This window comes from Syntrophomonas sp. DTU019 (assembly GCA_913757435.1).
GTDB lineage: Bacteria > Bacillota > Syntrophomonadia > Syntrophomonadales > Syntrophomonadaceae > DTU019.
In genome coordinates this window covers 115,344-173,014 of the sequence record CAJYDM010000005.1, presented here as the reverse complement: position 1 = coordinate 173,014, position 57,671 = coordinate 115,344, and the positions used below count along the sequence as shown (strand labels likewise).

Annotated in this window: 56 protein-coding genes, 4 tRNA genes and 1 other annotated feature (2 of these 61 cut by a window edge); of the genes, 3 read left to right on the top strand and 57 right to left on the bottom strand. The window is 50.3% G+C overall.

The genetic code is table 11. The annotated features are described in order from the left end of the window. From AC15IQ_RS12775 to ylxM, 29 genes are all read right to left on the bottom strand, one after another. Nucleotides 1-687, bottom strand: the 5' portion of a protein-coding gene (locus tag AC15IQ_RS12775) for a deoxyribonuclease IV (RefSeq protein ID WP_483179531.1). The gene continues 162 nt to the left of window position 1, outside the view; 687 of the gene's 849 nt are visible here — the first part of the coding sequence; it begins with the start codon at nucleotides 685-687; its stop codon lies beyond the left edge, outside the window. Nucleotides 688-763: 76 nt separating this feature from the next. Beyond that, the gene (locus AC15IQ_RS12770) at nucleotides 764-1,120 is read right to left on the bottom strand and encodes a YraN family protein (protein ID WP_483179622.1); all 357 of its coding nucleotides are present in this window, start codon (nucleotides 1,118-1,120) and stop codon (nucleotides 764-766) included. After that, nucleotides 1,120-1,389 (bottom strand): EscU/YscU/HrcU family type III secretion system export apparatus switch protein, encoded by a 270-nt coding sequence (locus AC15IQ_RS12765; RefSeq protein WP_483179530.1) that lies wholly within the window; start codon nucleotides 1,387-1,389, stop codon nucleotides 1,120-1,122. Before AC15IQ_RS12765 ends, AC15IQ_RS12770 begins: the two co-directional genes overlap by 1 nt. Nucleotides 1,390-1,442: 53 nt before the next feature. Beyond that, the gene (locus tag AC15IQ_RS12760) at nucleotides 1,443-2,903 is read right to left on the bottom strand and encodes a hypothetical protein (protein WP_483179529.1); all 1,461 of its coding nucleotides are present in this window, start codon (nucleotides 2,901-2,903) and stop codon (nucleotides 1,443-1,445) included. Continuing rightward, nucleotides 2,860-3,552 carry a ribonuclease HII gene (locus tag AC15IQ_RS12755; RefSeq protein ID WP_483179528.1) on the bottom strand — a complete coding sequence of 231 codons (693 nt, stop codon included), beginning with the start codon at nucleotides 3,550-3,552 and terminating at the stop codon, nucleotides 2,860-2,862. The genes AC15IQ_RS12760 and AC15IQ_RS12755 overlap by 44 nt, the downstream gene beginning before the upstream one ends. After that, nucleotides 3,533-5,518, bottom strand: coding sequence for an oxidoreductase (locus tag AC15IQ_RS12750; protein ID WP_483179620.1), 1,986 nt, complete (start codon nucleotides 5,516-5,518; stop codon nucleotides 3,533-3,535). The genes AC15IQ_RS12755 and AC15IQ_RS12750 overlap by 20 nt, the downstream gene beginning before the upstream one ends. A 310-nt stretch (nucleotides 5,519-5,828) precedes the next feature. Beyond that, nucleotides 5,829-7,460: an Ig-like domain-containing protein gene (locus AC15IQ_RS12745; RefSeq protein WP_483179527.1), complete on the bottom strand. Its 1,632-nt coding sequence runs from the start codon at nucleotides 7,458-7,460 to the stop codon at nucleotides 5,829-5,831. 280 nt (nucleotides 7,461-7,740) lie between these two features. After that, the gene (locus AC15IQ_RS12740) at nucleotides 7,741-8,553 is read right to left on the bottom strand and encodes a CoA-transferase subunit beta (protein ID WP_483179526.1); all 813 of its coding nucleotides are present in this window, start codon (nucleotides 8,551-8,553) and stop codon (nucleotides 7,741-7,743) included. Beyond that, entirely contained in the window at nucleotides 8,554-9,531 is a 978-nt protein-coding gene (locus AC15IQ_RS12735; protein WP_483179525.1) for a CoA transferase subunit A, read from the bottom strand. Between the two features lie 483 nt (nucleotides 9,532-10,014). Continuing rightward, a complete protein-coding gene (locus AC15IQ_RS12730; RefSeq protein ID WP_483179524.1) occupies nucleotides 10,015-10,206 on the bottom strand; it encodes a Com family DNA-binding transcriptional regulator in 192 nt (63 codons plus the stop codon). 274 nt (nucleotides 10,207-10,480) lie between these two features. After that, entirely contained in the window at nucleotides 10,481-11,659 is a 1,179-nt protein-coding gene (locus AC15IQ_RS12725) for a CapA family protein (protein WP_483179523.1), read from the bottom strand. A 225-nt stretch (nucleotides 11,660-11,884) separates the two neighbouring features. Continuing rightward, on the bottom strand, nucleotides 11,885-13,429 hold the full coding sequence (locus tag AC15IQ_RS12720; RefSeq protein WP_483177912.1) for an IS1182 family transposase: 1,545 nt from the start codon (nucleotides 13,427-13,429) through the stop codon (nucleotides 11,885-11,887). Between the two features lie 224 nt (nucleotides 13,430-13,653). Further along, nucleotides 13,654-14,406: a DUF6125 family protein gene (locus AC15IQ_RS12715; protein WP_483179522.1), complete on the bottom strand. Its 753-nt coding sequence runs from the start codon at nucleotides 14,404-14,406 to the stop codon at nucleotides 13,654-13,656. 256 nt (nucleotides 14,407-14,662) lie between these two features. Further along, nucleotides 14,663-14,863: a hypothetical protein gene (locus AC15IQ_RS12710; RefSeq protein WP_483179521.1), complete on the bottom strand. Its 201-nt coding sequence runs from the start codon at nucleotides 14,861-14,863 to the stop codon at nucleotides 14,663-14,665. A gap of 57 nt (nucleotides 14,864-14,920) precedes the next feature. After that, a complete protein-coding gene (locus AC15IQ_RS12705) occupies nucleotides 14,921-15,952 on the bottom strand; it encodes a s-methyl-5-thioribose-1-phosphate isomerase (protein ID WP_483179520.1) in 1,032 nt (343 codons plus the stop codon). Nucleotides 15,953-16,012: 60 nt separating this feature from the next. Then, nucleotides 16,013-16,408: a cobalamin B12-binding domain-containing protein gene (locus AC15IQ_RS12700; RefSeq protein ID WP_483179519.1), complete on the bottom strand. Its 396-nt coding sequence runs from the start codon at nucleotides 16,406-16,408 to the stop codon at nucleotides 16,013-16,015. A 20-nt stretch (nucleotides 16,409-16,428) separates the two neighbouring features. Continuing rightward, nucleotides 16,429-17,388 carry a methylmalonyl Co-A mutase-associated GTPase MeaB gene (gene meaB / locus AC15IQ_RS12695; protein WP_483179518.1) on the bottom strand — a complete coding sequence of 320 codons (960 nt, stop codon included), beginning with the start codon at nucleotides 17,386-17,388 and terminating at the stop codon, nucleotides 16,429-16,431. A gap of 5 nt (nucleotides 17,389-17,393) precedes the next feature. Next, nucleotides 17,394-17,795 carry a cobalamin B12-binding domain-containing protein gene (locus tag AC15IQ_RS12690; RefSeq protein ID WP_483179517.1) on the bottom strand — a complete coding sequence of 134 codons (402 nt, stop codon included), beginning with the start codon at nucleotides 17,793-17,795 and terminating at the stop codon, nucleotides 17,394-17,396. Nucleotides 17,796-17,825: 30 nt separating this feature from the next. After that, the gene (locus AC15IQ_RS12685; protein ID WP_483179516.1) at nucleotides 17,826-19,511 is read right to left on the bottom strand and encodes a methylmalonyl-CoA mutase family protein; all 1,686 of its coding nucleotides are present in this window, start codon (nucleotides 19,509-19,511) and stop codon (nucleotides 17,826-17,828) included. A gap of 51 nt (nucleotides 19,512-19,562) precedes the next feature. Continuing rightward, nucleotides 19,563-20,114, bottom strand: a complete 552-nt coding sequence (cobO, locus tag AC15IQ_RS12680) for a cob(I)yrinic acid a,c-diamide adenosyltransferase (protein ID WP_483179515.1) — start codon at nucleotides 20,112-20,114, stop codon at nucleotides 19,563-19,565. Between the two features lie 620 nt (nucleotides 20,115-20,734). Continuing rightward, entirely contained in the window at nucleotides 20,735-21,568 is an 834-nt protein-coding gene (gene ylqF, locus AC15IQ_RS12675) for a ribosome biogenesis GTPase YlqF (protein WP_483179514.1), read from the bottom strand. A gap of 80 nt (nucleotides 21,569-21,648) precedes the next feature. Next, nucleotides 21,649-21,999 (bottom strand): 50S ribosomal protein L19, encoded by a 351-nt coding sequence (gene rplS, locus AC15IQ_RS12670; RefSeq protein WP_483179513.1) that lies wholly within the window; start codon nucleotides 21,997-21,999, stop codon nucleotides 21,649-21,651. A 161-nt stretch (nucleotides 22,000-22,160) separates the two neighbouring features. Next, nucleotides 22,161-22,739: an RNA methyltransferase gene (locus AC15IQ_RS12665; protein WP_483179512.1), complete on the bottom strand. Its 579-nt coding sequence runs from the start codon at nucleotides 22,737-22,739 to the stop codon at nucleotides 22,161-22,163. Beyond that, entirely contained in the window at nucleotides 22,739-23,509 is a 771-nt protein-coding gene (gene trmD, locus AC15IQ_RS12660; protein WP_483179511.1) for a tRNA (guanosine(37)-N1)-methyltransferase TrmD, read from the bottom strand. The genes AC15IQ_RS12665 and trmD overlap by 1 nt, the downstream gene beginning before the upstream one ends. Beyond that, nucleotides 23,499-24,038, bottom strand: coding sequence for a ribosome maturation factor RimM (gene rimM, locus AC15IQ_RS12655; protein ID WP_483179510.1), 540 nt, complete (start codon nucleotides 24,036-24,038; stop codon nucleotides 23,499-23,501). The genes trmD and rimM overlap by 11 nt, the downstream gene beginning before the upstream one ends. A 66-nt stretch (nucleotides 24,039-24,104) precedes the next feature. Further along, the gene (locus AC15IQ_RS12650) at nucleotides 24,105-24,335 is read right to left on the bottom strand and encodes a KH domain-containing protein (RefSeq protein WP_483179509.1); all 231 of its coding nucleotides are present in this window, start codon (nucleotides 24,333-24,335) and stop codon (nucleotides 24,105-24,107) included. Between the two features lie 22 nt (nucleotides 24,336-24,357). Beyond that, complete coding sequence (gene rpsP / locus AC15IQ_RS12645; protein WP_483179508.1) at nucleotides 24,358-24,624, bottom strand: 30S ribosomal protein S16; 267 nt, start codon at nucleotides 24,622-24,624, stop codon at nucleotides 24,358-24,360. A gap of 47 nt (nucleotides 24,625-24,671) precedes the next feature. Next, a complete protein-coding gene (gene ffh / locus AC15IQ_RS12640; protein ID WP_483179507.1) occupies nucleotides 24,672-26,015 on the bottom strand; it encodes a signal recognition particle protein in 1,344 nt (447 codons plus the stop codon). A 12-nt stretch (nucleotides 26,016-26,027) separates the two neighbouring features. After that, nucleotides 26,028-26,366: a YlxM family DNA-binding protein gene (gene ylxM / locus AC15IQ_RS12635; RefSeq protein ID WP_483179506.1), complete on the bottom strand. Its 339-nt coding sequence runs from the start codon at nucleotides 26,364-26,366 to the stop codon at nucleotides 26,028-26,030. A 155-nt stretch (nucleotides 26,367-26,521) separates the two neighbouring features. Here ylxM and AC15IQ_RS12630 point away from each other — a divergent pair, with 155 nt between their 5' ends. From AC15IQ_RS12630 to AC15IQ_RS12620, 3 genes are all read left to right on the top strand, one after another. Continuing rightward, on the top strand, nucleotides 26,522-27,367 hold the full coding sequence (locus AC15IQ_RS12630) for a DegV family protein (protein ID WP_483179505.1): 846 nt from the start codon (nucleotides 26,522-26,524) through the stop codon (nucleotides 27,365-27,367). A 101-nt stretch (nucleotides 27,368-27,468) separates the two neighbouring features. Then, the gene (locus AC15IQ_RS12625; protein WP_483179504.1) at nucleotides 27,469-28,446 is read left to right on the top strand and encodes a 4Fe-4S binding protein; all 978 of its coding nucleotides are present in this window, start codon (nucleotides 27,469-27,471) and stop codon (nucleotides 28,444-28,446) included. Nucleotides 28,447-28,910: 464 nt separating this feature from the next. Continuing rightward, entirely contained in the window at nucleotides 28,911-29,438 is a 528-nt protein-coding gene (locus tag AC15IQ_RS12620; RefSeq protein ID WP_483179503.1) for a hypothetical protein, read from the top strand. A 203-nt stretch (nucleotides 29,439-29,641) separates the two neighbouring features. On the opposite strand, the gene AC15IQ_RS12615 is transcribed toward AC15IQ_RS12620, so the two are convergent. The 28 genes from AC15IQ_RS12615 to ybeY form a co-directional block, all read right to left on the bottom strand. Continuing rightward, nucleotides 29,642-30,427, bottom strand: a complete 786-nt coding sequence (locus AC15IQ_RS12615) for an LPXTG cell wall anchor domain-containing protein (protein WP_483179502.1) — start codon at nucleotides 30,425-30,427, stop codon at nucleotides 29,642-29,644. 175 nt (nucleotides 30,428-30,602) lie between these two features. After that, nucleotides 30,603-31,697, bottom strand: a complete 1,095-nt coding sequence (locus AC15IQ_RS12610) for a DUF5305 family protein (RefSeq protein ID WP_483179501.1) — start codon at nucleotides 31,695-31,697, stop codon at nucleotides 30,603-30,605. A gap of 164 nt (nucleotides 31,698-31,861) precedes the next feature. Further along, nucleotides 31,862-33,031 (bottom strand): signal peptidase I, encoded by a 1,170-nt coding sequence (locus AC15IQ_RS12605; RefSeq protein ID WP_483179500.1) that lies wholly within the window; start codon nucleotides 33,029-33,031, stop codon nucleotides 31,862-31,864. Nucleotides 33,032-33,190: 159 nt separating this feature from the next. After that, the gene (locus tag AC15IQ_RS12600; protein ID WP_483179499.1) at nucleotides 33,191-34,021 is read right to left on the bottom strand and encodes a hypothetical protein; all 831 of its coding nucleotides are present in this window, start codon (nucleotides 34,019-34,021) and stop codon (nucleotides 33,191-33,193) included. A gap of 77 nt (nucleotides 34,022-34,098) precedes the next feature. Continuing rightward, entirely contained in the window at nucleotides 34,099-34,725 is a 627-nt protein-coding gene (locus tag AC15IQ_RS12595) for a hypothetical protein (RefSeq protein ID WP_483179498.1), read from the bottom strand. 201 nt (nucleotides 34,726-34,926) lie between these two features. Further along, a complete protein-coding gene (locus AC15IQ_RS12590; RefSeq protein ID WP_483179497.1) occupies nucleotides 34,927-35,562 on the bottom strand; it encodes a response regulator in 636 nt (211 codons plus the stop codon). 71 nt (nucleotides 35,563-35,633) lie between these two features. Beyond that, the gene (locus AC15IQ_RS12585; RefSeq protein ID WP_483179496.1) at nucleotides 35,634-37,430 is read right to left on the bottom strand and encodes a sensor histidine kinase; all 1,797 of its coding nucleotides are present in this window, start codon (nucleotides 37,428-37,430) and stop codon (nucleotides 35,634-35,636) included. A gap of 433 nt (nucleotides 37,431-37,863) precedes the next feature. Continuing rightward, nucleotides 37,864-39,180, bottom strand: a complete 1,317-nt coding sequence (locus tag AC15IQ_RS12580) for a CCA tRNA nucleotidyltransferase (protein WP_483179495.1) — start codon at nucleotides 39,178-39,180, stop codon at nucleotides 37,864-37,866. 23 nt (nucleotides 39,181-39,203) lie between these two features. After that, nucleotides 39,204-40,511, bottom strand: coding sequence for a hexokinase family protein (locus AC15IQ_RS12575; protein ID WP_483179494.1), 1,308 nt, complete (start codon nucleotides 40,509-40,511; stop codon nucleotides 39,204-39,206). A 299-nt stretch (nucleotides 40,512-40,810) separates the two neighbouring features. Next, nucleotides 40,811-40,886: transfer RNA gene (locus AC15IQ_RS12570), tRNA-Val, on the bottom strand. After that, nucleotides 40,887-40,961 (bottom strand) — tRNA-Glu (locus tag AC15IQ_RS12565). A gap of 109 nt (nucleotides 40,962-41,070) precedes the next feature. After that, nucleotides 41,071-41,146: transfer RNA gene (locus AC15IQ_RS12560), tRNA-Ile, on the bottom strand. Nucleotides 41,147-41,302: 156 nt separating this feature from the next. Continuing rightward, a tRNA-Asn gene (locus tag AC15IQ_RS12555) sits at nucleotides 41,303-41,377 on the bottom strand. A gap of 60 nt (nucleotides 41,378-41,437) precedes the next feature. Further along, nucleotides 41,438-42,520, bottom strand: a complete 1,083-nt coding sequence (gene rpoD, locus AC15IQ_RS12550; protein ID WP_483179493.1) for an RNA polymerase sigma factor RpoD — start codon at nucleotides 42,518-42,520, stop codon at nucleotides 41,438-41,440. Beyond that, on the bottom strand, nucleotides 42,517-44,325 hold the full coding sequence (gene dnaG, locus AC15IQ_RS12545; protein WP_483179492.1) for a DNA primase: 1,809 nt from the start codon (nucleotides 44,323-44,325) through the stop codon (nucleotides 42,517-42,519). Before dnaG ends, rpoD begins: the two co-directional genes overlap by 4 nt. A gap of 41 nt (nucleotides 44,326-44,366) precedes the next feature. Beyond that, nucleotides 44,367-45,446, bottom strand: coding sequence for a deoxyguanosinetriphosphate triphosphohydrolase (locus AC15IQ_RS12540; RefSeq protein ID WP_483179491.1), 1,080 nt, complete (start codon nucleotides 45,444-45,446; stop codon nucleotides 44,367-44,369). A gap of 556 nt (nucleotides 45,447-46,002) precedes the next feature. After that, a complete protein-coding gene (locus AC15IQ_RS12535; RefSeq protein WP_483179490.1) occupies nucleotides 46,003-46,341 on the bottom strand; it encodes a glutaredoxin family protein in 339 nt (112 codons plus the stop codon). A 145-nt stretch (nucleotides 46,342-46,486) separates the two neighbouring features. After that, nucleotides 46,487-49,138, bottom strand: coding sequence for a pyruvate, phosphate dikinase (ppdK, locus tag AC15IQ_RS12530; RefSeq protein ID WP_483179489.1), 2,652 nt, complete (start codon nucleotides 49,136-49,138; stop codon nucleotides 46,487-46,489). Nucleotides 49,139-49,172: 34 nt separating this feature from the next. Further along, on the bottom strand, nucleotides 49,173-49,994 hold the full coding sequence (locus AC15IQ_RS12525) for a pyruvate, water dikinase regulatory protein (RefSeq protein ID WP_483179488.1): 822 nt from the start codon (nucleotides 49,992-49,994) through the stop codon (nucleotides 49,173-49,175). Between the two features lie 3 nt (nucleotides 49,995-49,997). Further along, nucleotides 49,998-50,648 (bottom strand): transcriptional regulator CcpN, encoded by a 651-nt coding sequence (gene ccpN, locus AC15IQ_RS12520; RefSeq protein WP_483179487.1) that lies wholly within the window; start codon nucleotides 50,646-50,648, stop codon nucleotides 49,998-50,000. A gap of 95 nt (nucleotides 50,649-50,743) precedes the next feature. Further along, nucleotides 50,744-52,816, bottom strand: coding sequence for a glycine--tRNA ligase subunit beta (gene glyS, locus AC15IQ_RS12515; RefSeq protein WP_483179486.1), 2,073 nt, complete (start codon nucleotides 52,814-52,816; stop codon nucleotides 50,744-50,746). Nucleotides 52,817-52,819: 3 nt separating this feature from the next. Next, nucleotides 52,820-53,731 carry a glycine--tRNA ligase subunit alpha gene (gene glyQ, locus AC15IQ_RS12510; RefSeq protein WP_483179485.1) on the bottom strand — a complete coding sequence of 304 codons (912 nt, stop codon included), beginning with the start codon at nucleotides 53,729-53,731 and terminating at the stop codon, nucleotides 52,820-52,822. A gap of 49 nt (nucleotides 53,732-53,780) precedes the next feature. Continuing rightward, nucleotides 53,781-53,986: a binding site (T-box leader), on the bottom strand. 102 nt (nucleotides 53,987-54,088) lie between these two features. Next, nucleotides 54,089-54,859, bottom strand: a complete 771-nt coding sequence (gene recO / locus AC15IQ_RS12505; RefSeq protein ID WP_483179619.1) for a DNA repair protein RecO — start codon at nucleotides 54,857-54,859, stop codon at nucleotides 54,089-54,091. A 2-nt stretch (nucleotides 54,860-54,861) separates the two neighbouring features. Further along, nucleotides 54,862-55,539 carry a deoxyribose-phosphate aldolase gene (gene deoC / locus AC15IQ_RS12500; RefSeq protein ID WP_483179484.1) on the bottom strand — a complete coding sequence of 226 codons (678 nt, stop codon included), beginning with the start codon at nucleotides 55,537-55,539 and terminating at the stop codon, nucleotides 54,862-54,864. A gap of 25 nt (nucleotides 55,540-55,564) precedes the next feature. Next, entirely contained in the window at nucleotides 55,565-56,446 is an 882-nt protein-coding gene (gene era, locus AC15IQ_RS12495) for a GTPase Era (protein ID WP_483179483.1), read from the bottom strand. Next, nucleotides 56,443-56,844 carry a cytidine deaminase gene (cdd, locus tag AC15IQ_RS12490; protein ID WP_483179482.1) on the bottom strand — a complete coding sequence of 134 codons (402 nt, stop codon included), beginning with the start codon at nucleotides 56,842-56,844 and terminating at the stop codon, nucleotides 56,443-56,445. Before cdd ends, era begins: the two co-directional genes overlap by 4 nt. 56 nt (nucleotides 56,845-56,900) lie before the next feature. Next, complete coding sequence (locus AC15IQ_RS12485; RefSeq protein ID WP_483179481.1) at nucleotides 56,901-57,260, bottom strand: diacylglycerol kinase family protein; 360 nt, start codon at nucleotides 57,258-57,260, stop codon at nucleotides 56,901-56,903. A 4-nt stretch (nucleotides 57,261-57,264) separates the two neighbouring features. Further along, a protein-coding gene (gene ybeY, locus AC15IQ_RS12480; RefSeq protein WP_483179480.1) for an rRNA maturation RNase YbeY crosses the window boundary here: on the bottom strand, nucleotides 57,265-57,671 show its 3' portion. 64 nt of this gene lie beyond the right edge of the window; 407 of the gene's 471 nt are visible here — the last part of the coding sequence; its start codon lies beyond the right edge, outside the window — the gene reads right to left on this strand; its stop codon occupies nucleotides 57,265-57,267.

Here is a 57,671-nt window from a genome sequence, read left to right as displayed (position 1 = left end):
GTGCCGGTCGCGATGCGACCCCAGGGCAGTCTGGCAGTCATTGGCATGCAACAACTTGATGCGCTCACGGCCAAAGCTGCAATCTATGTCGTGGAGGATCTGCTCCAGGCCAGCTCTGTTACTGCAATCATAACCTGCTGCATAAGTATGGCAGGTGTCATAGCATATCCCTATTCTATCCTTTAGTTCGACCATCTCCACTATTTCATGTAATTCGGTAAAATCCCTGCCCACTTCGGTGCCCTGCCCGGACATGGTCTCCAGAAGTATAGTAACCAGGCTCGAATCCTGTTTTAGCACCTGATTGAGCAGATGCGCCACCCGGGTGATGGCTTGGGGTGCTGAGCTACTGGTGAATGAGCCGGGATGGAGAACCAGATAATCGGCCCCGATTTGGGCACAGCGCATAAGGTCCTCGGCCACAATGGCGCCAGCCAGATCGTACAAATGCGGGTCTGCTGCGGCCGGGTTGCAAATATAGCTGACATGCACTACCAGCGGGCTGATGCTATGCGCCGCCATCATGCTTTTGAAGTAGCTCAGCTCACTGTCTTTCAACTGGCGGGCTTTGCTGCCACGGGGATTGCGCAAAAAAATCTGCAGGCATTCCAGTTCCAGGTCCAGGGCTTGATCAGCAGTGTTTTTCAAGCCCCGGCCAATGCCCATATGTGCTCCGATCGAACCCATGCTCGTACCTCCTCGATCTTTGTTAGTATGAGCGTCGGGGCTGCGCTTAAACCGCTTGAGCGATAATAATGGCGGTTTAAAAAGCCGCTTCAATATGATTTATCAGCGGGGAGGACTTTAGCAGTATGGCGATCACATCAAAACGGATATTGGAGTAGGCCCGATCAACCGTGGCCAGATAGTATAAGGCCGATTTCCTGATATGATCCTGTTTCCGGCGGGTGACGGCTGCCTGCGGTACTCCGAACCCGGTCCCCCGCCGGGTTTTGACCTCCACAAAGACCAGTTCCTGCTGAATCGAGCAGATGATATCGATCTCCCCGTAGGGGCTGCGATAGTTGCGTTCCAGGATATGATAGCCTTTTCGCTGCAGATATGCGTCTGCTATATTCTCGCCGTGCTTGCCTAAGGTATTGACCATAGTGACCACCATCAATAACGCCGGTCAACGCGGTAAATGAAAGCCAGTATTTCCGCTACCACCTGATACAACTGAGGCGGTATCTCCTCATATAATTGCAAGGCCATGAGGTATTTGACCAGGGTCTGGTTTTCCTCCACCGGAATGTGGTGTTCTGCAGCCAGGGCTTTTATGGTGTCAGCGATATACCCCTGTCCTTTGGCCACTACCACCGGGGCCATATTTTTTTCCTGATCGTAGTACAGGGCCACTGCCTGATTCAAAGCCGTCTTTTCTTCCATAGCCTTTCCCTCCGAGTTGATGCCGGGTACCGCCCAACTAATCAATTGCACTTCTATATCTGGATGTCAACCTTCAGCCATCCTCCCCGCCCTGCTTTGACCGGGGGTTGGGGTGCGATTTTCAGGCTGTCGCTTTCTAGGGCAGGTATGACTTTAAGGCCATAGTCCTTTACCGTATAGCCTAATTCCTGCAGCGCCTGTTCTAATTCCTGCATATAAGGACGCAGCCGCTTTAAGCCCAGCTGGCTGTCTATGACGCCGCGTATTTCGATTTGTTGGCTGCGGTGCCAGGTGACATGGAACAATACCGCTCCCAACCGGGGGGTCTCTAGGGCCACCGCCACTGTGATCTGCTCCTGTTCTCTCAATCCAGATCTTGCAGCATCTCCGCTAATGCGGACTTCACATGGCTGTGTGTCAAGGCCCCACTGCAACGGCAGGGAAAAATAATACTGCGGCGCCTCGTCAGTTGTGGAAGCAGTGAGGTTGATGAGGTGTTGTCCCAACATCTCGCGGCTTAAGCTTTCCAGCTTATTCATTACGGTAATACCGGCCCGGTCTGAAGCCAGGCTTTGATTATGTTTGAGGGTCTCTTCCAGAAGCAACAGCCCTCGCAGCACATCAGGTTGGGAGCGCAGGATTTTTTCTAGGCGCGTGGCAACATCCGGGGATGCCTCTCCAAGATTCAGGGAGAGGGAGGCCAATTCCTGCTTTACCAACGCAAGCAGCCTTTTCAGAGCCTCTTCGGGTAAAAGGCTCTGTACTGCAGGTTGGATTACAGCCGGAGCCGGAGAGGCTTCGATGGCAGAGCCGACCCGAAGGCTGTCTGCCGCGGCAGCCGCATCCGGGGTGAGCATGGCTGTATTGACGGCAGGAGCAGGGCTAGGCGTGGATCCAGGCTGCTGCCCGGGTCCTTTCGCATTATTCCAATCAGACAGTGCCCTCAATACATCTTTAATGAGCATATTCAGATCTGAGCCCGGGCTGGCATATTGCGCCAGGGCCTGTAAGAGCACACTGTCCCGGGGAAATCCGCAGGCGGTTTGAAAGGCCGCTAAATTGATATTTTCCTGGGTAGCAGCACCCAACAGAGCGGTGCTCTTTATCAAGGCCTCCATATTAGGGCGGTTGAGAATCAGGTCATAACTCAATAAATGTTTTGCCATGTTGACATGGCCGGGCTTGGGCGGAATTCCCATCTCCATCAACCGATCAGCGATAAACTGGTCTTGACTATGCTGCGCCTCTGCAGGGGTCATTACTTTCAGCCTCACCCCCCTGGCATCTATTTGGTCCACAGCCAGCAACAGGTGCTGCCCGACTGCCACCGGGACCTGAGCAGCCGCCTCTATGACCCGCCCTTTCAACGACAGCAGGACTATTCCATCTGGGTTGACGGATTTTACCACACCCTGCAGCAACTCCCCCTGACGGAATACAATATCGCCTTCAACTGGCAGGTGAGCCAGTTCAAGACTCGTCCTGTTCAAATAGAGCGGGTTGTTGTACATCATTTCCTCCGCTAAACCAGGTTTTTATAGGATCGAAACTCCTGCGGTGGATATCGCATGGTCCCAGCCGCCACAAGGCTTCTATATGTTCCCGGGTGGCGTAGCCTTTGTGCTTGTCCAGCCCATAGCCGGGATAAAGCTGGTTAAATCCCTCCATCGCCATGTCGCGTTCCACTTTGGCTAAAATAGAAGCACAGGCAATGGAGGCGCTTAGACTGTCACCTTGCACCAGTGCCATTTGCTCAATTTCCAGGTTAGGGAGACGGAGGGCATCGATGAGCAGAAAATCCGGTCGCGGATTGAGGTGGGTAATGCAATGGCTCATGGCTTCACGAGTGGCATTGAGTATGTTCACTTCATCGAGGCGGGTGGGGTATACGCTGGCCACCGTCCAGGCAATGGCATGCTGTTTGATCTCGGCGGCCAGACGATTGCGCTTGATCGCACTCAGTTGTTTGGAATCATTGATGCCAGCCAGGAAAAAGCGGCTCGGCAGGATTACCGCCGCAGCCACCACTGGCCCCGCCAGAGGGCCGCGCCCCACTTCATCAAGGCCGGCGATGATATGATGACCGTTCCGGTAAGCCTGGCGTTCATACTTCATCATCGCCGCCAGCCGTTTTTTCTCTTTCTTAACATCCTCGGGAGTCAATGCTGTAGCTCCTTTTTGATTTCAACTCTTCTTGGTATATCATATAAGCGGTCATGTGACCCTCCAGGATAGCGCTTTTAAATCCCCTGACCCGCAAAGCATCGCCAATCACATATACCGATGACATCATGCGCCGCGCCTGATGATACAGCTGGTTGACAGACCTGTAGCCCGTGGCCGCAATGACCGCTTGCGCCGAGATTTCTCGAGGCTGCTGGGTCGCATCCGCGATCACCACTCCGGTCGGGGTAATTTCCAGCACTTTATGTTTCACCAGCATCATTACACCGCCTGCTTCCAGGCGATTCAACAGATCACGGCGATTTTTTCTTTCCATGTCGGCAGCCAACCGAGAGCGTCCCTCCACGATGGTGATACGGTGCTTGCCATGCTGCAGCAGGAAATCAGCCACTTCACAACCGTTGCTGCCCCCACCTATAATCACCACTTCTTCCCCGGCAACTTCAACTTGGCCGGAGAGGACAGCCTCCAAGCCCAGGCAGCGATCAATGCCGGGCAGCTTAGGAGTCTGAGGCCTGGAGCCGGTGGAGATGATGAGATGATCGGGCTGGCGGTTTTGCAGATCGCCTATCAGGTATTGATGTTCATAAATCTGCTTTACCCCGCTGTTATTCAATTGGCTGGCCAGATACTGGTGAAAATCTTTAAGGCGGTCTTTGTGCGGCGGTGTAGCTGCAAAGCCCAACAGGCCGCCGGGGCAAGATGATTTTTCAAAAAGCGCTACTTCAAATCCCATTTTATCAAGGGTAAGGGCTGCCTGTATCCCTGCCGGGCCGGCACCCACGATGTCCACCCTGGATTTCGCCGCCACCTTGGCTATCCGGGAATTATACTGTTTTTCCCTGCCGGTAGCCGGGTTGACCGTGCAGCTCACCGGCATCCCTGCAAAATGTAGATTAATGCAGCCGTTGCAGCGAATACAAGGCCTAATCTCGTGGACCCTGCCCCGCAGCGCCTTGGCAGGCCATTTGGGATCGGCTAGCAAGCTGCGTCCCAAAAACACCAGGTCGGAGCGCCCCTCAGCCACCACCTGTTCAGCAAAAGCCGGGTTGTGTATCATGCCTCCGGTAACCACCGGGATACGCACATACTGTTTTATCTTCTCAGCCAAATAGACCCGCCAGCCCTCCGGGTAAGACGCCGGTTCAATACTGGTGAGCCCGGATTCATAGGTGCCGCAGGTGCAATTAATAATGTCTGCACCCCGCTTTTCCAGCTCGCTGGCGATAATTGCGCTCTGATCGGGCTGCAACCCTCCTGGGGTGAAATCATCTACGTTGAGGCGCACTGAAATCACCAGATCACTGTGCTGAGCTTTGATCCCGCTGATTATCTCCAGCAGAATGCGCATGCGGTTCTCTAGAGAACCTCCGTATTCATCCTGACGGGTGTTCATCTTCGGTGAAAGAAACTCATTTAACAAATAGCCGTGAGCGGCATGCAGCTCGACCCCGTCCATTCCGGCCCGGTGGGCAAAATCAGCCGCCTGCACAAATTGCGCGATCAGATGTTTTATTTCACTGCGGCTTAGTTCTCTGGGTACTTCCCGGCTTGGAGTCAGCCCCTGTCGGGTCGGAGCTACCGGAGGTACTCCGGTTATCTGGCTGGAGGTCTGCCGCCCGGCATGGAAAAGCTGTATAAGGGCTTTGCAGTCATGCTTCTTGATGGCTTTGGCCAGGCTGGTCAGGCCGGGAATACAACCGGGTTCATCAATGTGTATCTGTCCAACGCCCTCTTTTCCGGTAGGAACATCTACACAGCTGGCCTCAACTACTATAAGACCTGCTCCCCCCCGAGCCCTGGCCTCATAGTACTTAATGACATTTTCATTCACCCTGCCGTTTTGGTCAGCATAGCCGACCAACATCGGCCCCATTACAACACGGTTTTTCAGTGTAATCTGCCCGACACGCAGTTCAGAAAACAAATTCGGATAGCAACCCATCACTTACCCCTTCCTCCTATGGCCTGTCTATATTTTGTGGCCTCTGATATTATATGATTTTTCTCTCTTAAACCATCTATTTCCTTCCCGAATCACATAGAAATGCGAAATCTCCCTCCTATTCGCTAAAAACCGTAACTACCAGCAGCGTTTTACTGTATCTGGGGTGTAAAACAGACTTTAGGGGCAGGCTCTGGGCCTGCCCCTGGACACTGCCGCCGTGATGCGCGGCAATAATTCGCTTCAATTAGATTTTATAACATTATTACGAAAAAACTGGGAAAAGCCCTTTTCTGTATTTGGCTACAATTTAAATTACGTTAACACTCAACAGGCGTTCACCTACCAGGATGCCATCCCAGGATGTGATGCGGATGGTGTAAGTCCCTGGGGCCACCCCGGCGGTGTTCCACCAGTATTGGAAACTGGAACCGGTGCAGCGGAACCGTTGAACCCCATTTATATATAATCCCATGGCTTCAACCTTGACATCATCAGTAGAACTAGAGGCGATTTCCATCGTCTGTCCCCGGGAAATAGTCATTCCCTGTACAGGAGTACTGACCAGGACTACCGGAGCCTTGCCGACAGGCACGGTAGGAGGCGGGGTTACTACTGAACCGCCGCTGCCGACAGTAAAAGTAAGCGGCTGGCTGTATGCAGTACCTGCACTATTGACGGCGTAGGATCTCAACGAATAGTTGCCGTTTGTCAATCCGCCCAGATAATACTGAAACGGTGCATTGGGGGGAATGCTGCCGAAAAAGCGAACCTGTTTCTCGGCACCGCCCAGCGGTTGATATAAGAAACCATATTCAGTGATAGTGCTGCCGCCATTGGATACTACTGTTCCCATCAGGGTCGCAGCACCGGAGATGACATTATTGGCCTGGACGGTTAGGGTGGCCAGGTTTCCGGTTTGGCTGGCTGCCACCTTTACTGTATTGCCATAGGAGGTGCCGGAAGAATTCCGGGCATAAGCTTTTACATAGTAAGTCCGGGCGGGATCATAATCGTCAAGTTCAAAGCTAAAGGTGCGATCCTCATCGATTTTCGTTCCTACCTGTTCCTTATTTGAGGGATCGGAGTTATAGCCCCAGTAGAATCCATACTCCCTGATATCAGAACGACCCCTGTCATCAACGACGCCATAGAATTCAACAAAATCCTTACCAGCTAATGGCGTCTTGGTGGTCACTTCGGGGCGGTCGCTGTATCTTCCGCTGCCACCCTCGTCTTCATCGGTGGTAAAGCTTCTTGTTTGACCGTAAGCAATTCCCTCAGAGTTTCTGGCGTAGGCCTTATAATAGTATTTGGTATCCTCCTCAAGGCCATCAAGTTCATAATCAAAGTCGTCGCCCTCATCAATGTAGTATCCGGCCCGAGCCTTCTTGGTCATCGAACTCTGGCTGGTGCCATAATAAAACCCATGTTCCGTAATGTCGTAACCACCATCGTCATCAATACTGCCGTACAATACTACTTCAGTGCCATACACATCGGCATCTTCAGTTATTACGGTGGGCAAATCTCTGCTGGAACTGCTGCCGGTCTCAAAGGTCCTGACCCTGCTGTAACTGGTTCCGGCAGAGTTCTTTGCATAGGCAGCAAAGTAATAGGTGGTGTCTGGCTCGAGTTCATCGTCAACATACAAACGTTTGGAAAAGTCACGGCCTTCTCCGATTTCGTAGCCAACCCTGACCTTATCCATATCATCTTCATCTTCACCGTAATAGAAACCATACTCGGTTATATCATCTCCTCCGTCGTAATCGACGACACCCTCCAGAATAACATAATCATCCTCTACTTCAGCAAAGTATACGCTCACCTCAGGTTTTTCCACAGCAGCCAACGCTACACCCGCACCTGCACATAAAGTCCACAACAAAAAAGCGCAGCCCAACAAGACTGCAATTCTGGATCTACGGGTTTTCTTCATGAAGCCTGTCCCTCCTTTGACATATACATGTTAATGAAACGCGCGATTTTCATAATTATACATTGATGGAATTTTTGTAGCAATCCGGATTATTCCGGGTAAAAAGCCTTAAGTTGATCCCCCTTTCTGTTTTCATCCTCAAGAGCCTATATATGTATTTACTCAAAAGATTTGAATTACTTGCAGGAGGGCAGGGGGACGTTTGCGTTGTCCCATTGTCGACAAACAAAAAGACCCCGCTGTATGGCTGGGTCTTTTTGCGGGAAATGTAATGCCTTGGTTAGGGCAAAAAGATGCCTTCAGGGTCTACTACTTTGTAGAGTATCTCCAACTGTTTGTAGGTGGGTGGCCTAGTCTCACCTTTGCACTTGGAAATGTCTAAATCGAAGTCGACGTTGTTCCTGACATCTTCTGCGCTGAACCCGGGATGTACCGTATCCAGATACATTATGCCGTTTTCGTCAAATCTGAATATGGCCATGTCAGTAATACAGGCAGTGGGACCGCCATAACTATATTTACCGTAGACTTGCTTTTTTGGCACATATTCATTTTTCGGCCAGTTCCTCACCATCCACCCGGGGGAAGTCACATATTCCAGGCGCTCGCTGAAACGGCGTTTTTCCTGCACCATGATCAAAACCGTCCGCTGTGCGAAAGAGAGGATGTCGGCATTGCCGCCGCTACCGGTAAAACGCTGTTTGGGGCTGGCATGGGTGCCCACATAAGTGGTATTTAAGCTGCCGTACTTATCAATTTCGGCACCGCCCAGGAAACCCAGGGTCACATAACCAGCGTGGAGCTGACCATAGAAGGTTTCGAACAAACCGCCACATTTAGCCGCTTGATAAGCACAGCGGGCATCTCCCACTGAAGTCGGCAAATCAATCGGTCTGCCATCGATGCTGCCGGCCTCATAGATACATGCAGCATTGGGGGCATGTTCGTTCTGAGCCAGGGCAATGGCCAGCATGGGGAGACCTGTACCTGCGAATACCACGTCGCCGTCGATTACTTCTCTGGCAGCAGCAGCAGCCAGCAAGTCCATTGGTTTGAACTCTCCAACTTTTGCGTATTCATTGCTTGCAGTCATTTATCTCGTCCCCCTTTTCACCCTGCTGGAATACCCGGTGGCTTGGCTGGCTCTCAAAGTCTCCAGACGTTTAACACCAAGCTTTTCAAGGTATTCCCAATGATCTTTTACCCCATAAATCCACTCTTCAGCGAATTTGTCAAAGCCATCCTGTGTCTTGGTGCTGGCATTGAAGCTTCTGAGGAAATCAGCATCGGTATCATAATAGAACTGAGATCCGGTGGGATGAGCTGCCCAGGGGCACACTACCACATAATCGACCTCATAGCCGGTGGCGATATTGGCAGCAGGGTCGCGACGCAGGTATTCATCAGGAACGATTTCTTCCGTGATTACTATTACTTTGTCACAAGCTTTAAAAATATCCTGATCGTTATAGCTCTGAGCAAGCACACGCACAGTCCCCTCATTCCCTACCATGGGGGCGTAAATAAGTCCCCAATTCGGTTTGATAGAGGGCATTAACAGCATTTCGCCCATATCATAGAAGGGGTCTTTGTAGACAACATATTTCTCTTTCGGGATCTTAGGATTTTTGCCATCGCGCAGTCCAGCTTTAGCAAAGCCATCATATTCAGGGTTTAAGATGTCTGTGCCCATGGCCAGCGCGGTGGGGAAGAATGGAACGTTGACCGCACCTGCCATTGCCCGGGCAACCGCGTGGCCGTGGCTCAGGTCGTCAACTATAACCTCTCCGGAAACCTGTTTCCTGGACAGGTTGACGCCGGTTTTGCCCAAGATCTCCTGGCCCATCCAGCTGCCTTCCCACAGCCTGACAGCACCGCCACCGACTAACACCTCACTGTGGAATCCACCCTGCACTTCAAACAGGTGCAAATTCTTTTTCCCCTGACGCAGGATTTCATAGCACATGGCTGTGGGCCGACGCCAGATAGTAAAACCGCTAAATGCCAGGCAATCGCCGTCTTGAATAAGCGCGACCGCTTCTTGCAGAGAAAGTTGGTTTATGGTACCCATTACTCTCCTCCTCCTCTTGTTCACGACTTTTTACGTAAAATGACATGTTACATGTGATGATTGAGGCAGGTTTCCGGGATGATACCCGGCCCACATGCAACAGAAAAGGCTACAGAATACAACTGGGTCAGCATGTCTGGCTGAGCCATGAGACGCGGCTATCAATTGGCTTCTGAGCGCTAGTTTCGAACAGAACCAGTGTCTTATATGCTGTTGCTTGCTGCCACCCCCTTACATGATAAAAGCCCCGTCATAATCGACGGGGCTCGGCGGCCCTCCTCAAATGAGGATTTGTTGGTTAGGGATTTTAAGGAACACCATTATCAGTTCAGAACATGACCGGGGTATTTGGCCATGTTCAGATATACTATAAAATAAAAACCACTATAAAAAACAAGACCGGCAAGCTCTTTACCGGTGCTCCAAGGCGCTCTGTTTCTAATCATGAAGAATTAGAAATCTTTAATGCTATGTATTCAGGATTTATCCGACGTGAGTGTCTGACCGGACCTTTCTTACCGCCCTGTCGTCTTTGACTGCTTTCGGTTTGGTGATGTGGACATAATTAGTAAGGCTGTTGACCGTTCCACAACGGGGGCATTTGATCTCCAACTCGCCACAATCCCGAAAACGACAAAGCAACTTGTTGCATTTCTTGCAGCGCAGATCGTTCATTACTATTCTCCACCCCTTACCATCTTACCGCAGGTTTTCTATCTATGTGGCCTGCTTGGCAACATGTACCCTAATACCGCAATAGTCAACTATTATACATTACGCTAAGTAGTGTAGTGCCGGAAAAAATACATTTAATTGTTGATATGTTGACAGAATATAATTAGGCTTTTATATCTCTATGTGGGTGCCCATTTCCTCTATGATTCTATTATCCTTCTTCTCATTATGCAGGATACGGTGCAATTATGCAACAAGTACTTTAGAGCAGACTTCATCTCTTATCCGAACTGGTAGGGTTTTTCCATCCAGGTCCCAGGCGGCTCTTGGTATCATCTGCCACTGACTGCAGCATGGGTATATCCTGGCTGGTAAACACCTTCTCCTCTCCATCGCGGATGCGCTGTATGGTATCTTCCACCGCTACCACCCGAAAACGGGTTTTGCCGTTAAGTTGATAATGATGCGAAAAGGTCGGGGTATAATCGACGCTCTCCAGCCGGGTTTGATTGGTGGAGGAATCCTTGCTGAAATCCATTTTTAAAACAATTCCGCTGTTGCGTTCCTGGCCATTCTGGTGGCTGATGAAATTGCCCATACCGTAGATGACGAATTTGGGTTTACCTGCGACTTCGACCACTTCCATGGTTTGAATCACATGGGGGTGGCTCCCTAGTATAACGTCGGCCCCTGATTCGAGAAACAGCCTGGCCATTGCCTGTTGCTCCTTGGTGGGTTTGGGAGTGTATTCTACACCCCAGTGCAGCACCAGAACTACGACATCCACCTGTGGGCGCAGCGTCTTGATGTCGGCTACGATTTTTTCCCGCTCCAAGAAATTGACCATATATTTATAATCATCCGGCAAGGGGATGCCATTGGTGCTATAGGTATAGGCAATATATCCCACCTTAATGCCGTTTACCTCCTTTATGACCGGTTTTCGGCTATCGGTGGGGGTTGAGTATGTACCCAATGCATCCAGACCGCGGCTCTTCAAAACCTCCATAGTGCGCACGGCCCCGTTTACACCACGGTCCAGAATGTGGTTATGGGCGGTTACCACGATGTCAAATCCGGCATTTTTAAAAGTATCTGCCATGGCATCCGGACTGTTGAACAAGGGATAACCAGTATATACAGCCTGTGCTCCTGCCATGGGAGCTTCAAAGCAGGTGCTGGTGATCTGACCTTGTTCCAGGTATGGTTTGATATCCTCGAAGAAATGGTCGAAGTTGAAGCTATCACCCTCCTGTCCGGCCCAGATCTGAGTATTATGCATCAGACAGTCTCCCGCAGCAGTGATGGTGAGGTGTGGTTTTACCGGCGCTTCAGGCTGCACCGCAACCGGCACTGTGGGCTTATCCCAGAGCGGACCATGATACCAGCTATAAAGATACCATCCGGCCATCATTAGTAGAACAGCCACTAACACAATCGCCAGTTTACGCACTGCAAGTCTCCTTCCGTTGAATACCTCGAACAGTATAAGTTCCAGAGTTCTTTAGCCCTGGTATGTTTTATAATAATGGACTGGCCCCAAAAATGATACTGCCAACTACAGCAGAAATGGGTGAACATGGTCGCTGGTCAACAGGCAAAGAGGCATGGGGACGGTTCTTTTGCCTGCTTTTCGGAGGCATGGGGACGGTTCGAGACCACTGAAAAAGTACCCTTATTAAGCCGCTACTGAGTACTTTTTGAACCATCCCTTTCGGTTAATCAATAATCTGCGTTGCATCAACTGTGCAAAAGTAATATTTAGGCTCTGTGAAGCGGATACCAGCTTGGCTATCCGCTTTAAATTTACCGCTAGGGCCGTTAGTTTGGCCTGAATGCGGATACTTCGTAGACCGTAGCCTTTAGCACGGTCTAATCCGTGGATTCTTTTTAGTTCTGCGTTTTTGGGTTCGATCTTCGCTCGCTTGCGGTATTCGTCAAGGAATTCCTTGGTTTTTGCCCTTTGGCTGTATTCATATAACTCAGGGGTATTGATACTGATGGATAAGATTCGGGCTATTTTTTTGCTCTTGCCTATACACTCAGTCCGACGGGGGCAGTTTCGGCAGCGCTCACGTTCAAAGCTGTAGTCCAGTAGTTTCTGCTTTTTGCCGTTCCGTTCTCGGGTTTTGGATTTTACTTTTACCGTTTCGTTCCCCATAACACAAAACCACTGGTCGCTATCCTTGTTGTAGCTAAACAGTTCTTCATCGATTTTGTAGGCGCTGGCACTTACCGGTATGTAGGCTGAAGCTCCATTTTCCTTGATCAGATTAAGGATATCAGCGCGGAAATAGGCTTTATCACCATATACTCCAGTCACGGTTAGTCCTGATCGCAGGAACTCATTAAGATGATCTTTAAAGTGGAAACCGTCCACATAGTTACCCGGTTCCACGATCATGCTGGTTATTAAACCACCGTCAGTGGTCTGGCATAGCTCTGCCTTGTAGCCATAAAACGATTGGGTCTTGCTTTTGTAGCCTACCCGGGCGTCTTTATCAACCAGGGAACGTATGCCCTTTTGTTCTATGAACAGGTCACTGGCTAAGATCTCCTGGGCTTCCTCTACGGCATGAAGGACTTCTTCTGAGGTATCGTCGCTAACTTGTTCTATCAGTTCTTCCAGATAATCCTTCATAACTTGTTTGGCTTTAACATGGTCTTCTATTTGCGTGTAATCGGGTATTTCAGGTTCTTGCTGGCCCAATGCTTTAAATATGTTCCTGGCCAGATGCTTCATAACTCGCTCCGGCACCTTTTTACTGGTGTTGGCTTCGATATGAGTGGTGTCTATTACGACACCGTTGCTGCTTTTAATAATGCCTCTTTCCACGCATTGCCGTACAATCTCGGTAATGATGGTATCCATACTAATATCCTTAAGGCGTTGGGTGCGAAATTTAGTAAGTAGGCTGGTTTCGGGTAGGGGGTCCTCGGGATTAAGTCCGATGAACCATTTGTAGGCTAGATTTACGCTTAAGTCCTGAATCAGTTGTTCATCTGACAGGTTATACAGGTATTTCAGTATCTGGATTCTTAGCATCATTTCCGGTTCTTTGGCGGGTCTGCCAAAATGTCTGCAATACCGGTCTGCTAATAGTTCATTAACAAAACTGAGGGAGATAGCTGCGTTTATCCGTTTTAGAATGTGATCATCGGGTATCATTTGGTATAATGCGTAGTAGAAGCTGCTTTGTTTAAAGGTGTTTTCGACTAACATAAAAAGCATTCCCTCCGTTTGGTTTATTTTGTTGTGGTGACTTAATTATACCGCAGGTGGGTATGCTTTTTATGTTTTTATTGGACTTTTTCAGTGGTCTCGGACGGTTCTTTTGCCTGTTTTTTTGAGAAAAAACAGGCAAAAGAACCGTCCCCATGCCTCTCCCCATGCCTCTCCCCTGGCGCCAAAACACCCTGCCTTGGCAGGGTGTTTGGTATTTATGGTTATGCTTCTTCTGGTATATAGAAGCGCCAAGCGCAAAACCATTCTTCAGGATGTTCATCCGGCGGGCAGCCTATACATTCGGTTTTCACCCGTGAATCAATGGTTCTGGCAAATGAACTGTATTCCACCAGACCGGCCGATTTGCAGGGATAGTCCTCCAGCCCCTGGCGTTTACGGGCTGACTGCACCCGGCAGTCATTCATCTGGAAGACAATGCTGTTGGGTCCCTCGTCTATGATGGACTGCACATTTATGCGTGCATACATTCTTAATTGCAGGGCCTGTTTGACACCTTCGACACCGGGGTTTTCGGGAAGATTGAGAAAACGTTTGATAGACCAGGCTTCAAAAGGAGAAAACTTGGCCCAACAGGTATCATTGCAGCGTTTGGCGTCATACATGCCATGTTTGAATTCTACGGCCTGGAACCAGATGCCGTCACCGGCCAGCCAATTGATGCCCAATTCATTGAGCAATTTCAAAAGCTTTTCCCGGGGCATTTCCAGCAGAGGTTTGGGAACACCTTCTGTCATCTCAAAACCGAAGAATTTGCCCAGGCGTTTCATCTGTGTATCATAACTTCTCTTATAAGCAGCGTCGAAAATCTTCATGGCCTCTTCGGTGCCCATCTGATGCTCAACCTCTTTAAACCACATGACATGGTGAACCACGGTGCGGTGCATCATGTCAATGGCCAACCGGGCCAGTTCTTCTTGGGAAAATCCCTCATCCCACTTATCCATCGTTGCCATGTGTGTTCCTCCTCTCTTCATTAAAGGGAATCTACATTTTGCTCATGTAATACCAAACCCTCCGCACCGGTCGACCGGCTATTCACAGAGCCTCCAGTATCTGAATCAGACAAACCTTTCAGCACCTCCACCGGGAGAGGGCTCAGATTTAATTAATTTCTAATTCGCTGTTTACTGAAGGTAAACCTGCAAAAAAGATCTTTAAAATACAACCTCCCGCATTACCCGGGAGGTTTATCGACAATCTGCACATTGATTATTCTTTGGTCTTGATAGTCATCTTGATGCTCCGGCAGCAGTCATCGTTCTTAACAATGACGCAGTCCGGCCTTTCGATTAGGATATAGTCACCTTCGGTCTCGATGATAAGATCGTCTTTACTGGTGACAGCTCCTTCTTTGGGGATAAAAAGCTGCCTGCCCAGAGGAAGCAGATAATCTTCTTTGATAATGGCCATTATATAACCCCCTTTGCAGTTGGCCTGTAATAATCTTGGTGTGCCCGGCACGCAGCTTCATGGATATCTGCGTTCCCAGTATTCCGCTACATGCTCAGGTTGAAAAATGCCACGATCAGTAATAACTCCTGTAATGAGATGGGGTGGTGTCAGGTCAAAAGCTGGATAAATCCCCTGGACCAAATCCCCGGTGATCTTTACTCCTGAGAAACTGGTGACTTCTTCGGGGTCGCGATACTCGATAGGGATGTGCTCCCCCTTGGCACAGGTTCGGTCAGGTCCCCCGTAACCCAGAATATAAAACGGCAACTCATGGTACCTGGCGGCGATAGCCAACTGGAATGTCCCCACTTTGTTGGCCACAGTACCATCCATAGCCACCCGGTCAGCAGCGGTGAACACCTTGGTGATCATTTGCCGGTTCATACAATAAGCTGCCATATTGTCGGTTATCAGAGTTACCGGGATGTCCAATTGAGATACCGACCAGGCTGTAAGGCGGGCGCCTTGCAGGTATGGCCTGGTCTCAGTGGCAATGACAGACAGCCTTTTCCCCTTCTGCCTGGCATAATAAAGCATATAGAGCAAAGCAGGTCCTGGAAAGCAGTGAGTCAAAACCGTGTCACCATCCTCCAGAACCTGCTCTGCCCATTTGCCAGTCAGCTCAGAACGCTTCTGCTGCCTCTCCACCGCTGTATCGATAAAAGCCATGATCTGTTGCGCAATGTCCCCTCGTTCCCATACAATGCGGCTCCAGATCTTATCAAGCAGAGCACCAAGGTGAAACCCGGTGGGACGGGTTTTAAACAGGCGCTCCTTAACGGCGGAAAGTGATTCTCTGACTTGTTCCGGGCTGAGATGCTGGCATTCCAAATCGTATGCTGCCATATAAAGGCCATACGCCGCGGTGATCGCGATGTCACCAGCTCCCTGTACTGCCATCACCTCAATACCGTGTGCCACATCCTCATAGTTATTGCATATCACTGCTTCGATACTGCGCGGAAAAAGGCGTCGGTCCATGATAACCAGTTTGCCGTCACGCAGAAATACTGTGCTGTTTATATGCATTAACAACGGTTGTTTCACACCCGGTACCTCCCGGCGTCATCAGCACTATAAGTTTCTCTCTATGGTCTGTTACTCCTATCAGCCCGGCCGATGTAGTATCCATTCAATAATACTTTTGATCGGTGCCGTCGAGGGGAAAATGGCATCTGCGGCACCACTTCCCACCAAAGCCTCCGCATCCTGCGCTGGGATCAGTCCCTCGCCGAAGAGGACTATATCAGCACCACCTGCGGCGTCTAGTGCCCGGCGCATATCGGGGAATACGGTCAGGTGCAATCCGGTATATATGCTCAAGCCCACCATGTCGACCTGCAGCCTTACGGCTTCAGCGGCATTATCCTCCAGACTCTTGTACATACCGGAATAATGCACCTCGATCCCGCTGGTCTCCTTAATCGTCCGTGCCAGCAGCCGTATTCTCTTATTGTTCGGATCCAAACCGGTCATAGCCAGCAATACTTTTACTTGGCTCATGGCTCCTCAATGCCTCTGAATTATTTGATCAAATACTTAGCGGCAACTTCGTCAGCCAGGGTATAAGGGTCAGTCTCTTTCTTCATAAGCTTTTGCACCATCTGATCAAATTCGCCTGATTCGACCAGCCTGCTTAGAACCGGTTCTAAAATAGCCGATCTCAAGGCGTCGTTGATCTCAGTCTGCACTTTGAGCTGAGCCCTTTCCTGTAAGAGATTGTGTTCTTTGAGGAACACATAGTGTTCATTGATCTTCTCATACAGTTCATCAACACTCTTGGCGAAGGTGTGCGGTTCCAAATTGCTCTCAACCATAACGATGGGCGGCCTCCAGCCACTGGGGAATTTACCCATATCCATCATGCTCAGGGTTTCCTTGTAGAGCTTGCGCGCTCCTTCACGGTCCGCCTTGTTGATGATGAAAATGTCGGCAACTTCCATAAGGCCTGCCTTGATGGCCTGCACCTCGTCGCCCATCCCCGGCACCAAGACAACCAGGACGGTATGGGCGTGGTTGATAATGTCGACTTCCTGCTGTCCCACGCCAACAGTTTCCACAATGATCACATCTTTGCCCATCACATCAAGGACGTGAATACCATCCCCCACCGCTTTGGAAAGCCCTCCCATAGCGCCGCGGGTGGCCAGGCTGCGTACGAATACACCAGGATCGTCGGCATGACGCAGCATTCTAATCCTGTCTCCCAGCAAGGCTCCACCGGTAAAGGGGCTGCTCGGATCAACCGCCATAACGCCCACAGTCTTATTCTGTGCTCTGATGCTGCAGATCAGTTGGTCGGTCAGGGTGCTCTTTCCAGCTCCCGGCGCACCGGTAATCCCCACCACATGTGCCCTGCCAGTAAAAGGAAAAATATGCTTGATGGCTTCATGGGTGTTCGGGACCTGGTCTTCAATGTTGCGGATGAGGCGGGAGACAGCCCGAATGTCTCCCGTCAACGCCCTTTTACCTAGTTCTTCCATGGCATTTACTCCTTAGCAGCGATATTATTGTTGATCCAGTCCACAATGGAATCTAATGTAGCACCAGGGGTAAATATAGCTTTCAAGCCTGCATCATACAGGGGCTGCATATCACGATCAGGAATGATGCCGCCGCCGACTACGGGTATGTCAGTTACGCCACGGTCTCTCAACTGTTGCACTACTTCAGGATATAGATAGGTATGTGCACCTGACAGGCAGCTCAAGCCTACCATGTCAACGTCTTCTTGAATAGCGGCATTCACAATCTGTTCCGGGGTGTTGTGGCAGCCGGTATAGATTACTTCAAAGCCTGCATCACGGAAACACCGAGCTAAAACCTTGGCTCCGCGGTCGTGTCCATCAAGTCCAGGTTTAGCGAGTAGTATACGGATTTTCTTAGCCATTAACAATAACCTCCTTCTAAACTACAATTTCTAGTATATGCCGGGGTCACGGTATTCGCCGTAAACTTCCCGATAAACGTCGCAGATTTCCTGAACACTGGCCCGGGCTTTAACCGCCTCGATGCAATAAGGCATAACATTCTCGCCTTTTTCGCAGGCTTTCTTGATGTCTTCCAGGCACTCTTTGACTCTCTTGCTGTCACGGTTTCTCTTAACAGCAGCCAGTCTTTCGAGCTGTTCTTTTTCAACGGTTTCATCGATTTCAACCAGCGGAATATCAACTTCTTCATTCTCGACATTGTACTTGTTGACACCGATCATCACCTTTTCGCCGGCATCGATCTGGCGCTGGAACTTGTAAGCTGCGTCGGAGATCTCAAGCTGCGGGAAGCCCTTTTCGATAGCTGCGACCATGCCGCCTAGTTCGTCTATCTTGTGGATGTATTCCCAAGCTTTTTCTTCCATTTCGTTGGTCAGAGCTTCTACGAAGTAGGAGCCTGCCAAGGGGTCGATGGTGTTGACTACGCCGGTTTCCTCAGCGATGATCTGCTGGGTCCGGAGTGCGATCTGTACCGCATGGTCGGAAGGCAGGCAGAGCACTTCATCCAGGGAGTTGGTGTGCAGTGATGCGGTTCCGCCAAGTACTGCAGCCAGAGCTTCGGTAGCAGTTCTTACTACGTTGTTGTAAGGCTGCTGTGCGGTCAGTGAGCAGCCAGCAGTCTGGGTGTGGAAGCGCAGCCACCAGGATCTCTCATCGGTGGAGCCGTAACGTTCACGCATACCTTTGGCCCAGATCCTTCTGGCAGCACGCATTTTAGCGATTTCTTCAAAGAAGTCTATGTGGGAGTTGAAGAAGAAAGACAGACGCGGTGCAAAGCTGTCAACCGGCAGGCCTTTTCTTCTGATTACGTCTTCAACATATTCCATGCCATCACGCAGGGTGAAGGCTAATTCCTGAACAGCGGTAGCGCCGGCTTCACGGATGTGGTAGCCGCTGATGCTGACGGTGTTCCACTTGGGAACATATTTGGTGCCGAATTCAATAGTATCCGAAATCAGCTTGACTGAGGGATCGGGCGGGCACATCAGGGTCTTCTGGGCAATAAATTCCTTCAACATGTCGTTCTGGATGGTACCAGACAGCTGGGTCAGAGGAATGCCCTGAATATCAGCAGTGGCGCAATACATAGCCCATAGAATGGTAGCGGGCGGGTTGATGGTCATGGAAGTGGAAACTTTGCCTAAGGGAATTCCCCTGGTGAGGTCGAAAAAGTCTTCGATGGTGTCAATGGCCACGCCGCATTTGCCGCATTCGCCTTTGGCCTTGGGGGAGTCGGTGTCATAGCCCATCAGGGTGGGGAAGTCAAAAGCGGTGGAAAGACCGGTTTGACCATTGTTTAACAGATAATGCCATCTTTCATTGGTGGTTACAGCAGTACCCATCCCGGAGAACATACGGAAAGTCCAGTATTTGCCTCTGTAGCCGGTAGCCTGGACACCACGGAGAAACGGGTATTGGCCCGGATATGCGATGTCTTTTTCAAAGTCCATACCAGCGATATCTTCGGGACCATAGATGCGTTTGATATCCAGGTCGGAAACGGTACTCCAATTGGCTTTCTGATCCGGATTCTTAGCGACGACGCGTTTTACTTCATCTTCCCATTTTTTACGCAGCAGACTTGATTTGTCCAACAATTCTTGGGTAAATAACATGTTACCCCTCCTCAAATTAGTTTTAATTACCCCTTATCCAACTCGCTTGGATCAATACTCAATCCCGGTTTGATTTCTCACCCCGGCATTGTAATGGTGTTTGATTTCCCTAACCTCACTAACCATATCAGCTTTTTCCAGAATTCTTGGGGAAGCGTATCTCCCAGTAAGAATGATATCCATCTCCGCTGGTTTTCCTGACAGCAGGTTCAGGAGCTCATCCTCGGAAATAAGCTTGAAGTCCAATGCTACAATGATTTCGTCCAGGATAATCATGTCATACCTGCCGCTCGCAACTAGCTCTTTGGCTTTCTCCAACCCTTGCTGGGCCAACTCCACATCGATCGGTGCCGGCTTGTCACGCATCACAAAACTGTCCAACCCGTATTGGTACAAATCAATATCGGGCAAAGATTTTTGAATGGCCAGGACTTCCCCATAAAGCCGACCTTTCATAAATTGGATGATGCAAACCCGGTAGCCGTGGCCTACAGCTCTTAAAGCCTGGCCAAAAGCTGCGGTAGTCTTGCCCTTGCCGTCACCCGTAAACACCATAATCAGGCCTTGTTTGGCTAAGTTGTCTGCTTTTACTTCAATTGACATGTCAAGGTCCCCTCTTCCAATGGTCTGCTAGCGATACGGTCAACAGAGATGGCCGTCCCTTTAACATCCCATTGCCCGTTATGGGTGTTTATTGATTACGACTATACCCCAAGGGCTATACCCCAAGGGCTATACCCCATGGCGGTAAACAGAAATACCATTACTGGTGCATTGCTCGCTATACAACAACAGTGAGCATATTAGGCAGATTCTGTTTCCACGATAAAGAGAAAGTTTGATAAAGAGAAATCACTTGTGTACGGATAGGTACAAAACCCGTACCGGCCTGGTTTGACATAACGGCCTGCCGTTCACCCCCCCTCGTTAACAATGGACATGATAACTAAGATCCGCAGGGGCTCAAGGCTCTCGCTGAATAAACCAGCCGTAATGTAGGATTGTGCAGAGATTGGTGTAAGATGAATATTATGTTGGCTTGCTTATTAATTTTTTTTAAGTAGGTCTGATATCTCTGAGGTGTGGCGGGATTTTGTTTGTATCCCAACTATATTAATGTATATTATATATCAGTTGCTACAGTGTGTAAATTCATTTTTTATATCTTTTGTAACAGGCATTACAATCGGCTTTGTATATCTCTCTCCCTCAGATTCTATGACTTACTCCAGACTTATAGAACCCATGGTGCCACGACGGTACTCCTGCAAAACCAGGCGGCTGACCTTGTCCAGATCAGCTTCGCCGCCTTTAAGTAAAAGGCCTCTGGCAGCAGCGATGGCTGCCATGATATCCTCTGTCGGCTGATCCACATCTTTCACCCGGTAACGCTCTTGCAGGACCTCCGGGTGTTTCTCTTTGAGGTATTCAACCAGATAAAAGGCGACATCATATTCCTGGTACGCATTCTCACCTATTATATTCAACAAGGCTAGTTTTAAACCCTGCTTTTCATCTTCAATTTTAGGCCACATTAATCCAGGTGTATCAAGCAGTTCAATGTCCTCCCGGATCCTAAGCCACTGCTTGCCACGGGTAACCCCGGGTTTTTCCCCTACCCGGGCCATTTTTCGTCCTGCCAGGCAGTTCAAAAAGGTGGATTTGCCAACATTGGGGACCCCTACCACCATGACCCTCACCGGACGGACACGGCGGCCTTTTTTCAGCATAGCCTCAGCCTGGGGAGCATAAGCCTCTTGCACCAGATTCAGCAGCTGTTTGCTGCCCCGGCAATGTACCGAGTCCATGGCCGCCACCCGATAGCCCTGTTTCTTCAACAGCTGTTTGCTGCGCGCAGTGCGCCTCGATTCAGCCAGGTCGATTTTATTCAGGACTAAAATTAGGCTTTTATGGCGGATCATTTTCTCCAGTTCCGGGTTGCGGCAGGCCATAGGGGCACGGGCATCTAAAAGCATTATCACTACGTCCACCAGTTTAAGGTTTTCTTCTATCTCCCGACGGGCTTTGACCATGTGCCCTGGAAACCATTGTATCAATGTGCCGCCTCCCAGCTAAAATTAAAGAGAATACCTGTTGGTATTCTCTCCGCTTACTTCATTATATACTATGTGCCGCTTTAGAATCTGCGTTTTTCTTTGACACGGGCTTTCTTGCCGGTCAAACCCCGCAGATAGAACAGTCTGGCCTGGCGCACCTTACCGCGGCGGGTGATCTCCACCTTGGCGATGCGCGGTGAATTGATCAGGAATGTTCTCTCCACAGCCACCCCGTAAGTGATACGGCGCACGGTGAATGTTCTCGAAAGCCCGGCCCCTCTGATTTTTAAGACGGTGCCTTCGAATATCTGGATTCTCTCCCGATTGCCTTCCACAACCTTGACATGGACTTTGACAGTGTCTCCCGGTCTGAAATCAGGAAGGTCTTTTTTGAGCTGTTCTTCCTCAATGGATCTAATGATGTCCTGCACGGTTTTACCTCCTTATACAAGGTGTTCATACATTATCATCTTATCAATGCAGCGGACCACCTTTGTTTACATAGAACAAAGTGATTATATCATTATTAAACGGTTCCTACAAGCACGCCGCTAAAAATGTGTTAATGGCCCTGTTGGCCCCTGCTGGTCAATCAAGCTTCATACCAGGCTTCCCCTAAAAGCCGATCCAGGATGATGGAAACCGCACTGCGCACTGATAGATGGTTGTAGTCAGAAACCATACCAATAGGCTCTAAAACATAATCGCACATAGCCATCATTTCTCGGCTCATCCCCCAGCCGGTGCCGAACAGCAGCAGCCAGGTTTTGTCATGACAGCCGATCTGAGCGCGCAAATCGCGATAGGTCACAGTGTTGGGATAGGTCCTGGCATCGGTTGCCACGGTTTTTACCTCTTGAACTGTATCCCGTCCGATATGCATTAAAACCTCCTGCAGGTCGCTGCATAGCATTACTGTGTTCATGGCCTCACGTCGGTCAGGATTGTATTCCCCGCCAAAGCCCTCTTGCCAGTAACTCAGGATATCCTCGATCAGCTGCTGCTGATTCTTGGAGGGATGGACCACAAAAAAGCGCTTCACCTGGAAGGTGCGGCAGGCCCGGGATATATCATGCAAATCCAGATTGGTGATCGAAGTGGCCACCACTTCCATGCGCTTGTTGTACATAGGATAATGCATCAAGGCCACATAGACCCGATCGCCTTCCATCAGTCCACCTCTTTCCGGTCAAAAAGGATGGCTTCCAGGAGTTTACGCTCCTCGGCGCTAAAGCTGCGCTGTAACAACAGGTCGGGCCTTTTCAGCAGGGTCTGGCGCAGGCTCTCCTGCAGCCGCCAACGGCGGATGTTCTCATGGTGCCCGGAAATCAGCACCTCCGGGACCTCCTCTCCATTATAGACTGCCGGGCGTGTGTAATGGGGATATTCCAGAAGCCCGGAGCTGAATGACTCCTCTTGGCTGGAGTAATCATCGCCTAATACACCCGGCAAGAGGCGGGCCACCGCATCTACCAGGACCATAGCCGGCAGTTCTCCGCCGGTCAGCACATAATCGCCAATGGATATTTCCTCATCGATATATTTCATGACCCGCTCGTCGATGCCTTCGTAATGGCCGCACAACAACACCAGATGATCAAAGCCGGACAACTCCTGGACCTTATTCTGGTCCAGCTGCTTTCCCCGCGGCGAGAGATAAATGGTATGGCAGCCAGGGGTCTTGCGGGCGGCTAAGGCCCGGCCTGCTACATCCGCTTTCATTACCATCCCCGCCCCACCTCCATAGGGGTAATCATCCACCTGCAGGTGTCTGCCTTCAGCAAAGCTGCGTATGTCGGTGATGGTAATTTGCAGTATACCCTTTTCAACCGCTCTTTTGATAATGCTCTCGGCGAATGGCGCAGAGAACATAGCCGGAAAAAGAGTCAAAATATCAATTTGCAATTTGATACTCTCCATTTCAGGCTGATCATTCCTCATTCAGGGGTTTTTCCCGCTCAGCCAGCAGTCCGGGCAGCAAGGCTACTTCCATGCGACCCGTCTCTAAATCCACCTGCAGTATAACTTCTTTTAAGGCCGGAATGAGAATCTCCCCATAGTGTGGTGAATCAACCACATAAACATCATTGGCTCCGGTTTCCAGAATCTCGGTCAAGAACCCCAGCCGACCCAATCTGCTGTCATAGACCTCAAGTCCCTTTAGCTGGAAATGATAGTAGACCCCTTCTGGCAACGGATGAAGTTCGCTTTCATCTATCTGCAAGAGGGATCTATTTAAGGTTTGAGCCTGTTCAGGGCTGTCGATGCCCTCAAGTTTAAGCAGATAACCATGCTGATGTGGTTTGGAAGCTTCAACTGGCATCACTGTAACCACCCCGCGGCTGTTCACGGCAACTTCCGTCAAGGAAGCAAAGCGCTCTGGGAAATCGCTCAGAGGAGCTACTTTCACCCATCCTTTGATTCCGTAGGTTCCTGTGATTTTTCCAATACTCACCAGTCTGTCATCCATGTTTTAACAACCTCCGGATCGGGTATTTTCCCCGCCGGGGAAGGAAAACGATAGGGCGCTCTTGCCCTATCGAATAATTTCCACCACTACTTTTTTGCCTTCTTTGGCGGCGGCAGCTTTGGTCAGGGTGCGTATCGATTTGGCGATTTTACCCTGTTTGCCGATCACCTTACCCATATCTTCCGGGGCTACCCGAAGTTCGATGAGAACGGCTTTGTCGTCCTCGGTTTCGTTAACCACCACATCTTCTGGTTTATCTACCAGAAGCCTAGCGATATAATCCACAAGTTCCTTCATGTAGCTTCACCCCCCGTATCGGCTACTTGCGGCTTTCATTGTACTTGGCCAGGATACCTTGTTTTTTCAACAGGGACTTGGCTGTATCTGAAGGCCGGGCCCCACTGGCGAGCCATTCCAGGGTTTTGGCCTCATCTATCTTGACGGTAGCCGGGTCGGTGTTGGGATCATAGTAACCCAGTTCCTCAATAAACCTGCCATCACGAGGAGAGCGTGAATCTGCCACTACCACGCGATAGAAAGGTCTTTTTTTGGCCCCCATTCTTCTCAACCTGATCTTAGTTGCCATTTCTTAACCTCCTTAAATATTCGCCGCAGGCGTTAACCCACGGTGTATTAGAATGGTAACTTAAAAGGTGGCAGGCCACCTTTTTTAGCCTTCTTGCCCATATCCGAAAACTGCTTCATCAGTTTGCGGGATTCTTCAAACTGCTTGACCAGCCGGTTCACATCCTGGACCCGGGTGCCGCTGCCGCGGGCAATACGCTTTTTGCGACTGCCGTTTAAAATATCCGGGTTGCGGCGCTCCTTAGGAGTCATTGAACTGATGATGGCTTCTATATGGGCGATGTCCTTTTCATCCACACTGATCTGCATGTTTTTAAGCTGTTTGCCCATACCCGGTATCATACCTAAGAGTTCATCCAATGGCCCCATGGATTTGACCTGCTGCATCTGCTCCTTGAAATCCTCCAGGGTAAACTCCTGCTGACGGATCTTGCGCTCCATCTCCAGGGCTTTGTCGCGGTCGATGCTGGCCTGAGCCTTTTCAACCAGGCTGAGCACATCTCCCATACCCAGAATACGGGAAGCCATCCGGTCGGGATGGAAAATCTCCAGTGCATCCAACTTCTCACCCATGCCCACGAATTTGATGGGACAGCCGGTGACCGCTTTTACAGATAAGGCTGCCCCGCCCCTGGTGTCACCGTCCAGTTTGGTGAGGATGACACCTGTCAAGTGCAGTTGGGCATTAAAGTTTTCCGCTACATTGACCGCATCCTGACCGGTCATAGCATCGACCACCAGCATGATTTCATCTGGATTGACAGTGTTCTGGATGTTCTTCAGTTCATCCATCATTTCTTCATTTATATGCAGCCTCCCGGCAGTATCCAGGATGACTATGTCCCGGTTGTTGCTGCGGGCATATTCCAGGGAAGATTGGGCGATGTCTACCGGATTCGTCTGACCCTGGCTGTATACCGGAATGCCGGTCTGTTCCCCCAAGACTTGCAACTGTTTAATGGCCGCGGGCCGGTATATATCACAGGCAACCAGGAGCGGCCGCCTGCCCTGCTTGACCAGGGTTTTGCCCAGTTTGGCTACGGTGGTGGTTTTACCAGCACCCTGCAGCCCCACGGCCATCAATACGGTGGGATTGCGGGAAGAGAGATTCAATTTGGTCTCTGAACCGCCCATCAGGGCAGTCATTTCATCGTGGACGATTTTTACTATCTGTTGTCCCGGGGTCAGGCTCTGCAGAACCTCCTGACCGACGGCACGCTCGCGGATCCGGCTGACAAAGTCTTTGACCACTTTGAAGTTGACATCAGCCTCCAAAAGGGCCAGTCGGATCTCACGCATAGCCACTTTGACGTCTTCTTCGCTGATCTTGCCTTTGCCGCGCAGTTTCTTAAAAATGTCTTGCAGCCTATCCGATAAACCTTCAAAAGCCACAGTATCTCTCCTTTACAGGGACTCCAACAGAGTCCGCAGGGTCTTTACCGCTTGATGGCGGATCTCATCGTCACAAGGGCCTGCAAGTAAAGCACAGACCCCTTCCAACTCCTGACGCATTACACCGAACCGTTGCAGCCAACCGAGTCGCTTCTCATATTCCTGCAGGGTTTTCTCGCTGCGTCTCAAAAGATCGTATACCGCCTGTTTGCTGATATCCAACAATTCCGCGATCTCGGTCAAGGATAAGTCCTGTTCATAATACCAGGATAATACCTGGGCTTGCTTATCTGTCAATAGCGGGCCGTAAACGTCCTTGAGCATGATGACCCGTTCCATTTTTTCCAGCATAGTCTTGCACCTCTAGTGTAAAGTAAAAATGCTTTACCCGTTAAATTGTAAAGGCTAAGGGTTTAAATGTCAACCTAAAGCTTTAAACTTGCTTTACCGCAGGATGGCAATATTCTACAATGGATACAACAAATAAATGCGGAGGAGAGCTAATAATGGCGGAAAAAATAGCCCTGGTATGTGACAGCATGAGTGACCTGCCCCCTGATTTCGTCGAAGAAAACGGTATTAAGGTGTTACCGGCGAGGGTAATCTATCCCGACCGCGAATATGCAGACCGGATCGACATTCAACCTGACGAGGTATACGGTCGTATGCCTAAAGAGATACCTACTACTTCCATGCCCTCCCCGCATGATATTCGTACCGCCTTCGAAGAAATCATACAGGAAGGCTTTACTCACTGCATCGCCCTGCATATTTCCAGCGCCCTGTCCGGCACCTATGATTCAGTAAAAATGGTGGCTGACGAGATAAAGAATCTCAAGATACAGGTGATCGATACCCGCACCCTTTCCATGGGAACCGGATGGATGGTCATCAATGCCGCCCGCAATATTAAGGCGGGATGGAAATTTGACAACATACTGGAGAACATTCAGGCCTTACAGGAAAAGGCCCGGGTATATTATATACTGGAAACCCTGGAGTATCTGCGCAGAGGCGGGCGCATCGGAAAAGTGGCGGGTATGATCGGCGAATTCCTGCACTTGAAGCCGGTGATCTCGGTAAATTCCGATGGAGAGTATTACACCTTCTGTAAAGCCAAAGGACGTCGTAAGTCCATTGAGAAATTAGTGGAAATCGTAGAGCAGGCCGTTAAAGACCGAGAAATAAATCTCGCCGTGGTCCACGGCGGTGCTCCCCAGGAGCATGCCCTCCTGGTGGAGCGTTTCAAAAAGCTGCCCAATATCAAGGAGATTACCGGCTCGCAGATATCCCCGGTATTGGGAGTACACACAGGACCGGGGCTTCTAGGGGTCTGTTTTTACGAGATATAATATGTGGAGGCCATACTGGCGAAGAATCAAGATGCTGACTATCCTCAGGTGGTAAATCAGGTTGTGTTCCGCTGCCTGCAGTCATGCCATAGGGGGTTGCAATGAATTTTATTGAAAAGGCCATACTCAAGATTATTCAGCACCGGGTTTCTAATTGGTTTGCTTTAGAGCGCAGTCTGACTTCTTTAAATAATGCATATCAGGCCAGCCCAGACTCCCCTGAAAAAAGCTGGCCCAATCCAGATAGAATTCCAGGTGGGGGAGAGGTGCCCTTTAGTCTGAATAACCTGCCTGTGGTCGGCCCCAGCCTCAGTTCTTGTATTAGCCAGGGCGTAAAAGCTATTAAGAGCATCAACAGTAATCCCCCCACCAGTAAGCACACCATTTCCGAAGGCCAGTTGAGGGAACTAGAGGAATTGGCCTGTTCACTTGGAATCGGCGCTATTGGATACACTCAACTAGCCCCTAATCTAATATTTAAGGACCGGGCGGTCCTGTATGATAAGGCTATCGTACTGCTTTCGGAAATGGATAAGACTGCCATAATGAAAGCTCCCAGTGTGGAGACTTTCAAAATGGTGATGTCCACCTATGATACCCTGGGCCGGACTACCAACCTGTTGACAGATCATCTAAGAAGCATGGGGTTTCAAGCCCAGGCCAGTCATCCTCTGGGGGGCCTGGTTATATACCCGGCCCTGGCGGTCGCCGCCGGAATGGGCTGGTTTGGCCGACATGGGCTGTTGATAACCCCCCAATTCGGTGCCCTTCAGAGGATTGCAGCCATATTCGTCAACATCGACAATCTCCCCATCACCACTGGTAATGATCATGACTGGATCGCCGAGTTTTGTCAGAGCTGCGGAAAATGCATCAAGTCCTGTCCGTCAAAGGCCATTCTGGAGCAACCGATTCAACATCATTCCGGGCGAAAGACGCATATAGTCAGGGAGAGATGCCTGCCGGTCTTCGTAAAACAGCAAGGCTGCACAATATGCATAAAAGAATGCACCTTTACCAAATTGAGCTACGATGAGGTCTATCAACGGTATTTAAAGCTTAAACACATACCGGACTGATGTACAATAACCTTGCTTTTCCTAAGTATTGCAGCAGCACGCAGTGAACTCTTGACAAAGATCTGAACATAAGGTGGGCGGATAAGTGGGGGCTAGCTGCTCCGACCTGGGAGAACAGTATAGCATCGACGCCAGGTGCTAAAGCCCTTGTTGAACTATGACATATTTTACGAAAGCAGACCTATTTTCTCCCCAGAATAGCCACAAGGTGATAAGCATCGGCCTAACAGGCCTATTCTCCAACGCTTGACTGGCCCGCTCATATCCAGCTGGGAATGATCGAGTCATCCAATTTGTACAGCTAAAGGCACTTATCGCCAGGCATCTTCTTGTGGCCTCAGTACCTTCGACCCGATTCGCTGCATTCCCGACAAATGGGGAATAGCGGCGGAAAGCTGTGCTTGTGGAAGCGCACCATTTTCTTATAATGATATTTATGAGCCATTATAGAGAGGATGGGGCACTTGTACAATGTCCACCGAGCTTTGGGGTTTACACTGCTGTTGTTTCTGTGGTGGAGCAGCCTGGTAATGGGTACAAACGCCCGCTCATTTGATATGGGCAAAGAGAAGCCGGAACCGCCTGTTGACGCATATAACCAGGCCGTCAATTCGTTCGATCTATTAGCATCATTCTTCGCTGATATCGAGGCCGCAGAGGTTTATCCAGTTTCCAGCCATGGCCGCAGCTATGCCGATGCTTACGATTATTTGTCAGGAGGATTTGAAGCCTCCCTGGCAGCGGATATTCTTGAGGCCTACACCTTTACCGATGATCAGGGTAATTTGCGCATCATTCCTTGCGAAGGCATCCCTTACCTCACCGCAGCCCACCGGGAAAAGGCAGCTATCACCCGTCATGGGGAAAGTACTGTGATCATGGTCCCGCTCACAGACTGTTACCAGCCTGGCGACCGCTACATCTATCAAGTGACCCAACATTTTACCGATGGACAATGGAAGATAGCAGATTTATGCCTGAGTGAACAATAGATATAAATAATACCATTCGGAAGTTGGAATTCAGAATTGGAGTGCCTTAGCAACCAATGCCGTGCACAACCTGTTCCCCCAGGCTCCAGCATATTGGCATCTGCAGTGAACAATGCAGGCGTACAGTTGAATGAATAATAATAAGACCGGCAGCCTGGCTGACCGGTCTTTAATGCCTTCTATGGTTGCGATTCATCGCAGATTTAGAAGAAGCGCCTCAGCATATAACCAATGCCTCCCAGGGCTAAGCCTGCTCCCATGAATGCCAGCATATCGGCGCCGGTTTTGGGCAATTCAGGCAGTTCTATGGGGAGCTTGATGGTTTCCAGGAGTTTCACCGGGGGCTTGCTCACCGGAGGTTCTTCAACCTGGACCTCCTCCCGCTGGGCGGGTTCATCATTTCTGTCTTCGTCATGTAAAGTCTCTCCGTTACTACCGTCACCATTGTCGCCGTTGCCGCCATCTCCGTTGCCATTATCGTCTGACATCTCCTGTACGGCTTCGATGATAATTTTAAAGCGATAGCTGCTGTCCTGCTCAATATCACCCATGCGGGTGATTATGCGGATATCAATGCTGCTGTTCTTCGGTATGATTTTTCCCACTAAAGAGTGGCCTTCCAGGTTTCCGGCATCTACAATCAAGGCCTCTGGCTTATCAACTATTCTGACCGCAGTAATCTTAACCGGGTGGCGGGTCACATTAGCCAGTGTGGCAGCGATATAGGCCTGATAGCCGGGGTAGGTGCCGGTCATGGTACATACCAGGTCTCCGGCAGCATTGACCTCGCAGCTGGTAGTGCCAATATCCCTGCGATCAGCGCTGTTGGGATTACCCGGGTCCATGTAATCTAATGTTCCGGGCGGATCACTGGAACTGGGAATTCCCGCCCATTCTATCAGGTTTTTATACTCATCCGTCGCCATAGCTGTTCCTGTCAACAGCAAGAGCATAACGGTAATCAGCAATAAATACCTAACAGCCTTCAATCGATACCCACCTCCTTTAGTCCTCATGGAGCCGACATTGTCAACCGACATAATAGTGCTACCTTAAATATACTGTTAGCCTTCAGACCTGGCGAGGTTCGCGAGTCTATTTTAAGCCTAGTCTGGAGGATAGTCAGAGCCTACACTAAAGTACCATATATACCCGGCACGGCCTCTATACCGGCAAGTAGGAGTCGAATTGCTCTTCAACTTCCATTTGATAACCATACAGAGTCTCAAGGTGACGCACATAGAAGCAGTGTCTGCGGGGAGTGAGATTCTCATAGAGAATCGGTTGACTGGTCTCATCGGCCAGTTTGATCAGATCATCGAAGCTGGCCACTTTAAGCATGCTGGCCAGCAGATCATGCGGCAATACAGACTGCAACTCTATCATGCGGCTGCCATGCTTGTTGATGATATTGACCAGCTCTTTTTCCGATTTATTGCTTGCAGCGGCTTCGGTGTATTTAAGCACAGCCAGCAGGGCCAGCAGCAAAAATACCGTAACCGCTACACCGATGATGCGTTTCATCATAGCCCCGGGCACCGGAACACTTGTAACCTGAGTGATGTTGGCAGGCTTCTGGTCAGTTAAATTGCCTTCCACCATAAAGGCCTCCTCGCCGATGGGAATAACGATAGCAGGGGCCAGCTGGGTCTCTGCGCTGCCTTCAGCAGTTGTAGTGTTGGCGTTGACATGGTAGCGCACCACCAGTTCCACAATGTCTACCCCTACTCGGTAGGTTTCCCGCAGGCTGTTTACGAAATTAACGTAATCTATTAATACCACCGGCACCGTCTGCCGCAAGACAAAAGATTTATCCTGGGTTTTAAATGGAGTCGCAGGCAGCAGTTCATTGCTTTTTTCCCAGACCATGACACGCTGTCTTTCAGTCCCTTGAACACCTTTAATGTCCTTCAAAACGTAGCCTGTCATGGTGGCCACGACCCGGTAATTGCCTGACAATTCCGCCGCAGACTGGCCCTCAAACTGATAGACCAGGTTGGTCTCGATGTAACTGGTCAAAGGCAATAGGTAAGCCCGGCCCGGCCCGGCGGAAGGTTCCGGGAAGAAGTTGTTGGGAGCAAGTATCACTCTGTAGTCTAGTTGAGCTTTATGAATGCTTTTATACAGTTCGGTCTGGCCCTCTGTGTAGGTAGGATTTAAGAAACTTTTTATACTGTAGACGGCTGATAGCAATATCAAAGCCGCCAGAGTGATGACAATGATTGTGCGAGTGCGGGTCGATACGGATATCCTGCGCATTATTGACCTCCTCTTCTGAAATGGAAAGAATATGTGTATTGGTAATTATCTATCTGACTCAACTCTCGCAGTTGATTTGACCCAAAGCTCATGCAGAAGCACAAAGGTTGAATTCCGCTTAAGATACGTTGCAAGCAGGTTCATAAATTATCGATGACATCAGGTCAACTTATCCAGCCCCTCAAGGCCATGGTAATCCAGCCTGCCTTGGGGATCACCACGACCACTTTGCCGATTACTGCCTTTTCAGTCACCGGATCTGCATCGGGACTGTCATAAGCATCCCCTTGGGTGGTGAACACCCGCCGCCCCTCCTCCTCTTTAACACTTACAATGCGATGCGCGACCTTCATACTGCCCAGCTGGAACATGATTATATCGCCGTATTCCACCATTTCCCCGGGCATTTTTTTGACTACAATTATGTCGCCGATATCGATGGTGGGAACCATGCTGCCGCTGACTATTACCCGGGGCACAAAGCTGAAAACCCCCATACAGAACCATATCAAGACAATGGCGGTTACGCTGCCCACCGCCCAGCCTAAATGATTTTCTTCTCTGCGGGCTTTGTTATATCCTTTCTCTTCTGTAAAAATCTGCTGCACCAGGATAAGGGTGAGGATAGGAGTAACTGTACCGATCAAAGTGGAACTGACCACCCCCACATTAGGCAACACCGGAGATAAATACTCAAAAAGGCTGGAACCGCCATGGTAAATAAATGCCGGCCAGAATCCACCCGCAAGAGCCAGGTAAGAAGTAAGCACACTGGCCGATATCTCCGGCAAGGCGGTGGAGCCTGCAAATTCAAGAATGTTCTTTAGTCCCTCCAGGTTCATTAATTTGGCCATAGGTATGGAGAAAGCCGAATAGAGCAGGCCTATGAGAGTGACTCCCATTGCTGGCCGGTGTTTGAAATGGCGCTGCATCAACCAGCTCCGGGTCAACTCAATTGCAGCAACAAAAGTCCCCACACTGATGACATTTACGGTCATGCCCAGAAGGCTGTGGTCAAAAGGGCTTTTCCCGAATCCGTCCATCATGCCCTGAATCATGGCCCCCAGAATACCGATAAAGACACAGACCACTGCCAGGCTGTTTATCAGTTTGCGCAGACGGGTGGATAATCCGGGACTGGCACCTGGAAGCAAGCGCATAAACAGAATTACCAGGAGCCACATTATGGTGGGATATACATAATTACCGAGCATACCCTTGATTCGCGGCCCGAACAGGAAATTATCCAACACGAAGGCCGCGACCATTATTATCGCGAAAGAAATAGTATATCGGGCAGATTTTCTCTTGATCAATTTATTAGAAATATCCATATTCGAGCCTGCATTTTTAGTATATTATCCGATAAACGGAAGTAAATGGCAATTCGCTCTTGCTTCGCCTTCATCACTGGCTAATTGCCTTACAGGGAAAAGAGAATAGGGAGAAGTTTTACTTCTCCCCGCCATTTTGCAGTCTGATCATTCTACGTTTTAAGGAGTATATTTGGGGTCGGGTTCCTGTCCACTGGATCCATCGTAATTAGGGTCTTTTCTATTTTCAGTGATTATCTGACTGGGAAGAATTCCGCTATCTCCATCCGGGTTTGTATAAATGCCCTCATTAGGGAGTCCGAATTCATTCCACTGAATAGCTTTCAAATTGATTGTAAAGGCCTCGGTGGTCTTTTGAGGAGCTGACTGCAGAACACGGGTGTATATTGCTACCGCAATCTCCTCATTAGGATCAATCTGATAGCCCTGCAGGGGCAGTATGGATTGAGCACCTTCCTCGCTGCTCCAGACCATATAATCTTCACCGTTATCTTTCACTTTGGTGGGATCGGCGTCAAACCAGATTTCCACCAGGCACCATGGTGGAATTCCTATTGCATCGATGTCAAACTTGGCTGGTACTGTGCCATCATTGATAATCTTAGTATAGATGCGTTCCTGATATCCAGGATAACCATTACCCAGTGTAATTACTAAACTGTCGTCTTTATTGGAGAAAGCACCATCATCATCAGTCTTTTGATTAACGACTTTAGCATCCATGAAACCAATATTTTTGGCGTCATTAGGATTGCCGGGGTCCAATTCATCTAGGCCTTCCAAACCATCTGTACCGTAAACATTACCCTCGTAACCTAAATAATTCGGACTTGGATCCGGAATATGCATATCAGTATCCCACCTGACATTCAACTTACCGGTCTTAACCGTCTCATCAACTATCAGGGTATCGGACCACATGGCATACGCTCCGCCCAGGGCGGCGAAAGCGAATACCAGAACTAATGCCAGTACTCTCATTTTCTTCATGGGTTAAATCCTCCTCTTCTCCTGCGGTGCCTGCTTGAAGAGCAAGACACTCGCTTGCAGTTTTGGGGTCTACCCCCTTAACTGTTGTCTCCTACATAGATGATAACTTCCACCTGAAGCTCATCATGCCATCCGGCAAAAGGATCTTTGAGGTTCCACTGATGATAAGGAAGTTCGAACTCCCAGCGGTTGACCCCTGCCTCGATCGGTCCCCAGAAGGTGATTCTTATAACCCCGCTGGTCGATTGTCCCGGGTCTATTTCTTCATCCAAACTGTTTGTCGAGTCTGGATTGAAGATTATGCCCCCGCAGGAATCATTTCTTTCCACTGTATTCAGGTCTTCCAATATAACTGGAACAGTGCCGTTATTGGTGATGGTATATTTGAAGTCCCATACCACCTCACCGGTCCAGTCTCCGGTTGATTCGTTCAACGGCAGCGACTGGCTTTCGATCACCAGCTTGCCGTTTTCCAAATCTCCGTAATCAGTGGCTTCTACAGATGCCAGACCCGAATCATACCAATCATTATCGATCCTGCTGAAACCGAGACTGATATGACCCAACTCAACATCTTCAAATATATGTAGACTTACGCCCCATTGAGCCATCGCCGGTCCGATAACACCCAACCCTGTTACCAGAGCGAAGCAGACCAGGATAACCGGCCATTTGCCGCCCCCGAACCTTTTGCTTTTAATCAAAACCAACCTCCTTCCCGCGTGTTTCAGGGTTATCAGCAGCCTGAGTATAAAGCTTTGGGGCTACATCATCAGTATAAAGGCTGCCTGTGATCGCCCCTACACCCCGCAGTCTATTGTTCGCATAACCTAAAACACACTTCTCAAGGTATACTTTTGTACCATGCCTTCAAATATCACATCGGTCAGAAGGATTGAGCGGCTTCAACTGCACAGAAAGTTGGGTTTGCCCAAACCTCGCGAATAAGCATATAAGGCCGCCTGGGTGCGGTCGGCCAGATTCAGTTTCTCGAGTATTTGGCTGACGTGTTTTTTGACGGTATATTCAGTGACATAAAGATCGGCAGCAATATCCCGATTGCACATACCATGGGACAGTGCGGCGAGAACCTCCAGCTCGCGCGGGGTGAGCTGTTCTAAAGGGTCGCTGTTCTGAGGCTCCACCAGTAACTGCATTATGCCGGGATCGATGTAGGTTCTGCCCTTGACGGCCATGCGGATGGCGGTCACCAGTTCATCAGGCAGGGCTTCTTTAAGCACATATCCGTCCACTTTCTCTGTCAGGGCTTGTTTTACGTCGCAGCGGTTGCTGAATGAGGTCAGGATGATGAATCGGCAATGGGGTGCTAAATAACGCCCCCGCTTAATGATATCCAGACCGTATTCCCCGTTCAGATGTAAATCTACCAGAGCGATGTCCGGTTGATGCAACTCAAGGGATCTGCAGGCCTCCTCTCCACTGGCTGCAGTATCCACTACTTCCATGTCTCCCTGCAGCTGCAGTATAGCCTGCAAGCCATGCAACACCAGGGGATGATCGTCTACCAGCACCAGTCTCATGCTCATTCCTCCCTCTCTTTGCCCTCTCTTTACCGCAAGAAAATCTGCACCGCAACGGGGCCGTATCAGACTTAGCGGGGAATGCTCAAATGAACCCGGGTTCCTTTGCCCGGTTCACTCTCTATGTTCAAAACCCCATCGAAGCGTTCCGCCAATTGCCGCATATTGGCGAATCCCATTCCCGGTGCCTCTTTACTGCGGTTATTAAAACCTTTACCGTTGTCCTCCACCGATAGTTCAGTTTTGCCCGGATGCATGCGGAGCTTGACCTGTAGGTTGCTGCAGCCGCCATGCCGCAGGGCGTTGCTGGCCGCCTCCCGCACCACCCGGTGCAAAGCCTGGCGCAATACCGGACTGAGGTTGTCCTCCTGGCCTTCATACTGCAAATCCACCCGGACACGATGCAAGCGCCCCAGGTCGTCGAGATATAAGGCCAGATTGTTTAAGAAGACCTGGTCCCCGCGCTGCCGGGGACTCAATTGATAAATGGAATCCCGCAGTTCACGGAAGGCGCGCTGAGCGGTATCGGTCAACAGTTGCAGTTGTTCCTGTACTCTATAGTTCTGCAGGGGCAGATCCTGCTTGGAAAGGCTGTGCAGTGAACAAACCATGCTGAACAGGTATTGTGCCACCCCATCATGTATCTCATTGGCAATGCGGTTCTGCTCCTCAGTGACCAGAATGCGCCCCCAAAGGTCTCTGGCCCTCAAGCGTCCCAGTGTCATACCCCCCAGCCGGGCCAGGTATACCAGCGAATCCTCATGCACAGAATTGTCCCGGTCCGATTGCAGATAAGCCAGCCAGCCGAAGTATTCGGCATAATGACATACTGGTGTCATTACCAGGACTGCATCCAACTCTGGAATCTCTTCCTTAATAATGCCGACTCCGCAATTCAAATTCTCAAAGGGTCGATCGGCTATGAGCTGGACTATTAGCTGGGGGAAAGACTCTGAAGCCTGGATTATTCGTGTAGGCTCACTGATTTGCTGATGGTGGTTTTCGACGGGAGCGATCAAAACGCAGAGACCCGGGCCAGAGCAGAGTTTCATAGTATACTCTGCCAAGAGCTGAGCCGCCGAGTTCCCATCCTCCTGTTCGGACAGAGACTGCAGGGCTTGATGTATTGAGGAAATCTGTGCCAGAGCGGCACTGCTGCGCTCATGAGCTTCCTCCAAACCCATACATGCTGTTATCAGTCGGCGCAAGAGGTAGGCGGTCAGTTGCAGCAATGCAGTCACGAATATCAGAGCTGCGAAGATTACCGCCTGTTGCAGCAGGAAGCTGAGCATGGCACCCGGCAAACCAGGGTATACCAAGGTGGCACCGACAGCTGTGGACAGAAACAGCAGCAACATCTTCCAGCAATAGCTCCAGGGCAGAAAAATGGAGGCCACCAGCAGAGGATTCACCGCATACCACACAAAGGGACTCTGTATGCCCCCGGTGGGCAGGATCAACAGCGCGATTCCCATGGTCTCTGTGGCTATAAGGGTGCGCAGCGGGGAGAGCTTGAGCATCCGCTCTGCAGTCGATTCATTCGGATCAAAATTAGCGAATGACGACATTACCTGTTTGATATCATCGCTGTTGTACAAACTTATGGCCAACACGGTGGCCACCAACATGGTGGCTATAACCAGCAGTTTTATTATCCAGGGGAAATTGAAAGGGCCTACCAGGTATAATGATGCGCTGAAGAGCAGCAGCACCCAACGGGCATAATAGAGGAATTGATTGATCAGAGCAACGTGGTCCAGGGTACGAAAGTCGCCATATCGCCCGGAAGCTAATATATCCTGGCACAACTTCTCCCACCACGGATAAGCATCGGCTCGCTTTTTGTTCTCAGAGGTGAATGCAGTCATTTGCACAATTTCCACTCTATGTAATGAAGTACATTTCAATAATACAATGCCTGCTTCTAACCTTCTATTCACCCCAAGTAGCAAAGCCAAGCTAAGTCTTTTCCAGTATATCTAAGCCTTGTTTAAGACTTTTCCCGCCACTTTTCGATCTGAAGCGCGATTCCCCCTTCATTCGACCGACAAAGATTCGAGCCTTTTTAAAATATCTACTGCAAATACGACAATTGTCGATGTTATTTTAATGGCATAAAGACCCAGGACTAGTCTAATCCGGGTTTATAATACTTCTCGCCCAAAAGTATTAGTATTATAGTCTCGTATTAAGTTAAATAATTTCGGGATTATGCTCAGGACCATTAGCGTACAAAAAGCGGGCCGATTCTGGCCCGCTACCCAATAAATATCGCCATACTCCATTTCCGGTTTGTCTAGGTCAGAGATCCGGCATTAACCGCCGGGCTGCCTCCAAAAGACGCTCTCTTTTGTTTTCGTCTAGATCTTTTAAGACCATATCCAGCAAGTGCTGTAAGGCCTGCCCCAGTCTGGCGTCGGGCGGATATCCCATTGCCAACAGATCATTCCCATCCACCTGCAGATCCTTAATACTAATCGGTATATTATTTTCCTTGATATGTTGATAGATGGCCTTAGCCTGATCAATAAAAGAGCTGTCATGGAAGGAAGCGCTGCCCTGAATGTCTGCTTTTTGCAGGGTGAAGAGATCAGGCAAGTTCTCCTCGCCCACCTGCAGAAGCAGTCTGCTGACCGTCTCCCGATCAGGCCTTTTCAACCAGTACATATGATTGCCCACCAGGGTACTGACCTTATCGATAACCACCCGGCTGAATTTGAGGCGGTTGAGAAGCTGTATGGTCTGACGCTGGCTCTCTTCCTGATGGTGATAGAAATGGCCCACTCCGTTGCTGTCCATAGTAAACGTGGCCGGCTTGCCGATATCGTGCAGGAGGGCTGCCAACCTGATCTCCAACTGAGGCGGCACGCCTTCCACCACCGCCAGGGAATGGTTGAACACATCATTGATGTGGGCCGGGTTGTGCTGTTCGAAACCCACCATAACCATCAACTCGGGAAAACACTCCTGCATCACACCGCTTGCAACCATAAGCCGCAATCCCCGGGCCGGATGCTCAGAAACCAGAATCGCTTCCAGTTCCCCTCTTATCCGCTCGACCGCAACTTGTTCTAACAGCGGCAGACATTTCCTTATGGCAGGGATCAGAGAACGGTCAAGATCGTAGCCAAGCACTGTTGCCAGGCGGATTGCCCGCAGTATACGCAGCGGATCTTCGCTAAAACGCTCCTCAGCCTGATTCTCCGGCGCCCGGATCAATCGCCGCACTATATCTTCTTGTCCTCCCCAGGGATCGTATAAGCGGCCCGAACCATCCAGAGCCATGGCATTGATGGTGAAATCCCGGCAGAGCAGATCCGCTTTCAAGATCGCTTCCCAATCCAGACCAAGTCCAGGGCATCCCCGGCAGCTGCTTACCTCCACACCGTGTTCCTGCACCATTACTCGGACAGTACCATATTTTTCACCCAACGGGATAGATCTCTCAAACAGAGCCTTGATTTGGCTGGGCTGCGCGGTGCAGACCACATCAAAATCCCGTGGTTTGAGCTGCATGACCAGATCGCGCACTGCGCCGCCCACTACCACGGCCTTAAATCCTTGACTGCGAAGTCGGTCGAGAACATATTCGACATGCTGGGGAAGAATGTACTGCATATTTAGCCTCCGCACTGCTGATTCTAACTATTTGGGCTAACCTGGGCTGCGGCCAACGCCGCACCCAAAATCGAACCATTGCTTACTGGTATGAGCTTAACCGTAGCAGGGATTTCAAGGTGCTGATTGATAATTCTCTCCACCCCGTTGATAAACCCTGGTATTTTTAGAAATACGCTGCCATCTACAGCCACCGCTTGCCGCTGTCCGTTTGCGCCGGTAGGTTTGCACAAGGCTATATAGCTGGCGGCTATCAAATGCTGAGCCCGGTCAATAATGGCCTGCGCCACCGCTCTCATGATCATGAGGTCTTCATTGCTGATTAAGTCTAAACCCTGCTGATGCAGCCAATTATCTATTTGTTCGTTGCGCAAAGGTTTTTCCGCACTGAGCCAGTTTAGCACCTCTGACCCCACCGTATAAGGCTGGCTCAGCCTGATGAGGCTTTTATCTGTTGAAGGCAAGAGCCCCCGTTCCCACAGATCCGCTATAACCAGACGAAACAGCTCGCCCATATACTTGCCGGAGACCTTTTTTTCCAGAAGTTGCCGGCCCGGGTCCATGCTTTGACTGTCCAGGCGTTGATCATAGATATTGTCCTCGGTCAGCGAAAAGTTGCCGGCCTCAGTATTCACCACCATGGGCAGCCCCAAAGCCGTTTTCAAGGCTGGCTCCACATAGCAGCTGTTATGTCCGGTGCCGCATATGGACCCTGCGCATACCGCAGGTTGTGAGTAAGCTCCGGCCAAGCAAGCGGCTACCGTGTCATTAATTATGGCAACCGGCGCAACATGGCTAAGGCCCCGCTTCCGCAGACCGTCGCAAAAGAGGCCTTTTATATCCCGGCCTACGGTAGCACTGGTCTCGATCTCTTTGGTCCACTCCAGGAGCGTGGCCCGATCTATCGCCTGCTGATGCATAGGATAGGAAAAGGTCAGTCCCAAAGCGCAGTCCTCTCCCGGAATCGCAACAGCTTCCACCAACGCGGCCACGAAATCAAACAGGTCCCTCCCGGTAGCCGAAGCCCTGGTCAGATCATAACCCAATTTGTCATCAGCCAGGGGGCGGCTGATCTGGGCAGAAACCTGGAAATGTCCCTGACCGAGAAGATTAACCGCCATTACTCGAATATTGGTGCCGCCAAAGTCAACCGCGATGTACTTGCCCTGCTCCTGACCGCTGGATCGGGACAGGAATGATGGCAGAATCTTCAGCGAACTGGGCTTATGGTTCAAGGCCAGGTCCAGTTCTGCTGCAAAAGCCCTGGCAATCCCCGGCACTGAAGCGGTGCCGAAAGATGCACATATTTCCTTGATTATCTTTGCCTGCATCTTTACTCCTTGTGAATATATTGGCGGTGTCAGCTCTTACCTAGACGCTCGGGCAGGCTCTGCCTTTATTCTGTGATAAAAGCCCGGGTTTGATCATAACCAGAAGCCAGGGTGATATTAGCCAGCCAGGTATCTACATCCATTATCCCATATCACGCCTGGCATTAACTTAAAATATCTCCCATGGGCTTCACTAGTGGCTTGAATCAATTCTATACATATTGGGTGGCACAGTCCAGAATACAGATGGGCGGACAAAAAAAAGAACTGCGAATACTCGCAGCTCTTCTAGCTCTCTATGGTGGGCGATGACAGGCTCGAACTGCCGACCCCCTGCTTGTAAGGCAGGTGCTCTCCCAACTGAGCTAATCGCCCTGGTGACCCCTAGGGGACTCGAACCCCTGTTACCGGCGTGAAAGGCCGGTGTCTTAACCGCTTGACCAAGGGGCCTTAGCAGATGTCGGACGACGGATGTCGGATAGCAAAAAAATTACCTGTTTGTTGCGGTGATGGTTGAAATAAATCCGACTTCCGCCCTCTGATCTCTGATTACTGAATATGGTGGGCCTACCAGGACTCGAACCTGGGACCAACCGGTTATGAGCCGGTAGCTCTACCAACTGAGCTATAGGCCCGTGGTGCGGCAACCCCGCAAGAGTTAGTATATAAAATATCCTATCAAAGGTCAAGGAAAATAATCGTATTCTGGTGCCGATTTTTAAGCTTTCCCTTAAACCGTCAAGGGCATACAAAAGGCGGTTCCCTTTTTGGTAGCCGCCTGTAGTATTCTTTGGCTCCCCGAGTAGGATTCGAACCTACAACCCTCCGGTTAACAGCCGGATGCTCTACCGTTGAGCTATCGAGGACCATCCCAACAGGAATTATTATATATTGCTGCAAGGCAGTTGTCAACCGAAAGACAAGATCTATTCGATGTAGTCTTTCAGCTTTTTGCTGCGCGACGGATGTCTGAGCTTACGCAAAGCCTTGGCTTCGATCTGCCGGATGCGTTCACGGGTTACCCCGAATTCCTGCCCAACCTCTTCCAGTGTACGGGGGCGCCCGTCATCCAGGCCGAAACGAAGTCGCAACACCTTTTCTTCACGGTCGGTAAGAGTATTTAAAATGCCGTCCAGGTGCTCGCGCAACAGTACGAAGGAGGCTGATTCTTCTGGGGATTCAGCGTCTTCATCAGTGATAAAATCACCCAGATGACTATCATCTTCTTCTCCTATGGGCGTTTCCAATGAAACCGGTTCCTGGGCGACTTTCATGATTTCGATCACCCGATCTACCGGAATATCCATCTCATCCGCCACTTCCAGCGGGGTGGGTTCCCGGCCCAGGGTCTGCAACAGGTTGCGTTGCACCCGGGAGAGTTTGTTTATGGTTTCCACCATGTGTACCGGGATCCTTATGGTACGAGCCTGGTCAGCGATGGCCCTGGTTATGGCCTGCCTGATCCACCAGGTAGCATAAGTACTGAATTTATAGCCTTTGCGGTAGTCAAATTTCTCAACCGCTTTCATCAATCCCAGGTTGCCTTCCTGAATAAGATCCAGGAAAAGCATGCCCCGGCCTACGTAGCGCTTGGCGATACTAACTACCAGCCTGAGGTTAGCTTCTACCAACTGCCGCTTGGCATCTTCATCGCTGGCCTCAATACGTTGGGCCAGGTCGATTTCCTCTTCCGCCAACAACAGCCTCACGCGGCCGATTTCCTTGAGGTACATACGCACCGGGTCATCTATCTCAATACCGTCAGGCACTGTGATTTCTTCGGTTTCCAGGCTCTCGCCTTCCAGTTCTTCTTCGCCTTCCAGCTCCGAGTCGGTTCCCACACCAATACCCAGAGATTGGAGGTGTTCTAGGATGTCATCCATACTGTCAGACTCCAGGTTAAAGCCCTGCAAGTCGTCGATGATTTCATCATAGGTTAGATTCTTTTTCTTTTTCCCTTTTTCGGCCAGAACACCAACCGCTTCTGCTAATTTTCTGTCCATTTTCATTGTATCCCCCCTTCCCGGGTCTGGTGTAGGAATGTATCAAGATCTAATATTAAACGCAGAACAGAATGAAACCCTCCGTCATTGCGAAGTTGATCCAACCGTTGATGCAATTTCCTCCATTTGGCCTTTTGACGCCCCCGCTGTACACTGCGGATAAAATACCATAATTCGGCATCATTTATGCGAATTCCTTCATGCCATCTGCTTTCCAGTCTGGCCAACAATGCTTCTAATCCTTCTTTCTGGACAGCCTGCTGCCAAGCTACAGGATTAGCCTGCAAATCGCCACCCATTTCATAGCATATTGCAGCCAGGCGGTTGTAATGCCTGGAAGTAAAGCATTGAACTCCGATCTGTGATGCTATGGTATCCGCAATATCCGAATTTTGCAGCATGTTTGCCAGTATTTTCTCTTCCATACTATAATTACCGTACTGTATATTATCCCTGTTAACTGGACTTTTATTCTTGGGATGCTGCATTCTCTGCCCGATATTGCTCTCAATCTCTTTCAATATCAAGTTTTCTTCAATCTTTAATAATCTGGAAAGCATCTTCACATAATTATCACGCAAAATGGTACTTTCCAATCGTCCAATATCCGGTTTGACTGCATTGATCACTCTGATTTTAGCTTGCAAATTCAGGGAATTTTCAGCAGCTATTGATCTTTTCACCTTGAATTCTATATAACTCACTCTATTATTCTGGATATATTGTAGGAATTCCTCTTTTCCGTATTGATCCAGATAGTCGTCAGGATCAAGGCCCCCTGGCAGGGTCAGGACTTCCACATTCAAGCCCTGTTCGGCCAAGATTTCCACAGCTCGCAAGGTTTCTCTCTGACCGGCTTCATCTCCATCGTATAAGACCAGTATGTTTTCGCTATAGCGCCTTAAGAGCAAGGCTTGCTCCCTGGTTAAAGCGGTGCCTAATGATGCCACCGCATTCTGTATGTCATGCTGGTGCAGCTTCAAGCAATCCATGTAGCCTTCCACCAGGATGGCCTGATTGCTCTTGCGTATGGTTTCGCGAGCCTGGTACAGCCCAAATAAGTGGTTTCGTTTAACATAAACCTCGGTTTCCGGGGTATTGAGATATTTGGGCAAGGCTTCCTCCACCGTGCGGCCCCCGAAACCCACGATGCTGCCCTGATAATCAAATATCGGGAAAATCACTCGATCCCTGAATAGATCATAATAAGCATCTCCATTCTTACTGCGTTTAATCAACCCGGATTCTTTCACCCATTCCAGATCAAAACCTTTTCCCAACAAATAATTGGAGATCCGGTTCCATTCATTGGGGGAATAGCCAAGCTGAAAACGTTTGATGGTGTCTTCTTTCAGATGCCGTTTGGCTAAATATTGCCGTGCTTTAGTCGCAGCAGGATCTTCTTCCAGGATGCCTTGAAACCAGGATGCAGCCGCCTTATTCACCTCTACCACTCTCCTAAACCGGTCAACTGCTTTGTTGACCTGAGTGTGGTGGAGTTGGATACCGGCGCGGCTGGCCAGCATTTGCACTGCTTCAGGAAAATCCATACCATCCCGTTTCATAATATATGTAAACAAATTACCGCCGGCGTGGCAGCCGAAGCAATAAAACATGTTTTTTCCCGGGGTCACACTGAAGGATGGAGTTTTCTCAGCATGGAACGGGCACAGCCCCCAGTAGCGATCGCCTTTGCGGGTTAATTTCACAGTGTCTGCGACCACATCTAATATATCCACGCGGTGGTTTATCTCCGCCAGTGTATTATCATCATAATAAGCACCCATAGTTTCACCTTTATTCTCTTTCAACTTGCAAAATCCTGCCTGATTTTAGCGAAATTTGACCCAGACTATTTGTCAACCTCATCTCGGTGTATTATTGGAAACTGTTCCGGCACCAGGGATTGGGGGATATAAACGTTTTCGAAAATGCCGATGCAATACTCGTCGCTCATACCGGCGATGTAGTCCGCAACCGCCCTTTCCAATCCTTCCTGTTCGGCAATTTCCAAATACAATGGAGTCATGCGTTGGGGGTTTTTCCGAAAATAATTGAATAGGTGCTCGATCACAAAGCTGGCCCGTCTGCGCTCCGCCTGGCAGACCGGACCGTTATAAATGGCCTCAAACATAAATTCTCTTAAGCCTTTAAGTGCGGCTTCAACCGGCGGCGAAGGCTCAATTGCCGGCACCTCTCCGGCCTTTAGTTTGCTGCGGCTGTATTCTATGGTGTCGATAACCAGCGTGGCGATGCGCTGGCTGTGGCTCTCCCCTAAGACATCGATATACTGCCTCGGCAGTTCCTCCAGGCGCAGCAACCCACCGCGAATGCTATCATCAATATCGTGCTGTACATAAGCGATTTTATCGCTAAGGCGTATGACCCGTCCCTCTGCAGTCTGGGCCAGGTGTCCCTGCGTGCCATAACCACTGTGATGCAAAACCCCGTCTAAGACCTCAGCGGACAGGTTTAATCCCGGTCCCAGACGGTGTTGTTCCACCCTGGTCAAAACACGGATGCTGTTCTCGTTGTGGCGGAATCCTCCGGGCAGCAGCTGGTCAAGGATTTCTTCCCCGGCGTGGGCGAATGGGGTATGTCCCACATCGTGGGCCAGTGCTGTAGCCTCGATCAAATCCACATTGAGGTTTAATCCCGCTCCAATGGTTTTGGCGATCTGGTTGACTTCCAGGGTATGGGTCAGACGGCTGCGGTAGTGATCTCCCCGAGGTGCAATGAACACCTGGGTCTTATGTTTGAGGCGGCGAAACGACTTAGAATGGACTACCCGGTCGCGATCCACCATGAAACAGGTTCGAATCGGATCAGGAGCTTCACTTCGCATCCGCCCCTGCGAATTAACCGCCAGTGTAGCATGTGACCCCAACCAGTCTCTTTCCCGCGCTTCTATTTCCTGACGTATCAACACCATCCACCTCCTGTTTAAATCTCTCCATACCCTGTCTTTACTATTACTACAACCACCCAGGCTAATCCTTTAATCAATGCGACACCGTGCGACAGAGGCGGTTTCTCTGCTTGTCACCCGATGACCTGAATCTGGCAGGGCGTGGCTCAGACAACTTCAGGCTCACAGCCCAAACGATTTTACAATTCCAGCTATAAGTAATGACACCATTCCATATTTTTTTCTCTCCTGAATTGAAAATACAAAAGCCCGGAAAATATTTAATATCTCCCAGGCTTTTATCCTTCCGTGTTCACAGTTGAACTGTGCGTTTTATCTCGTCCCAGACCAGTGCTTTGCAAAGACTGCCAACCTTATAAAACCTATCATATGAATTTTCCTATATATGATACCAGACTCGGTACACATTTTCAGATTAAACGGGCAGGCATGGAAACCTGCCCTTACGCCAAATTGCGGGTTATTCTATACGCGGGCGGGCAGCGCCCGGCCCCAGATTGCGTCAGGATATCGTACGACAGTTCCATAATGGTCCACAGTCATACTGCGCTGCCGCGTATCAAGGAGCCCAGTCAAAAACATCCTTGCATTGGGGACAGGTCACTTTGATTGGGCCGCGATCGGTGGGAACCCGGAGTTTGGCATGACACTGCGAGCACTCCACCACCCGGTGATCAACCAGTTGCAGTATGCGGTTCCTATCAAGTCCGACCACTACGTCATCCCCTATCAGAAATGAGGGTACTCCGCGCAGACCGCGCCGGGTGAATTCCGCCTGGGCCTCTAGATCAGTATTGACATCCTTTTCGACGAAGCTTATTTTGTTCTGCGCAAGGAACTCCTTGGCCGGCTTGCAATGGGGTCAAGTCTGGGTAGTAAACATAACTACTTTCTTCACAGATCATTTCCTCCGTCATTAAATTGCGTTAACAGTTGATGCACAGCAAAGCTACGCAAGGTTAAGGATAACATGGACGAATAATGAATGATTGGTATTGTGCCACCGTTGCATGGTTCAGTCTTCACAAGGTCTGCGGTCCCCCCTACACCGGCTTGTTGTTAATGGCGGCTTGTGCGGCGGCCAATCTGGCTACCGGAATGCGGTAAGGGGAACAACTCACATAATCCAGTCCGATTAGATGGCAGAATTCCACTGAACTCGGCTCCCCGCCATGCTCTCCGCAAATGCCCATTAGAATATCAGGCCGGGTCTTGCGGGCTTTCTCCACTGCGATTCTCATCAATGTTCCGACCCCTTTTCGGTCTAAAACCGCAAAGGGATTATCTTTTAATATCTTTTTTTCCAGGTAAACCGGAATGAATTTGCCTTCAGCATCGTCGCGGCTGAATCCCAGCGTGGTCTGAGTAAGGTCATTGGTGCCAAAGGAGAAGAACTCCGCATCCATTGCCAGTTCGTCTGCCATCACACAAGCCCGGGGCAGTTCCAGCATGGTGCCCAACATGTATTCCAGTTCCAGACCGGCCTCAGCGCACACCTGGCGATGCACCGAAGCAATCTCTTCTTTCAGTATTACCAGTTCGGCCTGATCGATTACCAATGGTATTTCGATCTCCACGCAGGTGGGGATATTCTCATTTTTCAACAAAACCATGGCTTCAAATATTGCCCTTACTTGCATACGATAGATCTCCGGGTAAGTCATTCCCAGGCGGCAGCCGCGATGGCCCAGCATGGGATTGGCCTCTGAGAGGCTATGTATCTTTTTCAGCAAATCCTCTTTGTCCAGCAACCGGCTGTCAGTTATGCCCTGATGTTTCATCTCCACGATCTCTACCAGCAGAGCTTCGCGGTCAGGTAAAAATTCATGCAATGGCGGGTCTAGGAGCCGAACTGTTACGGGATATGGGGACATGGCTTTTAAGATGCCATAGAAATCCTCGCGCTGGAAGGGCAGGAGTTTGAGTAAAGCCTTTTCACGGTCGGCCAGGCTCTCCGCCATAATCATCTCTTGTACTACCGGCAGCCTCTCCTGGGCCATGAACATATGCTCAGTGCGGCACAGGCCGATCCCGGCGGCCCCAAACTGGCGAGCCCTGGCGGCATCTTCAGGGGTGTCCGCATTGGCCCGGACTGCCAGCCTCTTATGCTCATCCGCCCAGCCTAACAAGGTTTCAAATTCCTCTGAAAGAGTCGGTTCGATCATGGGTACTTCACCGAGCATAACATTGCCGGTAGCCCCGTCGATGGTGATTATATCCCCTTCTTTGACCATTAAGTTGGACACTGCAAAACAGCCCTGCTCAGTATTGATTGTAATAGCCTCGCAGCCGCATACACACGGTTTGCCCATACCCCGTGCCACCACTGCGGCATGTGAGGTCATGCCTCCGCGTGAGGTCAATATGCCCTGAGCAAAAATGATGCCATGGATGTCATCGGGGGTAGTCTCACTGCGAACCAGGACCACTTTTTCACCGGCTTCGCCGAGTTTTTGAGCCTGGTCGGCATCGAATAATACCTTGCCACTGGCAGCGCCAGGGGATGCTGGCAGGCCGGTAGCAATCGGCTCAACCTTATAACTGCTGTCGATCTGGCGGTGCAGCAGCTGATTAATCTGCTCGGCATCAACCCGCAGCAAAGCTTCTTCAATGGAAATCAAGCCTTCGTTGACCATGTCCACTGCTATTTTCACTGAGGCTTTGGCGGTGCGCTTGCCGTTGCGGGTCTGCAGCATATACAGCTTGCCTTTTTCCACGGTGAATTCTATATCCTGCATATCGCGATAATGACGCTCCAGTTTCATGCAAGTTTCCACGAACTGATCGTATACAGCAGGCAGTTCGTCTTTCAGCTTGGCGATGGGAGTCGGGGTGCGGATTCCAGCCACTACGTCTTCACCCTGGGCATTGACCAAGAATTCGCCGTACAGCTCGCGTTCTCCGGTGGAGGGATTGCGGGTAAAAGCCACCCCGGTACCGCAGTCTAAACCCATATTGCCGAAGGCCATGCTCTGAATGTTCACAGCTGTTCCCAGAGAATCAGGGATCTTGTTGAGACGGCGGTAAATGATGGCACGCTGGTTGTTCCAGGATTTAAATACCGCTTCTATGGCCCGGGACAATTGCTCATTGGCATCCTGAGGGAAATCAAAGCCCTTCTCCATCCTGATCAGGTTTTTATAATCATTTATTATCCCCTGCAATTCAACCGCAGGTATCTCATAGTCGAATATCAGGCTCAGTTTACGCTTGTACTTGTCCACGATATTATCAAACAGATGATGCTCGACATCCAGAACCACGTTGCTGAACATTTGTATGAAGCGTCGGTAACAATCATAGGCAAAGCGCATGTCTCCGGTCAATGCCGCCAAACCCTGCACGGTTTGGTCATTCAAGCCCAGGTTAAGGATGGTGTCCATCATGCCCGGCATCGATACCGCCGCTCCGGAACGCACCGAAACCAGGAGGGGGTTTTCCCTGCTGCCGAATATTTTACCGGTCTTCTGTTCCAGTGTTCTCATCGCCTGATAGGCATCATCCAGCAAGCCTGCGGGCAATTGCTCTCCTGCGGCCGAGTATTCGTTGCAGGCCTCGGCAGTGATGGTAAAACCGGGCGGCACCGGCAGGCCGATTAAGGTCATTTCAGCCAGGTTGGCCCCTTTGCCCCCCAGAATCATTCGCATGTCCGATTTGCCTTCTTCAAACAGGTAGATATACTTTTTGTCAGACATTACTGACCCTCCCAAATGATAAATTCCTCTTATGTTAAATATTGCTTATTCTGCGATAGTAAATCTCCAAAATTTTACTGGCCGTCTCTTCCACGGCGCGATTGGTCACATCTATCACCGGGCATCCCAATTTCCTCATGATACGGTTGGAGAAGTCCAACTCCTCATCGATGCGGATGGGATGGGCATAGTTGGCCTGCCCTTTTAAACCTAAGGTCTTCAAGCGCTCGGTACGGATGTGGTTCAATTGCTCATGATTTATGGTCAAGCCAATAACCTTGCCCTTCTCTGCTCGGTACAGTTCTTCCGGTGGATTGACCTCCGGAACCAGTGGCACATTGGCCACTTTGATGCGCTTATGCGCCAGATACATGGAGAGCGGGGTCTTGGAGGTACGTGACACTCCGACCAGGACAATGTCCGCCAATTCGATGCCGCGCGGATCCTTGCCGTCATCATAGCGGACCGCAAACTCCACCGCCTCTATGCGCCGGTAGTACATCTCATCTACTTTACGCAACAGCCCGGGTTCCCTTCTGGGCATTATGTGGCTGATCTGCTTGAAAGCATCTATCATTGGGCCCAGGATATCCACACAGGTCACTCCGTAACGCTGGGCCTCTTGGCGGAGGTGTGCAGCCAATTCGTCAACCACCAGGGTATAGGCCACCAAATACTGGTTGCTGGCAGCCTGATGGACCACTTCATCAAGAGTGTCGCAGTCTGATATGTTGGGAACCCGCCTGATCTCCATGCTGCCTGAATTGAACTGGCTGGCGGCGGCCCTAACCACCATCTCGGCTGTCTCTCCGATTGAATCCGATACTATGTAAACCCCTGGCAAATGATTTACCAAAGTTTACCCCCCCTCACGTTGCTTACCGGCCAGGTCGAGGAACAACCTGGCGATATTGGTTTTGGATATTTTTCCTACTACTTCCAGTTTTTCTTCACCTTCATTATTTATGAAACACTTGACCACCGGCATACTATCAATTTCTTGTTCAACGATTTTTTTAATAGCATTAACCACGGTCTCATCCATAGTGGTAGTAATGATATTGGGCATACGGGTCATTATCACACTCACCGGCATCTTGTGGATATCCGCCTGACCGAGCGTGGATTTCAAGAAATCCTTGCGCGACACTACACCGGTCAGAAAATTGGCATTATCCACGATAAAAATGGTACCGGTATCTTCGATAAACAGGGTTACAATGGCATCATAGATGCTGCAGGTCTCCTTCATTACCACCGGTCGGGACTGAATGTCTCTGACCCGGTACTGATTGAGTATCTTGCGCATCTCATTTTCGACCCCTTCTGTCTTATAGGTGTAACCAACCCGGGGCTTGGCCTCCAGGAAGCCTGACATAGTCAAAACCGCCAGGTCAGGGCGCAGTGCGGCCCGGGTCACCGAAAGGATCTCAGCTATTCTTTCCCCCGTAATCGGTTCATGCTCCTTGACAATCTGCAGGATTTTTTCTTGTCTCTCATTCAATTCCATACGGTACACCATCCAATTATGCTATACTGTTTGGGTTTTACGACATAAATTATATATACTATATCAAAGAAAAAAATCCTGTTAATAGACTCTATTTATTGCACTATTTTTGTGAAATCCCCCACTTGCTGACACATCCTGGCAATTCCCCCAAGCAAGCCCAATCTGGCCTGGCGTAATTGGTCGTCATCCACCATAACCATGACTGCTTCGAAAAACCGATCCACAGCAGGGCGAAGTCCGGCAATGATCTGCAATGCCGACTGGTATTGGCCTTGCTGCAAAGCCTCGGCAAATTCGCCGTTTAACGCCTGCAATTGCTGGTAAAGAGCAATTTCGCTGTCATCGACCAGACTCTGGTAATCAACCGAGGATGCTGCATCTGCCTTGCGGGAAAGGTTGTGGGCACGGTTGAAGACCACCATCATATCATTGAAAAAGCCCTCTGCCCTAATGGCCTGAATTAAATTCACCCGGGTCCAGATGTCGTACAGATCGGGGTTGGGCACTGCCAGAACGGTGTCAATAACATCATATGAAAAGCCTTTTTCCAACAGAACACCACGCATCCGGTGCAGAATGAAGTCCATCAGTTCGGTGGTGGTCTGTTCACTACTATTCCCCAGTTTGAATGCCTGTAGCCCCTGGTAAGCCCGTTTTATGAGTCTGGTCAGGTCTAATTTCAAACCTCTATCAATGATGATATTGACCAGGCCGATGGCCTGACGGCGCAGCGCATACGGGTCCTGTGAACCGGTAGGTTTGATATTGAGGGCGAAAAAGGCCACCAGGTTATCTAGCTTCTCGGCCAGGCTGACTGCAATACCAGTTTCACTGCCAGGCAGGCGGTCTCCGGAAAAACGGGGCAGATAATGCTCCAGAATGGCATCGGCCACCTCACTTTCCTCCTTGCTCAAGATTGCGTAATAGCGGCCCATCACCCCTTGCAGTTCGGGGAACTCATAAACCATGCTAGTGAGCAGATCGGCTTTGCACAGGTAGGCGGCCCGTTCTAGCCTATCGGGACTGCTCAACTTGGCCTCAGCTCCGCAGAATACTGCCAGGGCTTGCAGCCGGCCTACTTTGTCAAGGACACTTCCCAGGCGCTCATGGAACATCACATTGGAGAGACCGGGAACGAACTCCTCTATAGGTTTCTTGGTATCTTCACGCCAGAAGAACAGGGCATCTTCCAGGCGGGCTTTTAAGACCCTTTGATTACCAGCGACAACCGTCTCCAGGTCAAAGTCGGTACCGTTTCTGACTCCAATAAATCCGGGCCGCAAGCGCCCCTCATCATCAAACACCGGGAAATAACGCTGGTGTTCGATCATAGAGGTGGTTAGGACCTCGGGAGGGACATCCAGATAAGCCGGAGAGAATGCTCCCCAAAATGCGGTGGGGTATTCCACCAGGTAATTTACTTCCTCCAGCAAGTCGGCATTCTCCATAGGAGTGCCGCCAGCCGCCCTGGCTACCTCTTTGACCTGCTGCCAGATCATCTGGCTGCGCCGGTTTTGATCGAGAATGACATAGTCGGCTTCCAATATCGCAAAATAGTCGGACACGTTCTTAACTTCCAGGGTGCCCCGGGAAAGGAAGCGGTGTCCGTAAGTGCGCCGGTCACTATTAATATTCTCGATGGTCACCGGGATCACTTCTTCATTTAATAGGCACAACAACCAGCGGATGGGGCGGGCAAACCGGGTCTGGTAATAGCCCCAGCGCATGGAACGCGGAAAGGGTATGGCCTGGATGATATCGGCCAGCAGCTGAGGCAGTATCTCCGTGGCGGCTTTGCCTACCTCCCGTCGCACCGCAGCCACATATTCCACTCCGTCCACATCCACAGTGGTCAGCTCATTTATATCCAGGCCCTGGGAACGCGCGAATCCCAGCCCGGCTTTGGTGGGGTTTCCTGACTGATCAAAAGCTGCACTTTTCCGCGGCCCGCGGTTTTGAATCACCGCATCGCTCTGCATCTCGGCCAATTCGGGAATTAATAGTACCAATCGGCGTGGAGTACCCATAGTCTTGATTTCCCCATGCGTGAGGCGGCTTTCTGCCAGGTTTTTTTTCGCCAGGCGGTGCAGATCTTCCAATGCCTGGGCCATATATGCGGAGGGGATCTCTTCCACTCCGATTTCCAATAAAAGATCACGGTTCATGTTCTAACCCACCTCCTCTTCAGCTAACACCCGCTGGCGCAGAACCGGGTCCTTTAGCAGCGGGTAACCCATAGCCTTCCTCTGGGCAAGGTATTCGCCCGCCACGGTGCGGGCCAGGTTGCGCACCCGGGCGATGTAGCCGGTACGCTCAGTGACACTGATAGCTCCCCTGGCATCGAGGAGATTAAAAAGGTGAGAGCATTTCAAGACATAATCATAGGCCGGCAGTACCAGGTGGTGTGCGGCCACGTTCAAGGCCTCTTTTTCGCAGATGTTGAACATGGTGCTCAAGGCCTCCACATCGGCCAGTTCGAAATTGTAGTGGGAATGATCAACTTCGCCTTGATGGTGCACATCGGCATAGGTGATGCCATTTACCCATTCAATATCGTAGACGCTTTCTTTGTTCTGGATGTACATGGCGATGCGCTCTAAGCCATAGGTTATCTCGGCGCACACCGGATGGCAGTCAAAGCCGCCGCACTGCTGGAAATAGGTGAACTGGGTGATCTCCATCCCGTCCAGCCAGATTTCCCAACCGAGACCCCAGGCTCCTAGAGTGGGCGATTCCCAGTTGTCCTCCACCAAGCGGATGTCATGGTGGTCGGGATCAATGCCCAGATCGCGCAGACTGTCCAGGTAGAGTTCGATTACATTGTCCGGTGAAGGTTTCAGTATCACCTGGTATTGATAATAATGCTGCAGCCGGTTGGGGTTTTCGCCATAACGCCCGTCGGTTGGTCGGCGGGATGGCTCCACGTAGGCTACATTCCATGGTTCCGGCCCCAGGCTGCGCAGAAATGTGGCCGGGTTCATGGTGCCAGCGCCTTTCTCCACATCATAGGGTTGCTGGATGATGCAGCCCTGCTGGCCCCAGAATTTTTCCAGACGGAGTATGATCTCCTGAAAATTCATTGGCAACGCCTCCTGTTTTTGATATAAAAACACCAGACCCGTCCCTGAATACAGGGACGGGTCATTACCCGCGGTTCCACCCTGGTTGGCCAAGTTTTGGCCCACCTCTTGTTTTCGGGTTTTACTGACCTTCACGGTGTTCCTCCCGATGCTCCGGAGCGCCTTTCTCAAAAGGCTGCCCTGCCGGTTTTCAGCTCCCCCAGCTCTCTTTAGAGGACATGACCTTCAAGTACTTTTCTCCATCATTGCCATAATATACGGTTTAAATCATTTATTAAGTTTATCAACCGGCCCTAGCCTTGTCAATGTCAAGGGGTTAATTCTAGCATTTCCCAAATATCCTGTTATATGAACCTTTTACCCAAGACTATCTGCAGATATATTAAAATTCTGTTTGAGAAAACGGATGGTATTCTTGGTTACGAACCTGCGCTCCAGGTGATATTCCAGGTACTCTTCCAAGAACCTCTCCAAATGCATCAGGCTGGCAGGGTTTAAACGCACCCTTTTCACCACCTGCAGGGTGCCGCTTAAGAGCAGGCGCAGCAAGGCCAGGTGGTCCGGCTTTAAGGCCATACAGCCTCCCTGTTCCCGGGAGCATTGCGAGCAGAGCAAGCCGCCTTCGGAGAATTTGAACACCCCCGCTGCCACCTCTGCCGAATTGCAGCTCACACAGTGGGTCAATACCGGGGCATACCCCAGTTCCACCAACAGGCGCATTTCAAAAAATCGCAAAAGCAAGGGATCAGGGCCGGTTTGATCCATCACCTGCAATACTTGCAGGGTGCTATTAAACAGGGCCGGCAGGGCTGCGCCGTCCAGGAGCGCTTTGTCGAGGAGTTCCAGCATATATACCGCCTGCATGGTAGCAAACAATTCCTGGCGTATGTTGCCAAAAAAATCGATTAGCCGACCCTGGGTCACGGTATTCATAGTTCGCCCCCGGGCCAGATAGAGCTGCACATGGCAAAAGGGCTGCACCAGCGGACGCAGGCTGCTGCCAGGCTTTTTCACCCCTTTGGCAATTACCTGCATCTTGCCTTTAGAGGCCGAGAACACCGTGACCAGTTTATCAGCCTCCTGATAGTCCAGGCTTTTTAAGATGATAGCCTCACTGTGGAAGTAAATGCTTAACCCTCCCTACGGCAATCGGCTGCCTCCAGTTCAGCTTCGACCAGCGCAGCGGCATTGCTGCTGCCGATACGGTCTGCCCCGGCGGCGATGAATTGTTGAGCCACATCCAGGGTCCTTATGCCCCCGCTGGCTTTGATCTTGATTTGACTGCGGCGGTGCCTGCAGATGGTGTGGATATCCTCCAGCGAAGCCCCGCGGCAGTTTATGCCCGTAGAGGTTTTAATATAGTCGACCTCCTGCTCTTCCAGCAACTGCAGTACCTCGATCAATTCGCTGCAGCTCAATAAACCAGTCTCCACTATCGCCTTGAGCACCATGGGAAACTGCCTTTTGAGCTGCATGACTCCGGCCAGCTCCTGCTTCAGTACAGACCATTGTCGGTCTTTTAAAGCCCCCAGGTTTAAGACCATATCCAGTTCATCAGCGCCATTTTCCAAAGCCCACAAAGCTTGCTTCCATTTTAGATAAGCCGGGTCAGCCCCCAGGGGAAAGCCTATAACTGTGCAGGCTTTTACCCCACTGCCCATGAGTATTCGCTTAGCCAGGGGCAGGCGGTAGGGGGTGACACAAACAGCAGCCATGGAATACTTGGCTGCTTGTTCACACAGAATGATGATATCCTGAGTAGTACTATGCGGTTTTAAATTAGTGCTGTCCAGATGCGCACCCAGCATAATGATGTGCCCTTCTGTGGTTCAATCAGCGGGTATAGCCCAGTTGGTTGAGGTTATTCTCGCTGTCACGCCAGTTCTTCTTCACTTTCACCCACAGGTCCAGGTAAACCGGCCGGTCCAGGAGGCCTTCCAGCTCCTGGCGGGATTGTTCCCCAATCTGTTTAAGCATCTGTCCATTTTTGCCAATGACGATGCCCTTCTGGGAATCGCGCTCTATATAGATCACTGCCCGCAGATAGGCTTTGCCGCCATTCTGATGACGCATCTCCTCCACATCCACCGCCAGGGAATGGGGAATCTCGTCGCGGGTGAGCCACAGGGCTTTCTCGCGGATCAGTTCGGCTGCCTGGAAGGAAACCGGCTGATCGGTGAAATCGCCTTCCGGATAATACAGCGGCCCTTGGGGCAGATACTGCCAGGTCTTTTCCAACAACTCTGGGATATTGGTGCCCTGCATAGCCGACAGGAAGATAGTCTCGGCAAAATTCATATACCCGCAAAAGTCATTGATGTGGTCGGTAGCCCGCTCCAGATCGACCAAGTCGATTTTATTTATGAGCAGAAATACTGGTGCCGAAACCCCTTGCAAATAATCGATGATATAGCGTTCCCCACTGCCGAAAGGCCTGGTCACATCAGTCATATAATAGATTATATCCACTTCATGCAAGGAACGGGTGGATACCTGCACCATGTACTCTCCTAAAAGGTGCTTGGGCTTATGGATCCCGGGGGTATCCACGAAAATGATCTGACCCTGCTCAGTGGTGTAGATGCCCTGGATGCGATTACGGGTAGTCTGTGGCTTTTCAGAGACTATAGCCACCTTCTTCCCTACGATATGATTCATCAAAGTGGATTTACCTGCATTGGGCCGACCCACTATGGTTACAAATCCCGATCTCAAAGTGTTTTTTCCTCCACATTAAATTGAAACTGAAAGGGCAGCAGTTCTATAAGCTGATGTTCTCTAAGATTGCCGCGACGGTCGGTGACTATGACCTTCAGATCAGGGGCGAATTCTGCCAGGACCTGCAGGCAGGCGCCACATGGATAAATATACTCCTCACCACTGCCGCACAGACACAAGGTGTCTAATTCCATATCTCCGGCGTTGACCGCTTTGACCACCGCCGCCCGTTCAGCACAAATAGTAAGTCCGTAGGAGGCGTTTTCCACATTGGCCCCGGTATATACCTGGCCTTGTCTGCTGATCAATGCTGCCCCCACAGAGAAGTTCGAGTAGGGGCAATATGCTTTTTTGCTTGCCTCCCGGGCCAATCGGATCAATTCGCTCTTATCCATATATCTGTTTTCCTGCCCTATCTCCCTTAATATATTGTGGCATAATTCTCATTTGGTCAAACCCTAAATATATGGGGAACAAAGATTATCACTCCCAGCACAACTGCCGCCAGGGCGCTTAGCAATACTGCTCCTGCCGCCATATTCTTGGCCTTTTCAGCCAGGGGATGATATTGCGGGGAGATCAGGTCGACCACCCTCTCAACGGCAGTATTGACAACCTCAGTCACCAGGACCATGACAATGGCTATGACCAGAAGTCCCCACTCATGGCGTTCCAATCTAAAAATCAAACCTGCTCCCAGGGCCGCACCGGCAGCGGCCAGGTGAATCCTCATATTCCGTTCTTCGCGTATTACCGCCACCAGACCCGCGATAGCCCAGGCGAATTTGCTGATGATGCCATTCGAACTCATGGGGCTACCTTTCCAGTTTAACCTTAGCCATGATTTTTTCTTCCAGGTTTCTCATCAATTCTCGTTCAGCATCGGTTTCATGATCGTAACCCAGGAGATGCAGCATGCCATGAGTGACCAGATAGCCTAATTCGCGCTCCAGGCTGTGGTTATATGCCTGGCTCTGCAGCTCGGCTTGTTCCAGGGAAATGACTATATCCCCCAAGACGTTCACCTCGCCCTCAGTGCCCGGGTTGGGCTCATCATCAGCCAATTCATTCATGGCAAATGATAGCACATCAGTAGGTCGGTTCTGGTTGCGATATATGAAGTTAAGCTCCTGCATGTAGCTGTTATCAACGATCAATATGCTCAATTCGGTATTCTTGCTAATTTTAGCCATTTTAGCCACCGCATTAGCCACATTGAGGA

Bases quoted from the DNA above. Each gene is read 5' to 3' on its own strand.
- AC15IQ_RS12770 (WP_483179622.1), bottom strand. From the start codon at position 1,120: ATGGTGGTCACTATGGTCAATACCTTAGGCAAGCACGGCGAGAATATA.
- AC15IQ_RS12765 (WP_483179530.1), bottom strand. From the start codon at position 1,389: ATGGAAGAAAAGACGGCTTTGAATCAGGCAGTGGCCCTGTACTACGAT.
- AC15IQ_RS12760 (WP_483179529.1), bottom strand. From the start codon at position 2,903: ATGATGTACAACAACCCGCTCTATTTGAACAGGACGAGTCTTGAACTG.
- AC15IQ_RS12750 (WP_483179620.1), bottom strand. From the start codon at position 5,518: ATGGGTTGCTATCCGAATTTGTTTTCTGAACTGCGTGTCGGGCAGATT.
- AC15IQ_RS12745 (WP_483179527.1), bottom strand. From the start codon at position 7,460: ATGAAGAAAACCCGTAGATCCAGAATTGCAGTCTTGTTGGGCTGCGCT.
- AC15IQ_RS12740 (WP_483179526.1), bottom strand. From the start codon at position 8,553: ATGACTGCAAGCAATGAATACGCAAAAGTTGGAGAGTTCAAACCAATG.
- AC15IQ_RS12735 (WP_483179525.1), bottom strand. From the start codon at position 9,531: ATGGGTACCATAAACCAACTTTCTCTGCAAGAAGCGGTCGCGCTTATT.
- AC15IQ_RS12730 (WP_483179524.1), bottom strand. From the start codon at position 10,206: ATGAACGATCTGCGCTGCAAGAAATGCAACAAGTTGCTTTGTCGTTTT.
- AC15IQ_RS12720 (WP_483177912.1), bottom strand. From the start codon at position 13,429: ATGTTAGTCGAAAACACCTTTAAACAAAGCAGCTTCTACTACGCATTA.
- AC15IQ_RS12715 (WP_483179522.1), bottom strand. From the start codon at position 14,406: ATGGCAACGATGGATAAGTGGGATGAGGGATTTTCCCAAGAAGAACTG.
- AC15IQ_RS12710 (WP_483179521.1), bottom strand. From the start codon at position 14,863: ATGGCCATTATCAAAGAAGATTATCTGCTTCCTCTGGGCAGGCAGCTT.
- AC15IQ_RS12700 (WP_483179519.1), bottom strand. From the start codon at position 16,408: ATGAGCCAAGTAAAAGTATTGCTGGCTATGACCGGTTTGGATCCGAAC.
- meaB (WP_483179518.1), bottom strand. From the start codon at position 17,388: ATGGAAGAACTAGGTAAAAGGGCGTTGACGGGAGACATTCGGGCTGTC.
- AC15IQ_RS12690 (WP_483179517.1), bottom strand. From the start codon at position 17,795: ATGGCTAAGAAAATCCGTATACTACTCGCTAAACCTGGACTTGATGGA.
- AC15IQ_RS12685 (WP_483179516.1), bottom strand. From the start codon at position 19,511: ATGTTATTTACCCAAGAATTGTTGGACAAATCAAGTCTGCTGCGTAAA.
- cobO (WP_483179515.1), bottom strand. From the start codon at position 20,114: ATGTCAATTGAAGTAAAAGCAGACAACTTAGCCAAACAAGGCCTGATT.
- AC15IQ_RS12665 (WP_483179512.1), bottom strand. From the start codon at position 22,739: ATGGAAGGCGATCGGGTCTATGTGGCCTTGATGCATTATCCTATGTAC.
- trmD (WP_483179511.1), bottom strand. From the start codon at position 23,509: ATGAGGAATGATCAGCCTGAAATGGAGAGTATCAAATTGCAAATTGAT.
- rimM (WP_483179510.1), bottom strand. From the start codon at position 24,038: ATGGATGACAGACTGGTGAGTATTGGAAAAATCACAGGAACCTACGGA.
- AC15IQ_RS12650 (WP_483179509.1), bottom strand. From the start codon at position 24,335: ATGAAGGAACTTGTGGATTATATCGCTAGGCTTCTGGTAGATAAACCA.
- rpsP (WP_483179508.1), bottom strand. From the start codon at position 24,624: ATGGCAACTAAGATCAGGTTGAGAAGAATGGGGGCCAAAAAAAGACCT.
- ylxM (WP_483179506.1), bottom strand. From the start codon at position 26,366: ATGCTGGAAAAAATGGAACGGGTCATCATGCTCAAGGACGTTTACGGC.
- AC15IQ_RS12630 (WP_483179505.1), top strand. From the start codon at position 26,522: ATGGCGGAAAAAATAGCCCTGGTATGTGACAGCATGAGTGACCTGCCC.
- AC15IQ_RS12625 (WP_483179504.1), top strand. From the start codon at position 27,469: ATGAATTTTATTGAAAAGGCCATACTCAAGATTATTCAGCACCGGGTT.
- AC15IQ_RS12610 (WP_483179501.1), bottom strand. From the start codon at position 31,697: ATGCGCAGGATATCCGTATCGACCCGCACTCGCACAATCATTGTCATC.
- AC15IQ_RS12605 (WP_483179500.1), bottom strand. From the start codon at position 33,031: ATGGATATTTCTAATAAATTGATCAAGAGAAAATCTGCCCGATATACT.
- AC15IQ_RS12600 (WP_483179499.1), bottom strand. From the start codon at position 34,021: ATGAAGAAAATGAGAGTACTGGCATTAGTTCTGGTATTCGCTTTCGCC.
- AC15IQ_RS12590 (WP_483179497.1), bottom strand. From the start codon at position 35,562: ATGAGACTGGTGCTGGTAGACGATCATCCCCTGGTGTTGCATGGCTTG.
- AC15IQ_RS12585 (WP_483179496.1), bottom strand. From the start codon at position 37,430: ATGACTGCATTCACCTCTGAGAACAAAAAGCGAGCCGATGCTTATCCG.
- AC15IQ_RS12580 (WP_483179495.1), bottom strand. From the start codon at position 39,180: ATGCAGTACATTCTTCCCCAGCATGTCGAATATGTTCTCGACCGACTT.
- AC15IQ_RS12575 (WP_483179494.1), bottom strand. From the start codon at position 40,511: ATGCAGGCAAAGATAATCAAGGAAATATGTGCATCTTTCGGCACCGCT.
- rpoD (WP_483179493.1), bottom strand. From the start codon at position 42,520: ATGAAAATGGACAGAAAATTAGCAGAAGCGGTTGGTGTTCTGGCCGAA.
- AC15IQ_RS12540 (WP_483179491.1), bottom strand. From the start codon at position 45,446: ATGGTGTTGATACGTCAGGAAATAGAAGCGCGGGAAAGAGACTGGTTG.
- ppdK (WP_483179489.1), bottom strand. From the start codon at position 49,138: ATGTCTGACAAAAAGTATATCTACCTGTTTGAAGAAGGCAAATCGGAC.
- ccpN (WP_483179487.1), bottom strand. From the start codon at position 50,648: ATGGAATTGAATGAGAGACAAGAAAAAATCCTGCAGATTGTCAAGGAG.
- glyS (WP_483179486.1), bottom strand. From the start codon at position 52,816: ATGAACCGTGATCTTTTATTGGAAATCGGAGTGGAAGAGATCCCCTCC.
- glyQ (WP_483179485.1), bottom strand. From the start codon at position 53,731: ATGAATTTTCAGGAGATCATACTCCGTCTGGAAAAATTCTGGGGCCAG.
- deoC (WP_483179484.1), bottom strand. From the start codon at position 55,539: ATGCTGGGTGCGCATCTGGACAGCACTAATTTAAAACCGCATAGTACT.
- cdd (WP_483179482.1), bottom strand. From the start codon at position 56,844: ATGGATAAGAGCGAATTGATCCGATTGGCCCGGGAGGCAAGCAAAAAA.
- AC15IQ_RS12485 (WP_483179481.1), bottom strand. From the start codon at position 57,260: ATGAGTTCGAATGGCATCATCAGCAAATTCGCCTGGGCTATCGCGGGT.